Origin of the sequence: Kineosporia sp. A_224 (assembly GCF_002198655.1) — a bacterium.
GTDB lineage: Bacteria > Actinomycetota > Actinomycetes > Actinomycetales > Kineosporiaceae > R-H-3.
In genome coordinates, this window is record NZ_MWLN01000224.1 from 1 (window position 1) to 56,286 (window position 56,286).

At 74.4% G+C, this 56,286-nt stretch carries 55 protein-coding genes and 2 pseudogenes (1 of these 57 only partly in view); 37 read left to right on the forward strand and 20 right to left on the reverse strand.

The genetic code is table 11. The annotated features are described in order from the left end of the window. Positions 1–244 precede the first annotated feature (244 nt). The 4 genes from EDJALFJO_RS29645 to rho all read left to right on the forward strand — a co-directional run bounded on the left by EDJALFJO_RS29645 (position 245) and on the right by rho (position 6,247). Positions 245–1,564, forward strand: a complete 1,320-nt coding sequence (locus EDJALFJO_RS29645) for a homoserine dehydrogenase (RefSeq protein WP_088289934.1) — start codon at positions 245–247, stop codon at positions 1,562–1,564. 122 nt (positions 1,565–1,686) lie between these two features. Then, positions 1,687–2,802 (forward strand): threonine synthase, encoded by a 1,116-nt coding sequence (thrC, locus tag EDJALFJO_RS29650; protein ID WP_088289935.1) that lies wholly within the window; start codon positions 1,687–1,689, stop codon positions 2,800–2,802. Position 2,803: 1 nt separating this feature from the next. After that, positions 2,804–3,802: a homoserine kinase gene (gene thrB / locus EDJALFJO_RS29655; protein ID WP_198950766.1), complete on the forward strand. Its 999-nt coding sequence runs from the start codon at positions 2,804–2,806 to the stop codon at positions 3,800–3,802. Between the two features lie 423 nt (positions 3,803–4,225). Next, positions 4,226–6,247, forward strand: coding sequence for a transcription termination factor Rho (gene rho, locus EDJALFJO_RS29660; protein WP_088289936.1), 2,022 nt, complete (start codon positions 4,226–4,228; stop codon positions 6,245–6,247). Between the two features lie 94 nt (positions 6,248–6,341). Here rho and EDJALFJO_RS29665 read toward each other — a convergent pair whose 3' ends face one another. Together EDJALFJO_RS29665 and EDJALFJO_RS29670 are read right to left on the reverse strand one after the other, a co-directional pair. After that, a complete protein-coding gene (locus EDJALFJO_RS29665) occupies positions 6,342–6,659 on the reverse strand; it encodes a hypothetical protein (protein WP_088289937.1) in 318 nt (105 codons plus the stop codon). Next, complete coding sequence (locus tag EDJALFJO_RS29670; RefSeq protein ID WP_088289938.1) at positions 6,656–7,072, reverse strand: hypothetical protein; 417 nt, start codon at positions 7,070–7,072, stop codon at positions 6,656–6,658. The genes EDJALFJO_RS29665 and EDJALFJO_RS29670 overlap by 4 nt, the downstream gene beginning before the upstream one ends. 178 nt (positions 7,073–7,250) lie before the next feature. Between EDJALFJO_RS29670 and EDJALFJO_RS29675 the strand changes: the two genes are divergently transcribed. Both EDJALFJO_RS29675 and EDJALFJO_RS29680 read left to right on the forward strand, forming a co-directional pair. Further along, a complete protein-coding gene (locus tag EDJALFJO_RS29675) occupies positions 7,251–7,967 on the forward strand; it encodes a response regulator transcription factor (RefSeq protein WP_233150111.1) in 717 nt (238 codons plus the stop codon). Further along, the gene (locus tag EDJALFJO_RS29680; protein ID WP_088289940.1) at positions 7,964–9,820 is read left to right on the forward strand and encodes a sensor histidine kinase; all 1,857 of its coding nucleotides are present in this window, start codon (positions 7,964–7,966) and stop codon (positions 9,818–9,820) included. Before EDJALFJO_RS29675 ends, EDJALFJO_RS29680 begins: the two co-directional genes overlap by 4 nt. Here the strand turns inward: EDJALFJO_RS29680 and EDJALFJO_RS29685 are convergent. From EDJALFJO_RS29685 to EDJALFJO_RS36610, 4 genes and pseudogenes are all read right to left on the reverse strand, one after another. Continuing rightward, positions 9,772–10,353, reverse strand: coding sequence for a hydrogenase maturation protease (locus tag EDJALFJO_RS29685; RefSeq protein WP_088289941.1), 582 nt, complete (start codon positions 10,351–10,353; stop codon positions 9,772–9,774). The genes EDJALFJO_RS29680 and EDJALFJO_RS29685 overlap by 49 nt on opposite strands. After that, entirely contained in the window at positions 10,319–11,110 is a 792-nt protein-coding gene (cybH, locus tag EDJALFJO_RS29690) for a Ni/Fe-hydrogenase, b-type cytochrome subunit (protein ID WP_158220616.1), read from the reverse strand. Before cybH ends, EDJALFJO_RS29685 begins: the two co-directional genes overlap by 35 nt. Further along, complete coding sequence (locus tag EDJALFJO_RS35885; protein WP_233150112.1) at positions 11,107–12,825, reverse strand: nickel-dependent hydrogenase large subunit; 1,719 nt, start codon at positions 12,823–12,825, stop codon at positions 11,107–11,109. The genes cybH and EDJALFJO_RS35885 overlap by 4 nt, the downstream gene beginning before the upstream one ends. 56 nt (positions 12,826–12,881) lie before the next feature. Then, positions 12,882–14,031 (reverse strand): annotated as a pseudogene (locus tag EDJALFJO_RS36610) (hydrogenase small subunit); the annotation flags it as partial. Between the two features lie 277 nt (positions 14,032–14,308). On the opposite strand from EDJALFJO_RS36610, the gene rpmE reads away from it, so the two are divergent. From rpmE to EDJALFJO_RS29775, 16 genes are all read left to right on the forward strand, one after another. Then, positions 14,309–14,524, forward strand: a complete 216-nt coding sequence (rpmE, locus tag EDJALFJO_RS29700; RefSeq protein WP_088289944.1) for a 50S ribosomal protein L31 — start codon at positions 14,309–14,311, stop codon at positions 14,522–14,524. Between the two features lie 133 nt (positions 14,525–14,657). Then, entirely contained in the window at positions 14,658–15,770 is a 1,113-nt protein-coding gene (gene prfA / locus EDJALFJO_RS29705; protein WP_088289945.1) for a peptide chain release factor 1, read from the forward strand. Next, on the forward strand, positions 15,767–16,699 hold the full coding sequence (gene prmC, locus EDJALFJO_RS29710; RefSeq protein WP_233150113.1) for a peptide chain release factor N(5)-glutamine methyltransferase: 933 nt from the start codon (positions 15,767–15,769) through the stop codon (positions 16,697–16,699). Before prfA ends, prmC begins: the two co-directional genes overlap by 4 nt. Beyond that, positions 16,696–17,448, forward strand: coding sequence for an L-threonylcarbamoyladenylate synthase (locus tag EDJALFJO_RS29715; RefSeq protein WP_088289946.1), 753 nt, complete (start codon positions 16,696–16,698; stop codon positions 17,446–17,448). Before prmC ends, EDJALFJO_RS29715 begins: the two co-directional genes overlap by 4 nt. Next, a complete protein-coding gene (locus tag EDJALFJO_RS29720; RefSeq protein WP_088289947.1) occupies positions 17,448–18,575 on the forward strand; it encodes a glycosyltransferase family 4 protein in 1,128 nt (375 codons plus the stop codon). The genes EDJALFJO_RS29715 and EDJALFJO_RS29720 overlap by 1 nt, the downstream gene beginning before the upstream one ends. Positions 18,576–18,641: 66 nt before the next feature. Then, entirely contained in the window at positions 18,642–19,133 is a 492-nt protein-coding gene (locus EDJALFJO_RS29725) for a hypothetical protein (protein ID WP_088289948.1), read from the forward strand. Between the two features lie 14 nt (positions 19,134–19,147). Then, positions 19,148–19,408, forward strand: coding sequence for an AtpZ/AtpI family protein (locus EDJALFJO_RS29730; RefSeq protein WP_088290014.1), 261 nt, complete (start codon positions 19,148–19,150; stop codon positions 19,406–19,408). Positions 19,409–19,417: 9 nt separating this feature from the next. Further along, positions 19,418–20,218: a F0F1 ATP synthase subunit A gene (gene atpB / locus EDJALFJO_RS29735; RefSeq protein WP_088289949.1), complete on the forward strand. Its 801-nt coding sequence runs from the start codon at positions 19,418–19,420 to the stop codon at positions 20,216–20,218. Between the two features lie 167 nt (positions 20,219–20,385). Next, on the forward strand, positions 20,386–20,607 hold the full coding sequence (locus EDJALFJO_RS29740) for an ATP synthase F0 subunit C (protein ID WP_088289950.1): 222 nt from the start codon (positions 20,386–20,388) through the stop codon (positions 20,605–20,607). 38 nt (positions 20,608–20,645) lie between these two features. After that, on the forward strand, positions 20,646–21,221 hold the full coding sequence (locus tag EDJALFJO_RS29745; protein WP_233150114.1) for a F0F1 ATP synthase subunit B: 576 nt from the start codon (positions 20,646–20,648) through the stop codon (positions 21,219–21,221). Continuing rightward, positions 21,221–22,039, forward strand: a complete 819-nt coding sequence (locus tag EDJALFJO_RS29750; protein WP_088289951.1) for a F0F1 ATP synthase subunit delta — start codon at positions 21,221–21,223, stop codon at positions 22,037–22,039. The genes EDJALFJO_RS29745 and EDJALFJO_RS29750 overlap by 1 nt, the downstream gene beginning before the upstream one ends. A gap of 127 nt (positions 22,040–22,166) precedes the next feature. Beyond that, complete coding sequence (atpA, locus tag EDJALFJO_RS29755; RefSeq protein WP_088289952.1) at positions 22,167–23,807, forward strand: F0F1 ATP synthase subunit alpha; 1,641 nt, start codon at positions 22,167–22,169, stop codon at positions 23,805–23,807. 34 nt (positions 23,808–23,841) lie between these two features. Continuing rightward, positions 23,842–24,750 (forward strand): F0F1 ATP synthase subunit gamma, encoded by a 909-nt coding sequence (locus EDJALFJO_RS29760; RefSeq protein ID WP_088289953.1) that lies wholly within the window; start codon positions 23,842–23,844, stop codon positions 24,748–24,750. A 101-nt stretch (positions 24,751–24,851) separates the two neighbouring features. After that, the gene (gene atpD / locus EDJALFJO_RS29765) at positions 24,852–26,315 is read left to right on the forward strand and encodes a F0F1 ATP synthase subunit beta (RefSeq protein WP_088289954.1); all 1,464 of its coding nucleotides are present in this window, start codon (positions 24,852–24,854) and stop codon (positions 26,313–26,315) included. Positions 26,316–26,396: 81 nt separating this feature from the next. Beyond that, complete coding sequence (locus EDJALFJO_RS29770) at positions 26,397–26,672, forward strand: F0F1 ATP synthase subunit epsilon (RefSeq protein WP_088289955.1); 276 nt, start codon at positions 26,397–26,399, stop codon at positions 26,670–26,672. 18 nt (positions 26,673–26,690) lie between these two features. Beyond that, a complete protein-coding gene (locus EDJALFJO_RS29775) occupies positions 26,691–27,149 on the forward strand; it encodes a DUF2550 domain-containing protein (protein ID WP_088289956.1) in 459 nt (152 codons plus the stop codon). Positions 27,150–27,230: 81 nt separating this feature from the next. Here EDJALFJO_RS29775 and EDJALFJO_RS29780 read toward each other — a convergent pair whose 3' ends face one another. After that, positions 27,231–27,842 (reverse strand): cob(I)yrinic acid a,c-diamide adenosyltransferase, encoded by a 612-nt coding sequence (locus EDJALFJO_RS29780; RefSeq protein ID WP_088289957.1) that lies wholly within the window; start codon positions 27,840–27,842, stop codon positions 27,231–27,233. A 114-nt stretch (positions 27,843–27,956) separates the two neighbouring features. Here EDJALFJO_RS29780 and murA point away from each other — a divergent pair, with 114 nt between their 5' ends. After that, positions 27,957–29,237: a UDP-N-acetylglucosamine 1-carboxyvinyltransferase gene (murA, locus tag EDJALFJO_RS29785; RefSeq protein ID WP_088289958.1), complete on the forward strand. Its 1,281-nt coding sequence runs from the start codon at positions 27,957–27,959 to the stop codon at positions 29,235–29,237. A gap of 30 nt (positions 29,238–29,267) precedes the next feature. Here the strand turns inward: murA and EDJALFJO_RS29790 are convergent, their stop codons facing one another. Continuing rightward, positions 29,268–29,606: a hypothetical protein gene (locus tag EDJALFJO_RS29790; protein WP_088290018.1), complete on the reverse strand. Its 339-nt coding sequence runs from the start codon at positions 29,604–29,606 to the stop codon at positions 29,268–29,270. A 350-nt stretch (positions 29,607–29,956) separates the two neighbouring features. Between EDJALFJO_RS29790 and EDJALFJO_RS29795 the strand changes: the two genes are divergently transcribed. From EDJALFJO_RS29795 to EDJALFJO_RS29805, 3 genes are all read left to right on the forward strand, one after another. Continuing rightward, a complete protein-coding gene (locus EDJALFJO_RS29795; protein WP_088289959.1) occupies positions 29,957–30,283 on the forward strand; it encodes an STAS domain-containing protein in 327 nt (108 codons plus the stop codon). A 46-nt stretch (positions 30,284–30,329) separates the two neighbouring features. Further along, on the forward strand, positions 30,330–32,207 hold the full coding sequence (locus EDJALFJO_RS29800) for a Na+/H+ antiporter (protein WP_088289960.1): 1,878 nt from the start codon (positions 30,330–30,332) through the stop codon (positions 32,205–32,207). Between the two features lie 105 nt (positions 32,208–32,312). Next, on the forward strand, positions 32,313–34,391 hold the full coding sequence (locus tag EDJALFJO_RS29805; protein WP_088289961.1) for a protein meaA: 2,079 nt from the start codon (positions 32,313–32,315) through the stop codon (positions 34,389–34,391). 33 nt (positions 34,392–34,424) lie between these two features. Here the strand turns inward: EDJALFJO_RS29805 and EDJALFJO_RS29810 are convergent, their stop codons facing one another. The 6 genes from EDJALFJO_RS29810 to nucS form a co-directional block, all read right to left on the reverse strand. Beyond that, positions 34,425–35,078, reverse strand: a complete 654-nt coding sequence (locus EDJALFJO_RS29810) for a hypothetical protein (protein ID WP_088289962.1) — start codon at positions 35,076–35,078, stop codon at positions 34,425–34,427. 397 nt (positions 35,079–35,475) lie between these two features. Next, entirely contained in the window at positions 35,476–36,666 is a 1,191-nt protein-coding gene (locus EDJALFJO_RS29815; protein ID WP_143448869.1) for a MalY/PatB family protein, read from the reverse strand. A 39-nt stretch (positions 36,667–36,705) separates the two neighbouring features. Then, entirely contained in the window at positions 36,706–37,683 is a 978-nt protein-coding gene (locus tag EDJALFJO_RS29820) for an FAD-dependent oxidoreductase (protein WP_088289966.1), read from the reverse strand. Between the two features lie 82 nt (positions 37,684–37,765). After that, on the reverse strand, positions 37,766–38,581 hold the full coding sequence (locus EDJALFJO_RS29825) for an META domain-containing protein (RefSeq protein WP_143448870.1): 816 nt from the start codon (positions 38,579–38,581) through the stop codon (positions 37,766–37,768). 107 nt (positions 38,582–38,688) lie between these two features. Beyond that, on the reverse strand, positions 38,689–39,276 hold the full coding sequence (gene lepB / locus EDJALFJO_RS29830; protein ID WP_088289970.1) for a signal peptidase I: 588 nt from the start codon (positions 39,274–39,276) through the stop codon (positions 38,689–38,691). A gap of 1 nt (position 39,277) precedes the next feature. Then, complete coding sequence (nucS, locus tag EDJALFJO_RS29835) at positions 39,278–39,973, reverse strand: endonuclease NucS (protein ID WP_088289972.1); 696 nt, start codon at positions 39,971–39,973, stop codon at positions 39,278–39,280. Positions 39,974–40,132: 159 nt separating this feature from the next. Between nucS and EDJALFJO_RS29840 the strand changes: the two genes are divergently transcribed. Both EDJALFJO_RS29840 and EDJALFJO_RS29845 read left to right on the forward strand, forming a co-directional pair. Further along, positions 40,133–41,908 carry a 3-hydroxyacyl-CoA dehydrogenase family protein gene (locus EDJALFJO_RS29840; protein ID WP_088289974.1) on the forward strand — a complete coding sequence of 592 codons (1,776 nt, stop codon included), beginning with the start codon at positions 40,133–40,135 and terminating at the stop codon, positions 41,906–41,908. Between the two features lie 168 nt (positions 41,909–42,076). Beyond that, entirely contained in the window at positions 42,077–42,715 is a 639-nt protein-coding gene (locus EDJALFJO_RS29845; RefSeq protein ID WP_088289976.1) for a hypothetical protein, read from the forward strand. A gap of 24 nt (positions 42,716–42,739) precedes the next feature. Here the strand turns inward: EDJALFJO_RS29845 and EDJALFJO_RS29850 are convergent, their stop codons facing one another. Beyond that, entirely contained in the window at positions 42,740–43,531 is a 792-nt protein-coding gene (locus tag EDJALFJO_RS29850) for an SDR family NAD(P)-dependent oxidoreductase (RefSeq protein WP_088289978.1), read from the reverse strand. A 122-nt stretch (positions 43,532–43,653) separates the two neighbouring features. Here EDJALFJO_RS29850 and EDJALFJO_RS29855 point away from each other — a divergent pair, with 122 nt between their 5' ends. Then, complete coding sequence (locus tag EDJALFJO_RS29855) at positions 43,654–44,883, forward strand: CdaR family transcriptional regulator (protein ID WP_088289980.1); 1,230 nt, start codon at positions 43,654–43,656, stop codon at positions 44,881–44,883. Positions 44,884–45,057: 174 nt separating this feature from the next. Next, on the forward strand, positions 45,058–45,891 hold the full coding sequence (locus EDJALFJO_RS29860) for an alpha/beta fold hydrolase (RefSeq protein WP_088289982.1): 834 nt from the start codon (positions 45,058–45,060) through the stop codon (positions 45,889–45,891). Positions 45,892–45,939: 48 nt separating this feature from the next. Here EDJALFJO_RS29860 and EDJALFJO_RS36615 read toward each other — a convergent pair. Further along, positions 45,940–46,121 (reverse strand): annotated as a pseudogene (locus tag EDJALFJO_RS36615) (zinc ribbon domain-containing protein); the annotation flags it as partial. A gap of 321 nt (positions 46,122–46,442) precedes the next feature. Here EDJALFJO_RS36615 and EDJALFJO_RS35890 point away from each other — a divergent pair. The 5 genes from EDJALFJO_RS35890 to EDJALFJO_RS29890 all read left to right on the forward strand — a co-directional run bounded on the left by EDJALFJO_RS35890 (position 46,443) and on the right by EDJALFJO_RS29890 (position 50,765). Continuing rightward, positions 46,443–47,018 carry a SigE family RNA polymerase sigma factor gene (locus EDJALFJO_RS35890; RefSeq protein ID WP_233150115.1) on the forward strand — a complete coding sequence of 192 codons (576 nt, stop codon included), beginning with the start codon at positions 46,443–46,445 and terminating at the stop codon, positions 47,016–47,018. Further along, a complete protein-coding gene (locus EDJALFJO_RS29875; RefSeq protein WP_088289986.1) occupies positions 47,015–48,073 on the forward strand; it encodes a hypothetical protein in 1,059 nt (352 codons plus the stop codon). The genes EDJALFJO_RS35890 and EDJALFJO_RS29875 overlap by 4 nt, the downstream gene beginning before the upstream one ends. Positions 48,074–48,158: 85 nt before the next feature. Continuing rightward, positions 48,159–49,256 carry a YcxB family protein gene (locus EDJALFJO_RS29880; protein ID WP_088289988.1) on the forward strand — a complete coding sequence of 366 codons (1,098 nt, stop codon included), beginning with the start codon at positions 48,159–48,161 and terminating at the stop codon, positions 49,254–49,256. Continuing rightward, positions 49,253–50,392: a hypothetical protein gene (locus EDJALFJO_RS29885; RefSeq protein ID WP_088289990.1), complete on the forward strand. Its 1,140-nt coding sequence runs from the start codon at positions 49,253–49,255 to the stop codon at positions 50,390–50,392. The genes EDJALFJO_RS29880 and EDJALFJO_RS29885 overlap by 4 nt, the downstream gene beginning before the upstream one ends. Before the next feature lie 43 nt (positions 50,393–50,435). Continuing rightward, positions 50,436–50,765: a hypothetical protein gene (locus tag EDJALFJO_RS29890; RefSeq protein WP_233150116.1), complete on the forward strand. Its 330-nt coding sequence runs from the start codon at positions 50,436–50,438 to the stop codon at positions 50,763–50,765. A gap of 38 nt (positions 50,766–50,803) precedes the next feature. Here EDJALFJO_RS29890 and EDJALFJO_RS29895 read toward each other — a convergent pair whose 3' ends face one another. Continuing rightward, positions 50,804–51,334 (reverse strand): hypothetical protein, encoded by a 531-nt coding sequence (locus tag EDJALFJO_RS29895; RefSeq protein ID WP_143448871.1) that lies wholly within the window; start codon positions 51,332–51,334, stop codon positions 50,804–50,806. A gap of 56 nt (positions 51,335–51,390) precedes the next feature. On the opposite strand from EDJALFJO_RS29895, the gene EDJALFJO_RS29900 reads away from it, so the two are divergent. Continuing rightward, on the forward strand, positions 51,391–52,191 hold the full coding sequence (locus EDJALFJO_RS29900) for an alpha/beta fold hydrolase (RefSeq protein WP_198950767.1): 801 nt from the start codon (positions 51,391–51,393) through the stop codon (positions 52,189–52,191). On the opposite strand, the gene EDJALFJO_RS29905 is transcribed toward EDJALFJO_RS29900, so the two are convergent. From EDJALFJO_RS29905 to ccrA, 3 genes are read right to left on the reverse strand one after another with little or no spacing between them, the layout of a single operon-like run. After that, positions 52,188–52,916, reverse strand: coding sequence for a 2'-5' RNA ligase family protein (locus tag EDJALFJO_RS29905; protein WP_088289994.1), 729 nt, complete (start codon positions 52,914–52,916; stop codon positions 52,188–52,190). The two genes, EDJALFJO_RS29900 and EDJALFJO_RS29905, sit on opposite strands and share 4 nt — an antisense overlap. A gap of 37 nt (positions 52,917–52,953) precedes the next feature. Next, the gene (locus tag EDJALFJO_RS29910) at positions 52,954–54,219 is read right to left on the reverse strand and encodes a cellulose-binding protein (protein WP_088289996.1); all 1,266 of its coding nucleotides are present in this window, start codon (positions 54,217–54,219) and stop codon (positions 52,954–52,956) included. Between the two features lie 31 nt (positions 54,220–54,250). Further along, positions 54,251–55,588, reverse strand: coding sequence for a crotonyl-CoA carboxylase/reductase (gene ccrA, locus EDJALFJO_RS29915; RefSeq protein ID WP_088289998.1), 1,338 nt, complete (start codon positions 55,586–55,588; stop codon positions 54,251–54,253). Positions 55,589–55,837: 249 nt separating this feature from the next. Here ccrA and EDJALFJO_RS29920 point away from each other — a divergent pair, with 249 nt between their 5' ends. Then, positions 55,838–56,286, forward strand: the 5' end (the start) of a protein-coding gene (locus EDJALFJO_RS29920; protein ID WP_088290000.1) for an alkaline phosphatase PhoX. It continues 955 nt past the right edge of the window; 449 of the gene's 1,404 nt are visible here — the first part of the coding sequence; its start codon is at positions 55,838–55,840; its stop codon lies beyond the right edge, outside the window.

Genomic DNA, 56,286 nt, shown 5'->3' on the forward strand with positions numbered 1-56,286 from the left:
CCCCGGCACGACCACGTCCGACTGCGGGCCCAACCCTGGCACAGCCCACGTGGCGTGATCCACCCCGCCCGCTGCGGCGGGGCGTCCCGGCCGGCGGCCGGGGGCTGCGACACTGGACGCCGGGACCGGTCCGCGGCACGTCCGCATCCTGAGACCAGGCGACCGCGCCCCGGACCGATGTGAGAGACAGACGAGGGGCCGGACGGCGAACACCCCGGCCCCGGGGCGAGGCGAGGAGAGGGTCGTGGAGCCGCTCAAGGTGGCGTTGCTCGGGTGCGGGGTCGTGGGCACCGAGGTCGCGCGCCTGCTGACGCAGCACGGCGACGAGCTGGCCCAGCGGGTCGGTGCGCCGCTCGAGCTGTCCGGGATCGCCGTCCGCCGGCTCGGCCGCACGCGCGACCTGGCCGTCGACCCCGCTCTCTTCACGACCGACGCCACCGCGCTCGTCAAGGCTGCTGACATCGTCGTCGAGGTCATCGGCGGCATCGAGCCGGCCCGCTCGCTCATCCTCGAGGCGATGGCCTCCGGCGCGGGAGTCGTCACCGCGAACAAGGCGCTGCTCGCCGAGGACGGCCCGACGCTCTACGCCGCGGCCGCCGAGCACGGCGTCGACCTCTACTTCGAGGCCGCCGTCGCCGGGGCGATCCCGCTGCTGCGCCCGCTGCGCGAGTCGCTCGCCGGTGACCGGGTGCGCCGCGTCCTCGGCATCGTCAACGGCACGACGAACTACGTCCTCGACAAGATGGACAGCACCGGCATGGGCTTCGCCGAGGCCGTCGCCCAGGCCCAGGAGCTCGGCTACGCCGAGGCCGACCCGACCGCCGACGTCGAGGCGTTCGACGCCGCCGCGAAGGCGGCGATCCTCGCCTCGCTCGCCTTCCACACCCGGGTCGGCGCGGCCGACGTCCACCGGGAGGGCATCACCTCGGTCTCGGCGGCGGACGTCGCGTCCGCCCGGGCGATGAACGCCGTCGTCAAGCTCCTCGCGATCTGCGAGCGCACCGGGGGCGGCCCGGACGGCACGCCCGAGGGCGTCTCGGTCCGCGTGCACCCCGCGATGATCCCGCTGAGCCACCCGCTCGCGAGCGTGCGCGAGGCCTACAACGCGGTGTTCGTCGAGGCCGAGGCGGCCGGCGAGCTGATGTTCTACGGCCGTGGTGCCGGCGGCCAGCCGACCGCGAGCGCCGTCCTCGGCGACGTCATCTCGGTGGCGCGCAACCGCGTCGCGGGCGGCCGCGGGCCGGGGGAGTCGGCCTACGCGGACCTGCCGGTGCGGCCGATGGGCGAGGTGCTCACGCGGTACCACATCAGCCTCGACGTGGCCGACCGCCCGGGCGTCCTCGCCCAGGTGGCCGCCGTCTTCGCGACGCACGGCGTCTCCATCGAGACGGTGCGGCAGCAGCAGCACCCCGCCCGCGAGGACGGCGGGGGAGCCGGCCGGGCCGCACTCGTCGTCGTGACGCACACCGCCCCGGACGCCGCGCTCACCGCGACGGTCGAGGCCCTCGCCGGCCTCGACAGCGTCGAGGCGGTCGCCAGCGTCATGCGCGTCGAGGGCGACTGACCCACCGGGCCCGCGGGCTCCCGCCCGACCCGGCCCCCCAGCACCAGCACCACGCCCGGGCACCAGCACCGGGCAGCAGCGAGCACCCGCCCCGCGGCGGGTCCCGACGAGGGAGCAGGCACGTGGCCCATCAGTGGCTCGGCGTCATCGAGGAGTACCGCGAGCGGCTGCCCGTCTCGCAGACGACGCCCGTCGTGACCCTGCGGGAGGGCGGCACGCCGCTGACCCGCGCGCACACGCTCTCGGAGCGCACCGGGTGCGAGGTCTGGGTCAAGTTCGAGGGCGCCAACCCCACCGGGTCCTTCAAGGACCGCGGCATGACGATGGCGATCAGCAAGGCCGCCGAGGCCGGCGCCAAGGTCGTCGTCTGCGCGTCGACCGGCAACACGTCGGCGTCGGCGGCGGCGTACGCGGCGGTCGCCGGCATGACGTGCGCGGTGCTCGTGCCGGACGGCAAGATCGCGATGGGCAAGCTGAGCCAGGCGGTCGCGCACGGCGCCAAGCTGCTCCAGGTCGACGGCAACTTCGACGACTGCCTCACCGTCGCCCGCAAGCTCGCCGACGCCTACCCGGTCGAGCTCGTGAACTCGGTGAACCCGGCCCGGATCGAGGGCCAGAAGACGGCCGCGTTCGAGGTCGTCGACCTGCTCGGGGACGCCCCCGACATCCACTGCCTGCCCGTCGGCAACGCGGGCAACATCACCGCCTACTGGAAGGGCTACGTCGAGTACTCCCGGCCCACCCAGGCGCCGAGCGACGCCCCCGGCGACCAGCCGCTGCCCGCCGTCGCGAGCCACCGGCCGCGGATGTGGGGCTTCCAGGCGGCAGGTGCCGCCCCGATCGTCCTGGGTCACCCGGTCGACCAGCCCGAGACGATCGCCACTGCGATCCGGATCGGCAACCCCGCCTCGTGGAAGCAGGCGGAGGCGGCCCGCGACGAGAGCGGCGGCCTCATCGACTCCGTGACGGACGAGGAGATCCTCGCCGCGCACCGGCTGCTCTCGTCGGCCGAGGGCGTCTTCGTCGAGCCCGCGTCGGCGGCGAGCGTCGCGGGGCTGCTCAAGGCCCACGCGGCCGGGCTGCTCGACCGCGGCCAGACGGTCGTGTGCACCGTCACCGGGCACGGCCTGAAGGACCCGCAGTGGGCGCTGCGCAACCCTGACGGCTCCTCGGTGGAGCCCGAGCGCGTCTCGGTCGACACCGTGAGCGTCGCGCGGGCCCTGGGGCTGGAGGGCTGAGGTGGGCGCACCGGTGCAGGCGTCCGGCGTGACGGTCGTCGACGGCGTCGTCCTGGGTCTGCCCGTCACGGTCCGGGTGCCCGCCTCGAGCGCGAACCTCGGGCCCGGCTTCGACAGCCTCGGGCTCGCGCTCGACGTCCACGACGTCGTGACCGTCGAGGCGCTGCCCGGTGGGCCGGACGACGGGCCGTCGGTCGAGGTGACCGTCGAGGGCGAGGGGGCCGGTGCGGTCCCGCTCGACGAGAGCCACCTGCTCGTCCGCTTGCTGCGCACCGGGCTGGCGCACGCCGGCGCCGGGCGGCCGCGGCTGCGGGTGCACTGCCGCAACAGCGTCCCGCACGGCCGCGGGCTCGGCTCGTCGGCCGCGACGATCGTCGCCGGCCTCGTGGCCGCCCGCGGGCTGCTCGCCGACCGCTCCCTGCTCGACGACGCCGCGGTGCTCGCACTCGCGACGGCGGCCGAGGGCCACCCGGACAACGCGGCGGCCTCGCTCTTCGGCGGCTTCACCGTCGCGTGGATGGACCCCTCGCCCGGCCGGACCGGCCTGCGGCGCGCGGGCGCCGTCCGGGTGCCCGTCGACCCGCGGGTGCGGGTCGCCGTCTGCGTGCCGGACGTCGAGCTCGCGACGTCCCGGGCCCGGGCCATGCTCCCGGCCTCGGTGCCGCACGGGGACGCCGCCTTCAACGCCGGCCGCTCGGCACTGCTCGTCGAGGCGCTGACCCGGCGCCCCGACCTGCTCCTGCCCGCCACCGAGGACCGGCTGCACCAGCGCCAGCGCGCGGACGCCATGCCGCACACGTGGGCCCTCGTCGAGGCCGTCCGGGCCGCCGGCGGTGCCGCGGTGGTGTCCGGCGCAGGCCCCTGCGTCCTCGTCCTCGGTGAGGGCGACGCGGCGCGGTCCGCCGTCGACGCCGCGCTCGGCGCGCAGGGCACCGGCGGCCCGCAGGCGTGGACCGTCCTCGAGCCGCCGATCGCCGCCGAGGGCGCCGAGCTCGCGTGAGCCCCCGCCCCCGACTTACTAGCGCGTATGACCCATCTACTGGGTCATACGCGCTAGTAAGTCGGGGGAGGGGCGACGGGAATCCCTTGGTACGCAGCGTGTCGGGCCCCTCGACGCACCGTCGCGACGACGCCGCCGCGGGGCGCCGTGGTCACCCTCGGGTGACCGCGTGGGGCCGCGGACAGGCGCCGGAAGGGCGGTACTGCACCGACGCGTCCTGCGGTGTTACAGTGTGTGCGCAGCCGCGAGGAGGCTCGTACCACCCGAGCTCCCGCCGCTGATCCGCCGCGATCCAGCTGCCATCTCCTGCTGTTCGATGAGCACCGGCGCGCGCGTCAGAGGTACCTCGCCCCGGGAACCGGCCCGGGGATCGTCCCGCGGCCGTGACATCTCGTGCACGGCGACAAGGGGGAAGGACCCTACGTGACAGACACCACCGAGATCGCCGCTGAGTCGAGCCCGCGCGCAGCCCTGTCCGCGCTGCGGCTCCCCGAGCTCCAGGCGGTCGCCGCCCAGCTCGGGATCAGCGGCACGGCGCGCATGCGCAAGTCGGACCTGCTCGAGGCGATCAAGGCCAAGCAGGCCGGCAGCAGCGCGCCGAAGACCGCGGAGCCGGCCGCCCCGCGCGCCTCCCGGCGCTCCGCGGCCCCCGCGGGCCCGCCCTCCCAGCGCGTCGAGGCCGCCGACGGCGGCTCCGAGCCCGCCGCGGCGCCGGCCGTGAGCACCCCGGTCGCCGAGCCGGCCCCCGAGCCGGTCGCGGCCCGCAGCACGCCCCCGGCCGACGCGACGCGCACCGATGCGGCGCCCGACGAGACCGGCCAGCAGTCCCTGCCCGTCGACGGCGGCGAGCGCCGCCCGCGCCGGGAGCGCACCGTCCGGCGGGACCGCCAGGAGCGGGACGGCGGCGAGCAGCCCGCCCGCGAGCAGCCCGTCCGCGAGCCCGTGGCGCGTGACGGCCAGTCCCGGGACACCCACGGCCGGGACGGCCAGGCCCGTGACGTCCAGGCCCGGGACGGCCAGGCGCGTGACGGCCAGAACGGCGTCCAGGTCCGGGACGGCGGCGAGCGCCAGCCCCGCGAGGGCGTCCAGCACCGCGACCAGAACGGCCAGCAGCCCCGGCTCGACCGCGGCCCCCGCAGCACCGGCCCGCAGGACGAGGACGACGACGAGCGCGGCGGCCGGCGCCGGCGCGGCCGCTACCGCGACCGCAAGCGCCGCCAGCGCGGCGACGAGGGCGGCCCCGTCGGCATGGACGAGCCCGAGGTCGGGGACGACGACGTGCTGCTGCCCGTCGCGGGCATCCTCGACGTCCTCGACAACTACGCGTTCCTGCGGACCTCGGGGTACCTGCCCGGCCCGAACGACGTGTACGTCTCCCTCGGCCAGGTCAAGAAGTACGCGCTGCGCAAGGGGGACGCCGTCGTCGGCGCCGTCCGGCAGCCGCGCGACGGCGACAGCAGCGGCCAGCAGCAGGCCGGTCCGCGCAACCAGAAGTTCAACGCCCTCGTGCGGATCGACGCCGTCAACGGCGCCAGCCCGGACGAGGCGCGCGGTCGCCCGGAGTTCGGCAAGCTCACGCCGCTGTACCCGCAGGAGCGGCTGCGCCTGGAGACCGAGGCGAACCAGATCTCGAACCGGATCATCGACCTCGTCGCCCCGATCGGCAAGGGCCAGCGCGGGCTCATCGTCTCCCCGCCCAAGGCGGGCAAGACGCTGATCCTCCAGGCGATCGCCAACGCGATCACGGTGAACAACCCGGAGTGCCACCTCATGGTCGTCCTCGTGGACGAGCGCCCCGAGGAGGTCACCGACATGCAGCGCACGATCAAGGGCGAGGTCATCGCCTCGACCTTCGACCGGCCTGCCGACGACCACACGACCGTCGCCGAGCTCGCGATCGAGCGGGCGAAGCGGCTCGTCGAGCTCGGGCACGACGTCGTCGTCCTGCTCGACTCCATCACCCGCCTCGGGCGCGCCTACAACCTCGCCGCCCCGGCGAGCGGGCGCATCCTCTCCGGCGGCGTCGACTCCTCGGCGCTCTACCCGCCGAAGCGGTTCTTCGGCGCCGCGCGCAACGTCGAGAACGGCGGCTCGCTGACGATCCTCGCCACCGCGCTCGTCGAGACCGGCTCCAAGATGGACGAGGTCATCTTCGAGGAGTTCAAGGGCACCGGGAACATGGAGCTGCGCCTGTCCCGCAACCTCGCGGACAAGCGGATCTTCCCCGCCGTGGACGTCAACGCCTCCGGCACCCGGCGTGAGGAGATCCTCATGTCGAAGGAGGAGCTCAGCGTCGTCTGGAAGCTCCGCCGGGTCATGGGTGCGCTCGAGCCGCAGCAGGCGATCGAGCTGCTCCTCAACCGGGTCAAGGAGACCAAGAGCAACGTCGAGTTCCTCATGCAGGTGCAGAAGACGACGCCGGTCCCCGGCCGCGACGACGACTGACCCGCAGCACGAGCGCACGACGGCCCGGCCCCCGCAGGGGGTCCGGGCCGTCGGCGTTCGCCCGGGCAGGCCGCCCCGCCCGCCCGGGGGTCGGTCAGGCCGGCGCGGTGCCGGCCGCGACGACGAGGCGGCCGGCGCGGGCCCGGCGGCGGTCCGCCGCCCAGTGCCCCGCGGCGACGAGGGCGAAGCCCGCCACCAGCACCCCGGCTGTGACGAGGCCGTAGGCGAGCGGGAACTCACCGGGCCGGAACGCGGGGTCGGCGCCGCCGCCGAGGGAGTCGAGCATGAGGTAGACGCCCTGGAAGACGAAGGCCCACAGGTACGCGACGGCGTACGCCCCGTTCGCGGCGAGCCGGGACCGGACGAAGAACCCGAGCGGTGCGGCGAGCAGGAGGGTGACGACGGCGATCACCGCTGGGCACCGCCCCGCGGCCCGGACAGCATGAGGACGACGGCCACGATCGTCAGCACGGCCGCGACCGCCGAGAAGACGCGGACCACCGGCGGGAGACCGTCGACGAAGAACGCCGGCAGCCCGAGCAGGAGCGACAGGACCCTGCTGCCCGCGGCCACCCGGACGGCGACCCGGGAGCGGCGGGCCCAGGCGAGCCCGACGCCGACGAGCGTCGCCAGGCCGAGGAGCGCCCCGACGACGAGGACGACGAACGGCGCGCCGACCTCGCCCTCCGGGGTGGGCGTCGCGACGGACACGACGTCCGACAGGCCCAGGAGGATCGCGAGGACGAACCCGACCCGCTGCCCGGTCGTCGGGGGGCCGAGGCGCTGCCCCGGCGCGGTCGGTGCGTTCGTGCCGATGTCGGTCATGGCTGCTCCTGGTGTCTGTCGGTGCACGACTGGGGGTGCCACGACCCTGCGGCCCGCTGCGACGACCGGACCAGGGCGGATCATCCCGCCCGCTCCCGGGTGCGTTCCCGGTGACGCCCGGCGGGTCGGGAGGATCCTCCCGGGCGCGACCGGTGCCCGCAACGGCACCATGGGGTCCGTGGACGAGACCCCGGGTCGTGGCGCCGTCGTGCGGGTCGTCGTCGTCGACGACCATCCCGTGGTCCGGCGCGGCCTGGCCGCGCTGCTCGGGACCCTCGACGGCGTCGAGGTCGTCGGCGAGGCGGTCGACGGGGCGTCCGCCGTCCGGGAGACCCTGCTCCTGCACCCGGACGTCGTCCTCATGGACCTCGCGATGCCGGGCATGGACGGCGTCGAGGCGACCCGCCGGATCCGGGCCGCGGCCCCCGGGACGGCGGTGCTCGTGCTCACGATGTTCGACGACGACGCGACCGTGACGACGGCGCTCGCCGCCGGGGCCCGCGGCTACCTGCTCAAGGGCGCCGAGCAGGAGGAGATCGCCCGGGCGATCGCGGCGGTCGTGGCGGGCGAGGCGATCCTCGGGGCGCCCGTCGCGCAGCGGATGCTCGGCCGGCTCGCCGGGGCGTCGACCGGCCCGTCGACCGGACTGTCGACCAGCCCGTCGAGCGGTCCGGCCGTGGCGCCGTCGCCGCTCGACCCGCTCACGGCCCGCGAGCGCGACGTCCTCGACCTGCTCGCCGCCGGACGCCGCACCGCCTCGATCGCTGCTGAGCTGCACCTGTCGCCGAAGACGGTGAGCAACAACCTCACCGCGGTCTTCGCCAAGCTGGGCGTCCCCGGCGCGCAGGAGGCCATCGTCCTGGCCCGCGAGCACGGGCTGGGCCGGCGGCCGTGAGCGCCGGTCTCGTCGCCGGGTCGCTCGTCCTGGCCCTGGCGTGCCTCGCGTGCGGGGCGGTCCTGCTGCACGCACGCGTCGCGGTCGTCAGCGCGGCGGCGCTCGTGGCCGCCGGGGGGAGCGGTGCGCTCGCGGTCCGGCTCATCGCCGGCGGGCACGCTGCGCCGGGGCGGGCCCTCGGCGTCCTCGCCGTGCTCGTCCTCGGCCCCTTCGCGCTCTGGGCCTACCCGCGGCCGCCGGCGTCCGTCGCCGGCCGGGTCGTGGCGCTGCTCGTCATCGCACCCGGCGTGTTCGCCGTCTTCCGCGCGGGCAGCGCGAACAGCGTCGCCGGCGCAGGGCTCTTCACGACGCTCGCGGTCGTCGGGTGGGTCTGGTGGCGGCTCGAACGCGAACCGGCGACCCGCGGCCCGGTGCTCTGGGGGAGCCTCGGCGTCGTCGTCCCCGGGCTGCTCGGGCTGCTGGTCCTCTTCCTCAACGACGGCCGGGAGACCTGGATCGCCGCGGCCGGGGCCGCGACGGCGCTCATGGCCGCTGCCCCGATGGCCCTCGTCGTCGGCGTCCTGCGCCCGGAGTCCGTCGACGTGCGCGGGCTCGTCGTCCGGGCCGCGGTCGGCGGCGTCGTCGCGAGCGGCTACGTCGCGGTCTTCGTGGGCGCGGACGCCGCGGCGGTGCTGGCGGGCGTGCGGATGACCGCGCCGGCGTACGCCGTCCTCGGTCTGGCGTGCGCCCTCGCGGTGCGCCCCTCGGCCGTCGTCCTCGGCCGGGTCCTCGACCGGCTGCTCTTCGGCGACCGGCCCGACCCGATCGCCGCCGCGACCCGGGTCGCCGGCGGCCTGGGCGACGACCCGGCGCAGGCCCTCGACGTCGTCCGGGACGCCCTCGCCGTGCCGTGGGTGGCGCTGCTCGCGCCGGACGGGACCCCGCTCGCCGCGAGCGGGTCCGCGGTGCCGTCCCGGTACGTCGTCCCGCTGCCGGCGGGCGGACCGGACGGCGCGGGCCGCACGGACGGCAGCACGGACGGCGGCACGGACGGCAGCACGGACGGCAGCACGGACGGCGGGACGCCGTCCGCCGACCTCGTCGTCGGGCTGCGGCCGGGCGACCTCACGATGCCCGCCGCCGACCGCCGGGTGCTCGACCTGGTCGCCCCGCTGCTCGCCCAGATCCTGCGAGCCCGGGCGCTCACCGCGGCCGTGCAGGCGTCCCGCGGGCAGGTCGTCGCGGCCGTCGAGGACGAGCGACGCCGGCTGCGCCGCGACCTCCACGACGAGCTCGGCCCCACCCTCACAGGCGTCGCGTTCACCGTCGACGCGGCGCGGAACACCCTGGCCCGCGACCCGGACGCCGCGGCCGGGCTGCTCGACGCCATCCGGGCGGACACCGTGGACGCGATCGCCCACGTGCGGCGCATCGTCTACGGCATGCGGCCGCCCGCGCTCGACGAGCTCGGGCTGCTCGGGGCGCTGCGCCAGCAGGCCAGGGGACTGCGGCGGGCGGACGGCGCCCTCGTCGCGGTCCGGCTCGTGGCGGACGGCGGTCTCGACGGGCTGCCGGCGGCCGTCGAGGTCGCGGCCTACCGGATCGTCGTCGAGGCGATGACGAACGTCGCCCGGCACGCGGCGGCCACGGTGGTTGACGTGACGCTCTCGGTGGCCGAGCACGGGAGCGACTGCGACGCAACGGGTCCGGCGCTCGTCGTCGAGGTCGTCGACGACGGCGGCACCGGGCCGGACTGGGTGTCCGGCGTCGGCCTGGCGTCCATGCGCGAGCGGGCCGCCGAGGTCCGGGGCAGCTTCGAGGGCGGTCAGACCGCCGCAGGCGGACGGGTCCTGGCGAGCCTGCCGCTGCGGTGACCCGCGGCAGGGTCGGACGTGGCGTTCCCGCCGACGGCCCAGCGCCGAAGGATCACGAGGGCCGCCTCGACGAGGGCGTCCATCGACGCCTCGACCGCGGGGGAGAGGCCGTAGCCGGTCTCCAGCACGGCCGGCACGATGCCCGCCGCGACGACGACGGGCGGGCAGCAGCCGGCGAACTGCGCGGCGGACAGCGCCTCCGACACCCCGATCTGGTGCGCGGACATCGTGAGCTGCCGGGTGATCGGCACGTCGTCGCCCTCCAGGACGAGCACGTCGCCGGGCCGGCTGCCGGCGGAGAGCACCGCGTCGAGCAGGAGGACGCACCGCCGGTCCGCGAGCGCCGGCAGCAGGCCGAGGCCGAGCGTACTGCCGTCCGCCACGGCGACGCCCTCGATGCCCTCGGCCGCAACACGTTCCGCGACCCGGGTGGCTGCGACGCAGCCGAGCCCCTCGTCGGTGAACAGCTCGTTGCCGACACCGAGCACGAGGAAGGGCTCAGCGCCGGCGACGGCGGCGACGGGCGGCGTCACGGTTCAGCTCCTCCTCGATCCGGCCGGTCGGCAGCATCTTCCAGCCGCCGACCATCGAGCTGATCTCGCCGCCGCGCTCGACGCGGTCGACGAGGGTCGCGGCGTAGACGTGGAAGACGACGAACGTCCACGTGAACCACATGACGAGGTGGTGCAGCAGCCGCACCTCGGGGACCGCGAGCAGCTGGAACAGCCAGCCCGTCGCCGCCCACTCCCAGCCGTCGCGGTCGGTCACGGCGACGAGGGCGATCCCGGTCAGGGCCTGCACGGCGAGCATCCCGAACAGCCCGACGTACGCCAGCCCCGCCATCGGGTTGTGCCCGACGACCTCGGCGGGGTGCTTCTCGAGGAAGGCGTAGTACCGCACCGTGTGCCACAGCTGGGCGCGGCGCTCGCGCCAGACCGGGAGCAGCTGCGGCCAGCGCGCCCACGGGTTGCCGGCGAAGGCCAGGTAGAGCCGGCCGACGAGCACGGTGATGAGCATCCACCCGGCGAGGACGTGGACGAACCGCACCGTCGCCATGAGCCCGCCGCCGTCGCCGCCGAGGACGACCGGGTCGGCGATGTAGAACCCGGTGAGCGACAGGACGACGACGGTGCCGACGAGGGTCCAGTGCAGGAGCCGGATCCACGGCTGCCACACCTTGACCGGGGTGACGCACTCGGTGCCGACGACGACCTCGCGGTTGGCCGCGGGCCGGCGGACCGACGGGTGCACCTCGTGGGGCGCCCCCGGGTCGGGGTGGAGGTCGGTCACTGCACCCTCACCTCCACGACCGGCTGCCCGTCCGCGTCGAGGACGTGCGCGGCGCAGGCCATGCACGGGTCGAACGAGTGCACGGTGCGAAGGATCTCCAGCGGCCGCTTCGGGTCGGCGAGCGGCGTCCCCACGAGGGCGGCCTCGTAGGCCCCGCGGTGCCCCGCGGCGTCCCGCGGGCCGGCGTTCCAGGTGGTCGGCACGACGGCCTGGTAGTTCTCGATCTTCTCGTCGCCGATGACGATCCAGTGCGACAGCCCGCCGCGCGGCGCCTCGTGGAACCCGACGCCGCGGGCCGACCGCGGCCAGGTCGAGGGGTCGAACAGCTCGCTGTCGGCGATCCGCAGGTCGCCCGTGCCGATGTTGTCGCGCAGGGCGTCGAGCAGGGTGACCGCGTGCTCGGCGAGGACGACGGTCTCCAGCCCGCGGGCCAGGGTGCGGCCGAGGGTCGAGAACAGCGCCTGCGGCCCGACGCCGAGGGCCTTCAGGCTGCTGTCGACGAGCGGGGTGAAGCGTTCGTCCCTGCGGCCGTAGGCGATCGCGACCCGGGCGAGCGGGCCGACCTCGACCGGCAGCCCGTCGTAGCGCGGGGACTTCAGCCACGAGTACTTGGCCTCGACATCGAGGTGGTCGTACGGCGGTTTCGGGCCGGTGTAGCTCGCCGTGGACTCGCCGTCGAACGGCGACAGCGCCGTCCCGTCGCCCGCCGAGTAGGTGAACCAGGCGTGCGTCGCCTCCTCGGTGATCTTCGTCGGGTCGATCTTCTCGACGGCCGTGAGGTTGCCGTCCCGGACGAGCCCGCTCGGCAGCACGCCGTCGGTGATCGGGCCGTGGTGCGGCTGCGGGCCGGCGTTGAAGTCGCCGAACGACAGGAAGTTCGTCAGGCCGCCGCCGATCGTCGTCCACTCCGGGTACGCCCCGGCGATCGCGAGCAGGTCCGGCAGGTAGGCCTGCTTGACGAAGTCGAGGCCCTGCTGCAGCAGCCCGCGGATCTGCATGAGGGCGTCGTCCCCGAGGGCGTTCGGGCTCGACGGGTCCAGCGGCGTCGTCATGCCGCCGACGACGTAGCTCTGCGGGTGCGGGTTCTTGCCGCCGAGGATCGCGTGGATCTTCACGTACTCGCGCTGGAAGTCCAGCGCGTCGAGGTAGTGGCTCGTCGCGATGAGGTTCACCTCGGGCGACAGCCGGTAGGCCGGGTGCCCCCAGTAGCCGCTCGCGAACGGCCCGAGCCGGCCGCCCTTGACGAACGCGGCGAGCCGGTTCTGGACCGCCGTGAAGTGGCCGGCGGTCGAGAGCGGGTAGTCCGAGATCGACTGCGCGACGGCCGCGGCCTTTTTCGGGTCGGCCTTGAGCGCGGAGGTGACGTCGACCCAGTCGAGCGCGTGCAGGTGGTAGAAGTGCACGACGTGGTCGTGGACGTACTGCGTCGCGGCGATGAGGTCGCGCAGCAGGCGGGCGTTGCGCGGCGGGGTGATGCCGAGGGCGTCCTCGACCGCCCGGACGGACGCCAGCGCGTGGACCGTCGTGCAGACGCCGCAGATCCGCTGCGCGAAGTACCAGGCGTCGCGCGGGTCGCGCCCGAGCAGGATCTGCTCCAGGCCGCGCCACATCGTCGCGGACGACCACGCGTCGGCGACGACGCCGTTCTCCACCTGGGCCTCGATCCGCAGGTGGCCCTCGATGCGGGTGATCGGGTCGACGACGATGCGGCTCATCGGGCACCTGCCGGGGTCTGGTCGTCGGTGGCGTCGTGCTCGGTGGGCGGCAGGGNCCGGGGGCGGCGGCGGGACGGCGGGCGCCTCGGCCGCGAGCTGGCGGCGGGTCCGGGCGACCTTGACGACGCCGTGGACCGTCGCGCCGACGGCGGTCGCGCCGACGAGGCCGAGACCGATCTTCTCGGCGCTGAGGTCCTGGCCGACGCCGGTGACGTCCGGGAGCCGGCGGTACATCGGCGTCATGGTGTCCCAGAAGCCGGGCTCGGAGCAGCCGACGCAGGGTGCGCCGGCCTGGATCGGCCAGCTCGTGCCGCCGTTCCACTTCTGCGTCGAGCAGTTGTGCCACGTGCTCGGGCCCTTGCAGCCCAGCTTGTAGAGGCACCAGCCCTTGCGGTGCCCCTCGTCGCCGAAGGCCAGCGCGAACTGGCCGGCGTCGAAGTGGCCGCGCTTGGGGCAGTTGTCGTGGATCCGCTCGCCGTAGGCGAACAGCGGCCGGCCCTGCTCGTCGGTCGGCGGCAGCTGCCCGAAGGTCAGGTAGTGCACGAGCGTCGCGGTGATGTTGTCGACGTTCGCCGGGCAGCCCGGCAGGTTGACCATCGGGACGCCCTGGACGACGTCCGCGACCGCGACGGCGTGCGTCGGGTTCGGGGCCGCCGCGGGCAGCCCGCCGTACGCCGAGCACGAGCCGACGTTGATGACGGCCGCCGCGCCCTTGACCGCCTCGGTGAGGATCTGCTCGGCGGACCTGCCGCCGATGACGCAGTAGCCGCCGCCGGCCCCGAGCGGGACCGACCCCTCGACGACGACGATGTGCCCGCCCCGGGCGATCGCCGCGGCCTTGGACGCCTCGGCCGCCTCGCCGGCCCCGGCCATGATCGTCTCCTGGTAGTCGACGGAGACGAGGTCGAGGATCACCTGGCTCACGCTCGGGTTGCGGGCCCGGAGGAAGGACTCGGTGTCGCCCGTGCAGTCCTGGAACTCCAGCCACACCAGGGTCGGCCGTTCCCCGGACGTGACGGCGGCCTCGACCGCCTGCGCGACCTGGGGCCGCAGCGCCGCGGGGAGCGCCAGCAGCGCGGTGATCCGGGCGGTCCACGTGAGGAACGACCGCCTGCGGATGCCGAGGGCGGCGAGCGGGCCCGCCTCCGGCCCGGGTGCGGCCGGCGGTTCGGCCTGCGTCGGCTCTGCGACGGCAGCACCGGTCATGGTTCGGCTCCCTGGCGTCGGTGCGGTCCCGCCAGCGTCGTCGGCACCCGTCCGGGGGCGGGGCGACCTACGTCCCCACGGGCGCCCGCGGGCCGCCGGCGTCGGTGAACGGCTCTCCGCGTGCGGCGGGCGGTCGGGCCCCGGGGGCCGGCCCCGGCGGGAATGGGCGTGGTCAGGGCGTGGTTACAGGTCTGGCACACTGGACGAGGCTCCGGTTCACGCAGCGCGCAGACGGCGCGCGGGCGACCCGGCGGCCTGACACCCGAGGAGCGAATCAGTGAAGAGCGGCATCCACCCGGAGTACCGGGAGACCACGGTGACCTGTACCTGTGGTTCCACGTTCACCACCCGCAGCACGGCGAAGGGCGGCGTCATCCAGTCCGACGTCTGCAGCCAGTGCCACCCCTTCTACACCGGCAAGCAGAAGATCCTCGACACCGGTGGCCGCATCTCGAAGTTCGAGCAGCGCTACGGGAAGAAGCAGGCCAACTAGCTTCCGGCGGCGCCGGTGCGCCGCCGCGGACGACGGGCTCGACCCGCACGTCCGCGGCGCGCCACCGGCGCCTCTGCTTTGCCCGCACCTTCGCCTGCCGGCCGTTCGGAGCCGCTGAGAGGACGAGGACGTCATGTCCGGCCAGACCGTGGACGCCGCCCGGGCGCTCGAGCAGGCCGTCGCGCCGCTGCTCTCCGAGCACGCAGAGCTCGAGACCCGGCTCGCCGACCCCGGCGTCCACGCGGACGCCGGGCTGGCCCGCACCCTCGGGCGCCGGTACGCCGAGCTGGGCGCCGTCGTCGAGGCGCACCGGGCCTGGGCCGTGGCGCTCGCGGACGTCGAGGCGGCCCGCGAGCTCGCCGTCGACGACGCCTCCTTCGCCGCCGAGCTGCCCGAGCTCGAGGCCCTCGAGGCCGGCACGCACGAGCACCTGCGCCGCCTGCTCGTGCCGCGGGACCCGGACGACGACCGCGACGTCATCCTCGAGATCAAGGCGGGGGAGGGCGGCGAGGAGTCCGCCCTGTTCGCCGGCGACCTGCTCCGGATGTACCTGCGGTACGCCGAGCGCCGCGGCTGGAAGACCGAGGTCATCGAGTCGACCGACTCCGACCTCGGCGGCTACAAGGACGTCTCGGTCGCCGTGAAGTCGCGCGGAACGCCGGCCCCGGGGGAGGGCGTCTACGCCCGGCTCAAGTACGAGGGCGGCGTCCACCGGGTGCAGCGGGTGCCCGTCACCGAGTCGGCGGGGCGGATCCACACGAGCGCCGCCGGCGTCCTCGTCCTGCCCGAGGTGGAGGAGGTCGAGGTGACGATCGACCCCGAGGACCTGCGGATCGACGTCTTCCGGTCCTCCGGCCCGGGCGGGCAGTCGGTGAACACGACCGACTCGGCCGTGCGGATCACCCACGTGCCGACCGGGATCGTCGTCTCCTGCCAGAACGAGAAGTCCCAGCTGCAGAACAAGGAGCAGGCGCTGCGCATCCTGCGCGCGCGGCTGCACGCCGTCGCCGCCGAGGCCGCGGAGGCCGAGGCGTCCCAGGCCCGGCGCTCCCAGGTCCGCACCGTCGACCGCTCGGAGCGGATCCGGACGTACAACTTCCCGGAGAACCGGATCGCCGACCACCGGACCGGCTACAAGGCGTACAACCTCGACCAGGTGCTCGCGGGCGACCTCGAACCCGTCGTCGGGTCCTGCGTGACGCTCGACGAGGCGGCCCGGCTGGCCGCCACCGAGGTGTCCCCGTGACCGGCCCGCAGCCGCCGGCCGCCACCGGTCTGCCGCTGCGGACGGCGCTCGCCTCGACGATCGCCCGGCTCACCGAGGCCGGGGTCTCCTCGCCGCCCGCGGACGCCCAGCTCCTCGTGGCGCACGCGCTCGGCGTCCCGCGGGCCGAGCTGTCCCGCCGCGTCGTCCTCGGGGACGCCCTGACCCCCGCGCAGGCGGACACCCTCGAGCGGCTCGTCGACGCCCGCGCCGACCGGGTCCCGCTGCAGCACCTCACCGGCACCGCGGGCTTCCGCGGCATCGAGCTGTCCGTGGGCCCCGGGGTGTTCGTGCCCCGGCCCGAGACCGAGCTGCTCGCCGGGCTCGGCGTGGACGTCGCCCGCCGGCTCGTCGCGGACGGTGCCGGGCAGGTGCTCGTCGTCGACCTGTGCACGGGCTCCGGGGCCGTCGCGCTGTCGGTCGCCGACGAGGTGCCGCAGGCGCGGGTCGTCGCGCTCGAGCTCGACCCGTCCGCCGTCGCCTGGGCCCGCCGCAACGTCGAGCGGCTCTCGCTCGGCGACCGGGTCGACGTCCGGGCCGGGGACGTGACCCGCGCGGACGCCGGCCTGCTCGCCGACGTCGTCGGCCGTGCGGACGTCGTCCTCGCGAACCCGCCGTACATCCCGCCGGGGATGGTCCCGACCGAGCCCGAGGTCCGCGACCACGACCCGGAGGTCGCGCTCTACGGGGGCGGCACGGACGGGCTCGAGGTGCCGCGCGCGGTCGTCGCGTGCGCGGCGGCCCTGCTGCGACCGGGCGGCGTCCTCGCGATGGAGCACGCCGACGTCCAGGGCGACTCCGCCCGGGCGCTCGTCGCGGGCGCCGGCTGGACCGACGCGCGGACCCTCACCGACCTCGCGGGGCGCCCGCGCACCCTCGTGGCCCGCCGGGTGCCAGACTCGTCCTCGTGAGCTTCCGCTTCGACTGCCTCGACGAGCGCGAGCGAGAGCGTGGCATCTCGCGGGCGGCCGTCTCGGTCTCCGAGGGCCTGCTCGTCGTGCTCCCCACCGACTCCGCGTACGGCGTGGGCACCGACGCGTTCTCGCACGCGGGGATCGCGCTCATGGCGCAGGCCCGCGGCCGCCGGCAGGCGCCCCCGGTGCTCGTCGCCCACGGGCGCACCCTCGACGGCCTCGCGACCGGCTTCAACTCCGGCGTCCGGGACCTGGCGGACGCGTTCTGGCCGGGCGGGCTGACGCTGCTCTGCACGCACCAGCCGACCCTCACGTGGGACCTCGGCGACGGCTCCGGCACCGTCGCGCTGCGGATGCCGATGCACCCGGTCGCGCTGCGGCTGCTCGAGAAGACCGGCCCGATGGCCGTCACGAGCGCGAACCGGCCCGGGACCGAGCACGCCGCCGTGCCGCTCACCTACGAGGACGCCTGGGCCGCGCTCGTCACCACCGTGGACGTCTACCTCGACGCCGGGCCGATGACCCGCACGGCGCTGTCGACCGTCGTCGACGGGACGGACAGCTCCCGGCCGCCACGGGTGCTGCGGGTCGGTGCGATCGGCCTCGACGCGCTGCGGGCCGTCGTCCCCGACCTCGACACGAGTGCCGTCGAGCCGGCACCCGACCGGGACGCCGACCCGGGCACCGAACCGGACGCCGAACCGGACGCCGAACCGGCCGGGACCGACAGCGAGGCCGCCCGCTAGTGCGCGCCTACGTCTTCGTCCTGCTCGTCGCGTTCGCCGTGACCTACCTGACGACGCCGCTCGTGCGCAGGCTCGCGCGCCGGGTCGGGGCGATCACCCCGGTCCGGGACCGCGACGTCCACAGCGTGCCGGTGCCGCGGATGGGCGGCCTGGCGATGTTCCTCGGGTTCGCCGTCGCCCTGCTCGTCGCGAGCCGGACGCCCTTCCTCGACCGCACCTTCGACGACGGCGGCGCGCCCTGGGGCGTGCTGCTCGGGGCGGGCACCGTCTGCGCCCTCGGGGTCGCCGACGACCTGTGGACCCTCGACGCCGTCACCAAGCTCGCCGGGCAGTCGCTCGCCGCCGGGCTGATGGCCTGGCAGGGCGGCGTCCAGCTCGTCGCGCTCCCGCTCGGCGGCCAGACGATCATCAGCCGCAACGGGCTCATCGTCCTGACGATCGTCGCGGTCGTCGTCGCGGTGAACGCGGTGAACTTCGTCGACGGCCTCGACGGTCTCGCGGCCGGCATCGTCGCGATCGCCGGCACCGCCTTCTTCGTCTACTCCTACCTGCTCTCGCGCTACACGTTCGACCCGACGGACTACTCCTCGCTGGCCACGCTCGTCACGGCGGCCATGGTCGGCTGCTGCCTGGGCTTCCTGCCGCACAACTTCAACCCGGCCCGGGTCTTCATGGGCGACAGCGGCTCGATGCTCATCGGCCTGCTGCTCGCGACCTCGACGATCTCCATCACCGGGCAGTTCGACCCGGGGGAGCTGTCGAACGCGCAGGTCGTGCCCGCGTTCCTCCCGCTCGTGCTGCCGCTGGCCGTGCTCGCCCTGCCGCTCGTCGACATGGGCTGGGCCATCGTGCGCCGGGTCGGGACCGGCAAGTCGCCGTTCACCCCGGACAAGCTCCACCTGCACCACCGGCTCCTGCGCCTGGGGCACAGCCACGCGAACGCCGTCCTCGTCATGTACGTGTGGACGGCGACCTTCGCCTTCGGGGTCGCCTCCTCGGCCTTCCTCGAGCCGATGACGGCCCTCGCGCTGGGCCTGGCGGCCGTCACGGCCGCGGTGCTCGTGACGCTCGGGCCGCTGCGGGGGCGCTGGCTCGGCGGACGGGCCCGCAGGGGCCACGTATCGTGACCGGACGAGCCCCGACCCGGGACTTCGTGACAGATTTCACAAGCACTGCCGAGAGGTCTTTCGATCATGGATGACGCGACCGCGGACGAGTTCTCGGACCGCGCCTGGGCCGCCACGATCCGCGGCGGGGCGTACCCCGCGCTGGCCGCCGGAGCCCTCGTCGTCGTCGCCGGCGCCTTCTGGGGATGGCGCTCCATGGTCGGCGCGGCGATCGGTGCGTTGCTCACCGTGGGTGCGTTCGTCGTCGGCCCGCTCGTCGTGCGCACAAGTTCACGATGGTCGCCACCTGCGGTGATGGTCTCCGCGGTGCTCGCGTACGGGACGAGCGTGCTCGTCCTGGGGCTCGCGTTCCTCGCCCTGGCCCGGGCCGGGTGGCTCGACCAGTTCTTCGTCGGCGTCGCCATCTTCGCCTCGTCGACGGCCTGGCTCATCGGTCACGTGCGGACCGCCGGGCGCCTGCGGGTGCTCGCGTTCGGCTCCTCCCCGGACGCCGGGACGACGCATGACGTCGCAGGTCACGACGGTTCCGGACAGTCATCAGGACCTACGTCTCACTGATAGGGTCCGTGCTGATGGACGACGACGCCCACCGCTCAGCCGGCGCCGCTGGCGAAGCAGAGGCGTGGACCGTCCTCGCGCACCTCATCAGCGGACCACTCCTCTACGGAGGCCTGGGCTGGCTGGTGGATCGTTGGCTCGGCACGAAGCCCGTCTTCGTGGTGGTCGGCATCCTCGGCGGCATGGGCCTTGCTCTCTACCTGGTGTGGTTCCGATACGGTGCGCACGACCGACGCCCGCCTTCGGCGTCCCACGACGCCGGTCACGCTGAGTAAGGAGACCTCGTGAGCAGCCTGCTCGCTGCCGGTGAGGGCACCGGCTTCGAGGCCCCCGACCCCATCGAGACGTTCTGGCAGCCGCTCTGGGGCGGCAACTCCCAGTTCGCGCTCACCCGCCCGATGGTCATGGCGGTCTTCTCGGTCGTCCTGCTGTCCGTCTGGCTGCTGCTGTCGACGCGCAAGATGGCACTGGTCCCCGGCAAGGCGCAGTTCGTCACCGAGAGCGTCTACGGGATGGTCCGCAACGGCCTGGGCCGGGACATCCTCGGGAGCAAGGACTTCCTCCGGTTCGTCCCGCTCCTCTTCACGATGTTCATGCTCATCCTGACGAACAACCTCTTCGGCATCATCCCGCCGATCCAGTACCCGACGATGAGCCGGTTCGGCTTCCCGCTCGCGCTGGCCCTCATCGTGTTCGTCGTCTACCACGTCGTCGGCATCCGCTCGATGGGCCTCGGCGGCTACTTCCGCCACATGGTCCCGGCGGGTCTGCCCTGGCTGATCGTGCCGCTCATCTTCTTCCTCGAGCTGCTCACGTACTTCGTGACGCGGCCCGTGACGCTCGCGCTGCGGCTCTTCGGCAACATGTTCGCGGGCCACATCCTGCTCGTCCTGTGCGTCGTCGGCGGGGAGCACCTGCTCTTCGGCGACACCGGCATCGCGGTCAAGGGCACGGGTGTCCTCGTGTTCCTCGGCGGGTTCGTCATGACGCTCTTCGAAGGCTTCGTCCAGTTCCTCCAGGCGTACGTCTTCACGCTCCTCACCGCGCTCTACATCGCCGGCTCCCTCGCGACCGACGAGCACTGAGGCGGAGCACCGACCTCCGGGCCCCGGCTCGGGCAGTACCGCACTCGCACCACCAGAGCACGGCACCACCGGCACCAGCAGTCCGAGTCGTCTCCCGGCGCCCAGCTGAGGAGCGCACCACCAGCCCGTCGCCGGTCACTGGCGACGACACAGAAGGAAGAGAGACCATGTACGGTTCCCTCGCGATCGTGGGCTACGGCCTGTCCGCCATCGGCCCGGGTATCGGCGTCGGCCTGATCTTCGCCGCCTACGTCAGCGGTGTGGCGCGTCAGCCCGAGGCCCGCGGCATCCTCCAGCCGATCGCCATCCTCGGCTTCGCCCTCGCCGAGGCGCTCGCCATCTTCGGCATCGCGCTCGCGTTCGTCTTCGCGGGCACGCCCCCTCAGTGATCCTCGCTCCGCGTCCGACGACTACCTGAGGAGCCAGCGTGCAGATCGCAGCAGTCCTCGTGGCCGCTGAAGGCGACGAGGTCCTTCCTTCGTGGCTGCAGTACCCCGTCCTCCCGCACCTCGGTGAGCTGATCTTCGGCTTCCTCGTGTTCGCGATCCTCTACGTCGTGGTGGCCCGCAAGGTCGTGCCGCGGCTCGAGCAGATCTTCAACGAGCGCACCGCTGCCATCCAGGGCGGGATCGAGAAGGCCGAGAAGGCGCAGGAAGAGGCCGCCAAGGCGCTCGAGGAGTACCAGGCGCAGCTCACGGAGGCACGGGCCGAGGCCTCGCGCATCCGTGAGGAGGCCCGGGCCGAGGGCGCCACGATCATCGCCGAGATGCGTGACCGTGCGCAGTCCGAGGCGAACCGCATCGCCGCGGCGGCGCAGCAGCAGATCCAGGCCGAGCGCCAGCAGGCGGTCGTCCAGCTGCGCGGCGAGGTCGGCCGGCTCGCCACCGACCTCGCGTCGCGGATCGTCGGGGAGTCCCTCGAGGACCACGTCCGCGCGAGCGGTGTGGTCGACCGGTTCCTCGCCGAGATCGAGGGCGCCGAGCCTGCGGGCCGGGTGTCCTGATGGTCCAGGGCGTCAGCCGGGAGTCCCTCGCCGCCGGTCAGGAGCGCCTCGCGGCGCTGCTGTCCGTGCCGGGCACCGACCCGGCGCGGGTCGGCGAGGACCTCCTCGGCGTCACCGACGTGCTCGCCTCGTCCGCCGGTCTGCGGCGGGCCCTCACCGACCCCTCGCGGGACGGTGAGGCGAAGGCGGGCCTGGTGACGCAGCTCCTGGGCAGCCGGATCGGCAGCACGACCGCCGACTTCGTCGCGGGCCTGGCCCGCGCCCGCTGGTCGCGCCCGGCCGACCTCACGGACGCCGTGGAGTCGTTCGGCGTCTCGGCCGTCCTCGCGGGCGCCGAGCAGGCCGGCCGGCTCGACGCGGTCGAGGACGAGCTGTTCCGGTTCTCGCGGACCGTCGCGGGGGACAACTCCCTGCGCGACGCGTTCTCGGCCCGGACGGCCGGCGCCGACCGCAAGGCCCAGCTCGTGCGCACGCTGCTCGCCGGCAAGGCCGCCCCGGAGACGGTGCGCCTCGCCGTCCAGGCGGCGACCGCCCCGCGGGGGCAGCGCACCGAGGCCGTGCTCGAGGGCTACGTCGAGGCCGCCGCGCAGCGCCGCCGTCAGCTCGTCGCGGAGGTCACCTCCGCGGTCCCGCTGACATCGGCCCAGCGTGACCGGCTCGCCGCCGCCCTCCAACGGCTCTACGGTCGCGAGATCCGGATCAACGCCGACGTCGACCCGGCGGTCGTCGGCGGCCTGCGCGTGCAGGTCGGCGGCGAGCTCATCGACGGCACCGTCGTCGGCAGGCTCGACGAGGCCCGCCGCCGGATGGCCGGCTGACCACCGCTCCACGCACGCCGGCCCGGCCGGCACCGCACCACCGCTGACACACCAGCACGAAGACATCTCGGTCCCGGTGAGGGGCCGGACGAGACGGTCCACAGGACAGAGAGCAGGGACTTTCACGATGGCGGAGCTCACGATCCGTCCGGAGGAGATCCGGGACGCCCTGGACGCCTTCGTCCAGTCCTACGAGCCGGGCGCTGCCTCGCGCGAAGAGGTCGGCCGCGTCAGCGAGGCCGGCGACGGCATCGCCCGCGTCGAGGGCCTGCCGAGCGTCATGGCCAACGAGCTGCTCCAGTTCGAGGACGGCACGCTCGGCCTCGCGCTGAACCTCGACGTCCGCGAGGTCGGCGTCGTCATCCTCGGCGACTTCAGCGGCATCGAGGAGGGCCAGGAGGTGCGCCGGACCGGCGAGATCCTCTCGGTCCCCGTCGGTGACGCCTACCTCGGCCGGGTCGTCGACCCGCTCGGCAACCCGATCGACGGCCTCGGCGACATCGCCTCCGAGGCGCGCCGCGCGCTCGAGACGCAGGCGCCGTCCGTCGTCCAGCGGCAGAGCGTCAACGAGCCGATGATGAGCGGCATCAAGGCCATCGACTCGATGACCCCGATCGGCCGCGGCCAGCGCCAGCTGATCATCGGCGACCGGCAGACGGGCAAGACCGCCGTCGCGCTCGACACGATCATCAACCAGAAGGCCAACTGGGCGTCCGGCGACCCGAAGAAGCAGGTCCGCTGCATCTACGTCGCCATCGGCCAGAAGGGCTCGACGATCGCGTCGGTCCGCCGCTCCCTCGAGGAGAACGGCGCCCTGGAGTACACGACGATCGTCGCGGCCCCGGCCTCCGACGCCGCCGGCTTCAAGTACCTCGCCCCGTACACCGGCTCGGCCATCGGCCAGCACTGGATGTACGCCGGCAAGCACGTCCTCATCATCTTCGACGACCTGAGCAAGCAGGCCGAGGCGTACCGCGCCGTGTCGCTGCTGCTGCGCCGTCCGCCGGGCCGTGAGGCCTACCCGGGTGACGTCTTCTACCTGCACAGCCGGCTCCTCGAGCGCTGCGCGAAGCTGTCCGACGACCTCGGCGGCGGCTCGATGACGGGTCTGCCCTTCGTCGAGACCAAGGCGAACGACGTCTCGGCCTACATCCCGACGAACGTCATCTCCATCACCGACGGCCAGATCTTCCTCGAGTCGGACCTGTTCAACGCGAACGTCCGGCCCGCGATCAACGTCGGCATCTCGGTCTCCCGCGTCGGTGGCGCGGCGCAGACCAAGGCGATGAAGAAGGTCTCCGGCTCGCTGCGCGTCGACCTGGCGCAGTTCCGCGCCCTCGAGGCGTTCGCGATGTTCGCCTCCGACCTGGACGCGGCGTCCCGCGCCCAGCTCGCCCGCGGCCAGCGGCTCGTCGAGCTGCTCAAGCAGCCGCAGTACGCGCCGTTCGCCATGGAGGAGCAGGCCGTCTCGATCTGGACCGGCACGAGCGGCGAGCTCGACGACGTCCCGACCGAGGACGTCCGCCGCTTCGAGAACGAGCTGCTCGACCACCTGCGCCGCAACACCAAGGTGCTCGACACGATCCGCGAGACGAACGCGGTGACCGACGACACCGAGAACGCCCTGCGGGACGCCGTCCGCGAGTTCAAGCGCGGCTTCCAGACCGGTGAGGGCAAGTCCCTGGCGTCGCTCGGCAAGGAGAGCGCCGAGGCGCTCGACGAGGCCGAGGTCGAGCAGGAGAAGATCGTCCGCCAGAAGCGCGGCTGACGGTTCCGGCACAGGGGCAGGGAGGAGGCACGGCATGGGAGCACAGCTCCGCGTCTACCGAAGCCGCATCAAGGCGGTGCAGGGGACGAAGAAGATCACGCGGGCGTTCGAGCTCATCGCCGCGTCCCGGATGGTCAAGGCGCAGCAGCGCACGGCGGCGTCCGCCCCGTACGCACGGGCCATCACCCGTGCGGTGTCGGCGGTCGCGACGTACTCCAACGAGGACCACCCGCTGACCACCGAGAAGCGTGAGGTGACCCGGGCGGCGATGCTGCTCGTCACCTCCGACCGCGGTCTCGCCGGCGCGTACTCCTCGAACGTCATCAAGGAGGGGGAGCGCCTCGCCGAGCTGCTGCGCGGCGAGGGCAAGGAGGTCGTCCCCTTCATCGCCGGCCGCAAGGGCTCGTCCTACTACCGGTTCCGCCGGCGGACGGTCGCGGCCGAGTGGGTGGGCTTCTCGGACGCACCCCAGTTCGAGAACGCCAAGGAGATCGCCGACGCGCTCATCGAGGCCTTCCTGCGGCCGACGGAGGAGGGCGGCGTCGACGAGATCCACATCGTCTCCACCCGCTTCGTCAACATGGTCACGCAGACCCCCGAGGTCGTGCGGCTGCTGCCGCTCGAGGTCGTCGAGGGTGACGAGCCGCCCGCGCCGGACGACGTCCTGCCGCTCTACGAGTTCGAGCCCTCGGCGGCCGCGGTGCTCGACGCACTGCTGCCGAGGTACGTCGAGAGCCGGATCTTCAACGCCCTCCTGCAGTCCGCGGCGAGCGAGCTCGCGGCGCGGCAGCGGGCGATGAAGTCGGCGACCGACAACGCCGAGGAGCTCATCAAGCGCTACACGCGGCTCGCGAACACCGCGCGCCAGTCGGAGATCACCCAGGAGATCAGCGAGATCGTCGGTGGCGCGAACGCGCTCGCCGACGCCTCCGCGTCGGCCTGACGGCCGGCACCTGTTCCACCCGGCAGCCGAAACGTGCTGCCAGAACCGCTGCCAGAACCGTTGCCAGACCGACGTCGGTACGACCCGAGAGTGAGAGAGACATGACTGCCACTGCTGTTGAGAACGCCGCCGAGGCCGGCGCCGCGGGTGTCGGCCGCGTCTCGCGCGTCATCGGGCCGGTCGTCGACATCGAGTTCCCCGCGGACTCGATGCCCGAGATGTACAACGCGCTCCACGTCGACGTGACCCTCGGCGACGTGACGCGCACCCTGACGCTCGAGGTCGCCCAGCACATCGGCGACAACCTCGTGCGCGCCATCTCGATGCAGCCGACCGACGGCATGGTCCGCGGCTCGGCCGTCACCGACACCGGCACCGCGATCAACGTGCCCGTCGGCGACGTGACCAAGGGCCACGTCTTCAACACCATCGGGGACTGCCTCAACCTCAAGGAGGGCGAGACCCTCGAGATCACCGAGCGCTGGCCGATCCACCGCAAGGCGCCGGCCTTCGACCAGCTCGAGAGCAAGACCGAGATGTTCGAGACGGGCATCAAGGTCATCGACCTGCTCACGCCCTACGTGCTCGGCGGCAAGATCGGCCTCTTCGGTGGTGCGGGCGTCGGCAAGACGGTTCTCATCCAGGAGATGATCTACCGCGTCGCCGAGAACTTCGGTGGCGTGTCGGTGTTCGCCGGTGTCGGCGAGCGCACCCGTGAGGGCAACGACCTCATCGCGGAGATGACCGAGACCGGCGTCATCGAGCGCACGGCCCTCGTCTTCGGCCAGATGGACGAGCCGCCGGGCACCCGTCTTCGCGTCGCGCTCTCCGCGCTGACGATGGCGGAGTACTTCCGCGACGTGCAGAAGCAGGACGTCCTCCTGTTCATCGACAACATCTTCCGGTTCACGCAGGCCGGCTCCGAGGTCTCCACGCTGCTCGGCCGCATGCCGAGCGCCGTCGGCTACCAGCCGACCCTCGCCGACGAGATGGGCGTGCTCCAGGAGCGCATCACGTCGACGCGCGGCCACTCGATCACGTCGATGCAGGCCGTCTACGTCCCCGCCGACGACTACACCGACCCGGCCCCGGCGACGACGTTCGCGCACCTCGACGCGACGACGGAGCTCTCCCGGACGGTCGCCTCGCTCGGTATCTACCCGGCCGTCGACCCGCTGACGTCCACGTCGCGGATCCTCGACCCGCGGTACATCTCCGCCGACCACTACAACACGGCGATCCGGATCAAGCAGATCCTCCAGCGCAACAAGGAGCTCCAGGACATCATCGCGATCCTGGGTGTCGAGGAGCTCTCGGAGGAGGACCGGATCATCGTCCAGCGGGCGCGCCGCATCGAGCGGTTCCTCTCGCAGAACACGTTCGTCGCCAAGGTCTTCACCGGCCTCGAGGGCTCGTTCGTCCCGATCGCGGACACGATCGAGGCGTTCACGAAGATCGCGGACGGCGAGTACGACGACGTGCCGGAGCAGGCCTTCTTCATGTGCGGCGGGCTCGACGACGTCGAGCGCAAGGCTGCCGAGATCAAGAAGCAGACCGGCGCCTGACCTGACGCGCGCAGGGACCCCGGGCGACCGGGGTCCCGTGCGCTGCGTATCCTGACGACTTCTCATCCCCTGGAGGATCCCGTGCCGTTGCAGGTCGAGCTCGTCTCCGCCGACCGCAAGGTCTGGTCCGGCGAGGCGTCGATGGTCATCGCGCGGACCGTCGAGGGCGACCTGGGCATCCTGCCCGGCCACGCGCCGGTGCTCGCGGTGCTCGCGTCCGGTGAGCTGACGATCCGCCCCACGTCCGGTGACCAGATCACGGTGACGGCCGAGGGTGGGTTCCTGTCCGTCGAGCACGACCGCGTCACCGTCGTCTCGGACATGGCCGCCGTCGCCTCCGGGTCCACCGCCAACTGACGTCGCGACGGCGGCGGCGTGGAGGACCTGGTCGTACCCCTGACGGCGCTCGCGACGGCCGTCGCGGTCCTCGTGCTGGGCTTCGGCTCCCTCGTCGCACGGCGGCTGGTCCTCAGCCGTGACGTCGGCACGTTCGACTGCTCGATGCGCCGCGAGGTGCGCGGCGGCGCGCGGGCGCACCTCGCCGGCAGCTGGATGCTCGGGCTCGCGCGCTACGAGCGCGACCGGCTCGACTGGTTCCGGTTCTTCGCCTGGAGCCTGCGTCCCGCGCGGTCGCTGGAGCGCGGGCGCCTCGTCATCCTCGGCCAGCACGCGCCGACCGGCCCGGAGGCCGGCACGGTGCTCCCGGGCTGGGTCGTCGTCCGCTGCGCCTACGGCGCGGTGACCGTCGAGCTCGCGATGAGCGAGGGTGCGTACAACGGCCTCGCGGCGTGGGTCGAGTCCGCCCCGCCCGGCCAGGGCATCAACGTCGCCTGACCTCCCTGCCCCCCGCAGTTACTAGCCCGTATGACCCAGCAACTGGGTCATACGGGCTAGTAACTCGGGGATGGGCGGGGGTCAGTCCTCCTGCGGCGGGGTCGCCCGGCCGCCGCCCGGCGCCCACAGCACGTCCCCGGTGTCCCGGTTGGCGTAGCGGCAGAGGATGAACAGCAGGTCGCTCAACCGGTTGAGGTACTGGGCGGTGAGCGGGTTGACGCCGCCCTCGTCGCCGGTGCCGTGCGCGTCGACGGCCGCCCAGACCGCGCGCTCGGCGCGCCGGGTCACGGTCCGTGCGACGTGCAGGTAGGCCGAGGCCGGCGTCCCGCCGGGCAGGATGAACGACCGCAGCGGCGGCAGCGCCTCGTTGTAGCGGTCGCAGGCGGTCTCGAGGTCGGTGACGTACTCCGCGGTGACCCGCAGCGGCGGGTGCGCCGGGTTCGCCGTGAGCGGGGTGCACAGGTCCGCACCGACGTCGAACAGGTCGTTCTGCACCCGGCGCAGCAGGTCCGCGACGTCGGCGTCGAGGCTGTCGGCCGCGCAGACGAGGGTGACCCCGAGCGCGCTGTTCGCCTCGTCGACGTCGGCGTAGGCGACCAGGCGCGGGTCGTTCTTGGACGTCCGGCTGAAGTCGCCCAGCGACGTCGTGCCGTCGTCCCCGGTCTTCGTGTAGATGCGCGTCAGGTTCACCATGGGCGCCAGCCTAGGCAGTCCGTCCCCGGGGCGCCCGGCGCCGCCGGTGGAACCGCTCACAGCCCAGCCGGGCCCTGGTCGGGAGCGGCCCGCCGGGGCCCTACGATTCGGCGGGTGGAAGCCTTCAGGGTGGTCGGTGGCACCCGCCTGGCCGGTGACGTCCGGGTCCCGGGCGCGAAGAACAGCGTCCTCAAGCTCATGGCCGCGTCGCTGCTCGCGACCGGCCGGACGACGCTGTCCGACGTGCCGGACATCGTCGACGTCCGGATCATGGCGGAGCTGCTGCGGCGCCTGGGGTGCGAGGTCGAGCACGACCCGGAGGCCGGCGTCGTCGCGATCACCGTGCCGCAGACCCCCGGCCACCGGGCGGACTACGACCTCGTGCGGGCGATGCGGGCCTCGATCAGCGTGCTCGGGCCGCTCGTGACCCGGTGCGGCTCGGCGGACGTCGCGCTGCCCGGCGGGGACGCGATCGGCTCCCGCGGGCTCGACCTGCACATCCTCGGGCTCACCGCGTTCGGCGCGCAGATCCGGGTCGACCACGGCTTCCTCGTCGCGGAGGCGCCCGACGGGCTGCACGGCGCCGAGGTCCGGCTCGACTTCCCGTCCGTCGGGGCGACGGAGAACCTCCTCATGGCGGCCGTCCTCGCCCGGGGGACGACGACGATCGAGAACGCGGCCCGGGAGCCGGAGATCGTCGACCTGTGCCGGATGCTGCGCCGGATGGGGGCGCAGATCGACGGGATCGGGTCGTCGGTGCTCACGGTCGAGGGCGTCGAGGCGATGACCCCGGTCGACCACCGCGTCGTGCCCGACCGGATCGTCGCCGGCACGTGGGCGTTCGCCGCGACGATCACCGGCGGCGACGTCGTCGTCCGCAACGGGGAGCCCGGCCACCTCGGGGTGGTCCTCGACAAGCTCACCCTCGCCGGCGCCGAGGTGTCGGTGCTCGGCGACGGCTTCCGCGTCGTGGGCCCGGAGCGGCCGCGCGCGATCGACGTGGCGACCCTGCCGTACCCGGGCTTCCCGACCGACCTGCAGCCGTTCGTCATCACCCTCGACGCCGTGGCCGAGGGCGCTGCGATGGTGACCGAGAACCTCTTCGAGGCCCGCTTCCGGTTCGTCCAGGAGGTCGCCCGGCTCGGCGCCCAGGTGCGCGTCGACGGCCACCACGCGTTCGTGCGCGGCGTGCCGCGGCTGTCCGCGGCGCCGGTGGAGGCCAGCGACATCCGGGCCGGAGCCGCCCTCGTCATCGCCGGGCTCGTGGCGGACGGCGAGACGGTCGTCTCCGGGGCGCGGCACATCGACCGCGGCTACGAGCGGATGGACCACGCCCTGCGGGCGCTGGGGGCGAACGTGTCCCGGGTCGAGCACCCGGACTTCGCCTTCGTGTGACCGTCGCGCCCGCCGCGGGGCGGGGCCGCGTCAGCCCGGCTCGTGCCCGGCCGACCGCAGCACGAGGCGGGCGTTCTTCACGTCGTCCGGGAAGACCATGACGGCGGGGCCCTGCGTCGTCGGGGCGAGCGTCGCGCGCAGGCCGGCGTCCTCGAGGTGGCGGCGCATCACCTCGGCCTCGACGAACGTGCGGGGCGCGGCCACCCGGACGAGCAGGCCGTACTCCTCGGGGCTGCCCGCCTCCGGGCGGCGCTCGACGAGGGACGTCCCGTGCGCGAAGGCCCAGCGCAGGAGCAGCACGATGACGCCCACCACCCCGAACGCGAGCAGGGGCCCGAAGGCGTAGGAGAGGCTTCCCCAGCCGGTCATCAGGAGCAGTGTGCGGTGTTCCCGCAGCGGGCGCATCCCGCCGCCGGGACGGCGTCCGGGCGGACCTGCGCGGCGTTCCGCACGTGTCCGACCTGTCGGACGTGGCTGCCATCGTGTCCCGCGGGTCACAGTTGTCTCACGGCCCGGCGCGTGAGACGGGACCGCAGGACGGTCGATCGCTAACCTTGCGTCATCAATCGCTACCAAACGTGATACTTGAGGTTTCCTTGCAGGCCGATGTGAACGGAACAGGCTCGACCGGCGTCGTCTCTGATGTCGGGACGTACTCGCCGGCGTGTGGGGGGAGCGGCGACCAGGTCGCCGCTCGGCAGCACGGAAGGGGGCGTGACATGCGAACCGATCTGCGGATCGAGGTCGTCCGTCGCGGAGCGGAGATCGAGGTCGCCGGCCGGCTCGACGGGCGTAGCGCCCCCGTCGCCCGGGCGGTGCTGCACTCGACGATCGACGACGGCGAGGGCGACGTGCTCGTCCACCTCGGCGGCCTGGACATCTGGGACGCGAGCGGCCTCGGCGTCATCGTCGGGGCGCACCGGCGGGCTCAGCAGGCCGGACGGCGGCTCGTGCTCACCGAGGTCCCGCCCCGCCAGCTCCGGCTGCTGCGGGCCACCCGGCTGCACCGGGTGCTCACCGTGGAGCCGCTCGCCGCCGCCTCCTGACGGCGTCTCGCGCGCCGGCCGCGGGGCTGCGTGCGATAGTTCAGCGGTGGTCGAGCCGTTCGAGATCGTCGCCCTGATCGCCGGCTCGGCGGCCGTCGCCGGCGTCGCGTCCCGGTGGGGGCTGTCCTCCCCGCTCGTGCTCACGGTGGTCGGCATCGCCGTGTCGTTCGTGCCGGGGGTGCCGGAGTACCCGCTGAGCCCCGAGCTGGCGCTCGTCGGGTTCCTGCCGCCGCTGCTCTACGCGGCCTCGATCCGGACGCCGTTCGTCGACATGCGGCGGAACCGGCGGCCGATCGGGCTGCTCTCGGTGGCGCTCGTCCTCGCGACCGCGTTCGCCGTCGCGGGTGTCGCGATGCTCGTCCTGCCGGACCTGCCGTTCGCGGCCGCGCTCGCGCTCGGCGCGATCGTCGCCCCGCCGGACGCCGTCGCCGCGACCGCGGTCGCCCGCCAGGTCGGGATGCCCCGCAAGGTCGTGACGATCCTCGAGGGCGAGAGCCTGCTCAACGACGCCACCGCCCTGGTCACCCTGCGGATGGCGGTCGCGGCCCTGGCCGGCAGCGTCACGCTCGTCGACATCGGCACGGACTTCGTACGGGCGGTCGTCCTCGGCCTGCTCGGCGGCTGGGTCGTCGCCGAGGTCGCGAGCGTCGTCCGGCGCCGGGTCAGCGACCCCGTGCTCGACACGACGCTGTCGTTCGTCGTCCCGTACTCGGCCTACCTCGTCGCGGAGAAGGTGCACGGCTCCGGGGTCCTGGCGGTCGTCGTGGCCGGCCTGATCCTCGGCCACCGCTCGCCGGAGATCCAGTCCGCGGCGTCCCGGGTCACCGAGCGGACGATCTGGCGGACGGTCACCTTCCTCCTGGAGTCGGTCGTCTTCGTCCTCATCGGGCTCCAGCTGCGCGAGCTGCTCATGGCGGCCAACGACAGCGAGGACTCGAACGCGACCATCGCGTGGTTCGTGCTCGCGGTCGTCCTCACGGTCGTCGTGTCGCGGATCGTCTGGATGTACCCGGCGACGTACCTGCCCCGGCTGCTGCCCGGGGTGCGCCGGGCCGAGCCCGATGCGCCGTCCTGGCGGCACGTCGCGCTCGTGTCGTGGGCCGGGATGCGCGGCGTCGTCACGCTCGCGGCGGCGTTCTCCCTGGACCCGGACACACCGCACCGCGAGGTCATCCTCATCACCGCGTTCGGGGTCGTCGCCGGCACGCTGCTCGTCCAGGGGACGACGCTGCCCGCCGTCGTCCGGCTGCTCGGCGTCCGCGGCCCCGACCAGGCTCAGGACGCCCTCCAGCAGGCGCTCGTCATGCAGCGCGCCGTCGAGGCCGGCCGGGACCGGCTCGACGAGGTCGCCGGCAGCGCGCCGGCGGACATCGTCGTCTCGCTCAAGGCCTGGGGCGAGCGGCTCGCGCACTCGGTGTGGGAGCGGCTCGGCCGCAGCCGCCCCGACGAGGAGACGCCCGCCCAGGCCTTCCGCCGGCTGCGTGTCGAGATGCTCCAGGCGGAGCGGTCGGTCGTCGTCACCGTGCACCGCTCCGGGAAGGTCGCCGCCGAGGTCCTCGAGGGCGTCATGGAGCGCCTCGACCAGGAGGAGGCGCTCCTCGCGTCGTTCACGGCGGGGTCGGCCGCCACCGACGCCGAGATCCTCGCCCCGCACCGTGGCGACGCCTGCCAGCACCTGCGCGACGAGCCGATCGTCGCCGTGCCGACGTCCGACACCGACGAGTGCGAGGACTGCGTGGCGATCGGCGAGCGGACGTGGGTGGCGCTGCGGATGTGCCTGCGCTGCGGGCACGTCGCGTGCTGCGACTCCTCGCCGAACCGGCACGCCGAGGCGCACTTCCGCACGACCTCGCACCCGGTCATGCGCTCGGTCGAGCTCGGCGAGGCGTGGCGCTGGTGCTACGTCGACAGCGCCCTGGGGTGAGCCTGCTCACGCGCGGGGCCCTGACCGCCGTCCGGACCCGCCGGTAGCGTCACGAGCACGGCCGCGTGCGCCACTGGCACGCGCCGACGCGCCGGGAGGCCACCGATGAGCGACACGACGAACCGCCGTCCGAAGGACCGGCCGTGGGTCATGCGGACCTACGCCGGCCACTCGAGCCCGGCGGAGTCCAACGCGCTGTACCGGCGCAACCTCGCCAAGGGCCAGACCGGGCTGTCGGTCGCCTTCGACCTGCCGACCCAGACCGGCTACGACCCCGACCACGTGCTCGCCCGCGGCGAGGTCGGCAAGGTCGGCGTGCCGGTGTCGCACGTCGGGGACATGCGCGCGCTCTTCGACGGCATCCCGCTGGCGCAGATGAACACGTCGATGACGATCAACGCGACGGCGATGTGGCTGCTCGCGCTCTACGAGGTCGTCGCGGCGGAGCAGGGCGCGGACGTCGCGGCGCTCGCGGGGACGACGCAGAACGACATCATCAAGGAGTACCTGTCGCGGGGCACGTACGTGTTCCCGCCCGGGCCGAGCCTGCGGCTCATCACCGACATGGTCGCCCACACGGTCGCCGACCTGCCGCAGTGGAACCCGACGAACATCTGCAGCTACCACCTCCAGGAGGCGGGCGCGACGCCCGTGCAGGAGGTCGCGTTCGCGATGTGCACGGCCATCGCCGTGCTCGACGCCGTGCGGGCGAGCGGCCAGGTGGACGACGCCCGGTTCGGCGAGGTCGTCCAGCGGATCTCGTTCTTCGTCAACGCAGGCGTGCGGTTCGTCGAGGAGCTGTGCAAGATGCGCGCCTTCGTCGAGCTGTGGGACGAGATCACCCGGGACCGCTACGGCGTGACCGACGCGAAGCAGCGCCGGTTCCGGTACGGCGTCCAGGTGAACTCGCTCGGGCTCACCGAGGCGCAGCCGGAGAACAACGTTCAGCGGATCGTCCTGGAGATGCTCGCCGTGACGCTCTCCAAGAAGGCCCGGGCGCGCGCCGTCCAGCTGCCGGCCTGGAACGAGGCGCTCGGACTGCCCCGGCCGTGGGACCAGCAGTGGTCGCTGCGGATCCAGCAGGTGCTCGCCTTCGAGTCCGACCTGCTCGAGTACGAGGACCTCTTCGACGGGTCGGTCGTCGTCGAGCGCCTCACGGCCGAGGTCCTCGACGGCGCACGCGCCGAGATCGACCGGATCCAGGCGATGGGCGGCGCCGTCGCGGCCGTCGAGAGCGGCTACATGAAGTCGGCGCTCGTCGCCTCGCACGCCCTGCGCCGGCAGCGGGTGGAGTCCGGCGAGGACGTCGTCGTCGGGGTCAACCGGTTCACGACGACCGAGCCGAACCCGCTCACCGCGGACCTCAGGACGGCGATCCAGACCGTCGACCACGCCGTCGAGGCGCACGCCGTCGAGGCGGTGCGGGCCTGGCGCGCGCAGCGGGACGCGACCCCGGAGGGCCGGGAGGCCGCCGAGAACGCGCTGCGCCGCCTCGTCGAGGACGCGAAGACCGACACCAACCTCATGGCCGCGAGCCTGGAGTGCGCCCGGGCCGGGGTGACGACGGGGGAGTGGTCGCAGGCGCTGCGCGGGGTCTTCGGGGAGTTCCGGGCACCGACCGGCGTGACCGGCGCGAGCCAGCCGGCGGCCGGGCTGTCGTCGGCCGGGACGACGACCGCGGCGCTCACCGAGGCCGCCGACGCCGCAGGCCGCGAGCTCGCGGCCGTCCGGGAGGCGGTGCGCCGCACCGGCGAGGAGCTCGGCGGCCGGCTGCGGCTGCTCGTCGGCAAGCCGGGTCTCGACGGGCACTCGAACGGCGCCGAGCAGGTCGCCGTCCGCGCCCGGGACGTCGGGTTCGAGGTCGTCTACCAGGGCATCCGGCTCACCCCGGAGCAGATCGTCGCGGCCGCGGTCGCCGAGGACGTGCACTGCGTCGGGCTGTCGATCCTGTCGGGCTCGCACCTCGAGCTCGTGCCCGAGGTGCTCGCGGGCGTGCGGGCCGCCGGGCTGGACGACGTCCCCGTCGTCGTGGGCGGCATCGTGCCGCCGGACGACGCGGAGCTCCTCGTCGCGCAGGGCGTCGCGGCCGTCTTCACGCCGAAGGACTACGGGCTCACCGAGATCATGGGCCGCATCGTCGAGCAGATCCGCGCCGCGCGCGGCCTCGCCCCCCTTCAGGGCTGAGCCGCGCGCGGGCGCGAGCTGTCGGGCCCGACGTCACCAGCCGCGGCGGCGGGTGATGGTCAGCGCGGTGCCGAGGGTCTCCAGGAGCGCGAGCGAGGTGCGGATCATCCGGTCGGTCTCGGCCGGGCCCGTCTGGTCGGCCCACGACACGAGGTCGTGCCGCACCTCGTCGCGGACGGCGTCGAGATCGATGCAGCGGCGCACGTAGCGGGTGCCGGCGTCCGGCTGCTCGAAGCCGCTCGCGAGGTCGAGGACCGCCGGGCCGAGGGCCGCGACGGTGTGCGCCGTCGCGACGACGGTGTAGGCGGCGGCGGCGCAGCGGACGTCGTCCGCGGCCGTCACCGGGATCGCGACGAGGGTCGGCCGGGTCGCCGGCGCGTGGTCGCGCAGGTCGGCGCTGAGCATCGCCCGGACGCCGGTGCACGAGGGGTCGACGGCCGCGACCGGCCACGGCTCGGTGGCCGCGGGGCCGGTCGGGAGGGGCACGACCGACCACCCGGAGGTCGCCCGCCGCAGCCAGCCCACGTAGGCGGCGCGCGAGGAGGCGGCCGTGACGTCGGCGAGGTGCTCGGTGACCTGCGAGCGGGCGTGCCACGTGATGCTGTCCAGGGCGGCGAAGAAGCCGAGCCGGCGGACCTCCGCCTGCACCCGGTGGTCCTCGACGCGGACGTCGTCCTGCTGGGTCATGGTCATGCGCCTCAGATCGGCCGTCCGGGTGGCCGGACGAACGCTCCGGGGTCGATCATCACCCGTTCGGCGTAACGTGCGGGCGCCGTCCTCTGGTGGGTCAAGCACGCTAGGGCCACTGGGTGGGGTGCGGGAGGCACCAGAGGTCGCCTCAGACGGGCACGCGGCTGGGGTTGGTGCCCGTCCTCTGGCGGGTCAAGCACGCTAAAACGCACTTTTGAGGTGTTCTAGACACCAGAGGATGGAGGTGACGTGCATCCGTCACCAGAGGACGGTTCACGTCGGGTGCGGTTCCCGCCAGAGGACGCCCTTGTGCGGTGCACATCCCGCCAGAGGACGGCGGGCGAGATACGCGGGCGGGGCGAAGGCAGGGCGCTGGGGGACGGGGACGTAGCCGTCAGACGGTCGGGGCGGGCCAGGCCTTCGACAGCCGGCGGACGACCTCGGTGAGCCGGTCGGCGGACGTCGCGAGGTTGACCCGGACGAAGCCGGTGTACCCGTCGCCGAAGTCGCGGCCCGGGTTGACGCTGACCTTGCCGTCGCGCAGCGCGGCGACGGCCGGGTCGGGCAGGTCGTAGGCGCGGGCGTCGACCCAGGCCAGGTAGGTGGCCTCCATCGGGGTCCAGCAGGCATCCGGCAGGTGGGCCGAGAGCAGGTCGCCGAAGAGGTCGCGCTGCGCGGCGAGGTGGGCCACGAGCGAGTCCAGCCACGGCTCGCCCTCGGTGTACGCGGCGACGGTCGCGACGATGCCGAGCGGGGAGAGGCCGTGGTTGGCGACGTGCGCGACGCCGGTGAGGGTCGCGAGGTCGGCGGCGTTCCCGGCGACGACCTGGGCGCACTTGAGGCCGGGGATGTTCCAGGCCTTGGACGCCGCGACGATCGTCGTCACGTGGTCCGCCGTGCCCTCGACGGCGGCGTACGGGGTGTGGACCGCGCCGGGCAGCGCGAGCGGGGCGTGGATCTCGTCGCTGAGGACACGGCCGCCCTCGTAGCGGGTCACGACATCGCGCAGGCCGGCGAGCTCGGCGGGGGTGAAGGCGCGGCCGAGCGGGTTGTGCGGGGCGGCGAGGAGCACGGTCCGGGCGCCGGCCGCGAACGCGGCGTCGACGGCGTCGAGGTCGAGCGCCGGGCGGCCCGCGTCGTCGACGACGCACGGCACCTGGACGACCTGCCGCCCGGCGAGCGGGACGACGTCGAGGAACGGCGGGTAGGTCGGGGTCGGGACGACGACCGGCGCGTCCGCGCAGAGGGTCTCGAGGACGAGCCGGACGCCGGCCATGACGTCACCGGTGGGCAGCACCCGGGCCGGGTCGACCTGCCAGCCGAACCGGCGGCCGAGGAAGGCGGCGGTCGCGGCGGGCAGGTCGGTGTGCTCGGGGAGCGCCGGGTAGCCGAACATGCCGCGGTCGACGGCGGCGCGGACGGCGGCCAGCACCGGCGGGCACGGCCGGCAGTCCATCTCGGCGACCCACGCGGGCAGCACGTCCGGGGGCTGGTAGGTCCACTTCACCGACGCGGCGGCGCGCAGCTCCGCGTCCGGGACGTCGAAGTCGCACAGCGCGGCGGCGGGCACGGGATCGGCGGTCACGGCCGCAGTCTCGCACCCGGCGCCGCCGCCCGGCGAGCCTCAGAACAGGACGGCGGCCGGCTCGGTGAGCTGCGTGACGAGCCCGAGGACGTCGTCCGCGCAGCCCCACGCCACAGTGAGCCCGATGCCGCCGTGGCCGTAGCAGTGCACGACCGGCGCCGGTCGCCCGTCGTCGTCCGTGCGGCGCTCGACCTCGACCCGGACCGACGGCCGCGCCGGGCGCAGCCCGACCCGGTGCGCCCGGACCGGCAGCGTCGCGATCTCGGGGACGACGGCGGTGGCCCGGGCGAGGATCGCCGAGGCGGTCCGCGGGTCGGGGGTGGTGTCCCACTCGCCGTCCGCCAGGGTGCCGCCGACGACGAGGTCGCGGCCGCGGGGGACGACGAACGTCAGGTCGCCGTCGGCGCCGTCCTCGTCGCACCACCAGTGGGTGAGCCCCGGGTCGTCCAGGACGACGACCTGGCCGCGCACCGGGTGCACCGACGGGTCGGCGGCGAGCATCCGGGCGGCGACGCCGGTGCAGTTCACGACGACCCCGCGGCCGGGGAGCGCGGCCAGCGGCAGCCGGGTCAGGCTGCCGCCGGCGGCCTTCAGCCGGGCGACGAGGTAGGGCAGGTAGTGGCCGGTGTCGACGAGCGGTAGGGTCGTCGCCCACGAGCGGGTCCAGCCGACCGGGGGCTGCGCGACCGGGTGCGGGTCGACGAGGTCGTGCAGCGGGGCGAACCACGGCGGCTCGGCGGCGGCCCGGCGGCGCAGCACCTGACCGGGCATGACCCGCACGCCGGTGCGCTCGTCGTCCGCCAGCGCGGTGAGCTCCGCGTGCGTGGCGCGGGCCCAGCGGAGGACGTCCGCGACCGGTTCGACGAGCGCCGGCATCCAGAGCCCGCCGGCGACCGCCGACGTCGTCTCGGGCGGCAGGTCGCGCGCGAGCACGTCGACCTGGTGGCCGGCCTCGGCCAGCCGGACGGCGCACGTCAGCCCGACGACCCCCGCGCCCACGACGACGACCCGTTGCACGCTCACATCGTGCCCTGTCGGCAGCGCGAGCGGCAGTCCGAGCCGAAACCGGATGATCCGGCGGGGTGACCGGTGTCCGGGGTCAGGGCGCGGCGGTGAAGCCGTAGCCGGTGTCGCCGCGCATGAGGGTGAGCCGGTCGCCGTCCACGGTGGCGGTGATCGCGGGGCCCGTGAGGAAGTCACGCAGGAGCGAGTCCTGCACCGACGCGTCCTGGTCGCAGTCGCCGGTGGCTCCCTCGGGACGTCGGAGGTCGGTCACGGTCACGGTGTCGCCGTCGACGCGGTACGCGCCGGTGACGTCGAGGCAGCCGGCGTTCCCGGTGAGGTCGCCGCCGTCCAGGCGCAGGAAGGAGCCCTCGACGACGCTCGAGGCCGACTCACCGGCGAAGGCGGTGTCGAGCACCCACCGGGTGCCCTCGAGCGGTCTGTCGACGACCGGGGCCTCCCGCCCGAAGGTCAGCTCGACGCCCTCGCCGGTGAGGACGAGCCGGTCGCCGGTGACGGTAGCCCGCGTCACGGCGGCGAACGCGTCGAGGTAGCCGCGTTCGAGCGCGGAGACGGCGGGATCCATGCACGCCATCTCGGTCATCGCGATGCTGCCCGGCCGGAAGCCGCTGCCGGACGCCGCCACGTCGCCGGAGTAGGAGTTGCACGCGGCCCGCCCGCTCACGGCCCTGCCCTCGACCGTGAGCGTCACCGGCGACCCGTCGACGAGGACCAGTGCACCGGCCGGCCCCGTGCCCGACGTCAGGACCCAGTCGCCGTCCGGACCCGCGGCCGCCGGCTGCGTCGACAGGGCATCGCCCCCGCCGCACGCCGTGAGGGCCAGCGCGGCGAGGGCGAGGGCGAGGAGCAGGCGCGGCCGCCGTGCGGGCCGGCCGGAGCGGTTGCGGGACATCGGGTCCACCCTTCCGTGGGCGCCCGGCGGGCGCCGTCCGCTCCGAGGACGCCGCGACGCGGCACCCTGTTGCACAGGCGTCCGGTCCGGTCGGGGCGGACCGAGGTTCAGGGCCTGCCGGTGTCGCGCAGCGTCGTGTCCATCGGGCCGAAGCCGCCGGGCGGCCACAGCCGGAAGCCGACCGTGCCGACGACCGCCGAGACCGGCAGCGTGCCGCCGGTGCCGTCGTCCGTGCGCGAGCGGGAGTCGACCGAGACGCCGCGGTTGTCCCCGACGAGGAAGACCCGCCCGGCGGGCACGGTCACGTCGAACGGGGCACCGCCCTCGACGGTGGTGCCGTCCGCGGCCCGCACGCGCGGCGCGCCGGCCTTTCCGCCGAGCGCGACGCCGTCCACGGTGATCCGGGCGTCGGCGTCGCAGCAGACGACGCGCTGCCCGGCGGTCGCGACGACCCGCTTGACGACGAGCGTCGTCCCGCCGTCCGGCGACCACTGCGGGGCGTCGACGACGACGACGTCACCGACGCCCGCCGTCCGGTCCTTCGAGTCGGCGAGGAACCGGTCGCCCGGCGCGATCACCGGCACCATCGACGGGGTCGCGACCGCGACGAGCCGGTACCGGTAGGCCGTGTACCCGAGCCCGGCGGCGAGGGTGACGGCGACGAGCGTGGCGACGACCCGCAGGAGGCGGCGCACCTCAGAAGAGCCGGTGCTCGGACGTGTCGTGGCCGCGCAGGGTGTCGTAGTCGACGGTGACGCAGCGGATCCCGCGGTCGGTCGCGAGGACGCGCGCCTGCGGCTTGATCTCCTGCGCCGCGAAGACGCCGGCCACGGGGGCGAGGAGCGGGTCGCGGTTGAGCAGCTCGAGGTAGCGGGTCAGCTGCTCGACGCCGTCGATCTCGCCGCGGCGCTTGACCTCGACGGCGACCGAGGCGCCCTTCGCGTCGCGCAGGAGCAGGTCGACCGGGCCGATCGCCGTCGGGTACTCGCGGCGCACGAGGGTGTACCCCTCGCCGAACGTGTGGACGTGCTCGGCGAGCAGCTCCTGCAGGTGCGCCTCGACCCCGTCCTTGACCAGGCCGGGGTCGACGCCGAGCTCGTGCGTCGAGTCGTGGAGCACCTCGTGGAGGTGGACGACGAGCCGGTCGTCGGTCTTGCCGTGCTGGACGGTCCAGACCTGCTCGATGCCCGCGGCCTTCGCGGCGTCGTCCGGCTCGGCGACGGTGAGCTTGGCCGGGGGGCTCATCCAGTTCAGCGGCTTGTACGAGCCGCCGTCGGAGTGGACGAGCACCGACCCGTCGGCCTTGACGAGGAGCAGGCGGGTCGCGAGGGGCAGATGGGCGGAGAGCCGGCCGGCGTAGTCCACGGAGCAGCGGGCGATGACGAGGCGCACCCGAGGGAGGGTAGTCGGACGACGGGGCCCGCCGGGGGAGGGGAGGCCGGGGAGTGTGGCGTGCGCCGCATTCTCGGGCACCCGGGAGAGGGGGTCGGTGCGCCACGATCGAATCGGCCGGGGCTCTGCCCGGTCGCGTCCGTCCAGGAAGGGACCACCATGTCGCGCGAGATCAGCACCGTCGCCGTCGTCGGGCTCGGCACCATGGGTGCCGGTATCACCGAGGTGCTCGCGCGCAACGGGTACGCGGTCGTCGCCGTCGAGGTGGACCCGGCGTCCCTGGCCCGGGGACGCGACCTCGTGACCGCCTCGACGACCCGCGCGGTGACCCGCGGCAAGCTCTCGCCGGAGGACCAGGCCGCGCTCGTCGGCCGGATCACCTTCTCGACGGCCCTCGAGGACGTCGCCGCGGCCCAGCTCGTCGTCGAGGCCGTCCCGGAGCACCTCGACCTCAAGCGGGAGATCTTCGCCAAGCTCGACTCGGTCTGCGGGCCCGACACGATCCTCGCGACGAACACCTCGAGCCTGTCGGTCACGGAGATCTCCGTCGCGACCGCCCACCCGCGCCGCGTCGTCGGCCTGCACTTCTTCAACCCGGCGCCGGTGCAGAAGTTCGTCGAGGTGGTCCGGACGGTCGTCTCCGAGCCCGCCGCCGTGGACGCCGTCGTCGACCTCGCGCGCGCGCTCGGCAAGGAGCCGGTCGTCGTCGGCGACAAGGCGGGCTTCATCGCGAACGCCCTGCTCTTCGGCTACCTCAACCACGCGGTGTCCATGGTCGAGCAGCGCTACGCGAGCCGCGAGGACGTCGACGCGGCGATGCGGCTGGGCTGCGGCCTGCCGATGGGCCCGCTCGCGCTCATGGACCTCATCGGGCTCGACACCGCGTACGAGATCCTCGACTCGATGTACAAGCAGGGCCGCGACCGCCTGCACGCCCCGACGCCGATCCTCAAGCAGATGGTCACGGCGGGACTGCTCGGCCGCAAGTCCGGCAAGGGCTTCTACACGTACGAGAAGCCCGGCTCCTCGACCGTCGTCGCCGACGACCGGACGCCGGCCGACGGCGCCGCCGCCGAGGGCGCCCGTGCCGTGCAGAAGGTCGGCGTCGTCGGCTCGGGGACGATGGCGACCGGCATCGTCGAGGTCTTCGCCAAGGCCGGCTTCGACGTGCTCTTCGTCGCCCGCGGCGAGGACAAGGTCGCCAAGGTGACCGCGCAGCTGACGAAGAGCCTCGAGAAGGGCGTCCAGCGCGGCAAGCTCACCTCCCAGGCCCGCGACGAGGCGCTCGCCCGGGTCATCGGGACGACGGCCCTCGACGACCTCGCGGACGTCGACCTCGTCGTCGAGGCGGTCGTCGAGGACCTCGCGGTCAAGCGGGCGCTCTTCGAGAACCTCGACGAGATCTGCCGGCCGGGCGCCGTCCTCGCGACGACGACGTCCTCGCTGCCGGTCATCGAGTGCGCCGCCGTGACGAAGCGGCCCGGGGACGTCGTCGGGCTGCACTTCTTCAACCCGGCGCCGGTCATGCGGCTCGTCGAGGTCGTCCACACGGTGGCGACGTCCCCGGACGTCGTCGCGACCGCGCTGGCCGTCACGCAGAAGATCGGCAAGCACCCGGTGACCTGCGGGGACCGGGCGGGCTTCATCGTCAACGCCCTGCTCTTCCCCTACCTCAACGACGCGATCCGGATGCTCTCGGAGAACTACGCGACCGCCGACGACATCGACCTCGCGATGAAGGCCGGCTGCGGGTACCCGATGGGCCCGTTCGAGCTGCTCGACGTCGTCGGGCTCGACGTCTCGCTCGCGATCCAGCGGACGCTCTACACCGAGTTCCGCGAGCGGGGCTGGGCGCCGACGCCGCTCCTGGAGCACCTCGTGACGGCCGGCTACCTCGGCCGCAAGACCGGCCGCGGGTTCCGCACCTACGCCTGACGGGCGTCCCGCCGGGTCGGACGGGACCCGTTGATCCACAACGGGTTCCGTACACGACCCGCTCAAGGCCGGGGCCGCTTCGGCCGATGCCGTGGCGTGACGAGTCGCACGCAGGGCGGTGTCCCTCTGCCCTCGCGCGGTCGGCGTACCCGGTGCCAGGGTGGTGCCGTGGTTCGGGGGCTCGGGGACATCGTGCGCGCGGCGGCCGACGGGTGGTTCCCGCCGGGCGACGGGTGCCTTGAGGTCGTCCCGCCGTACCTGCCCGGCGTCGAGGCGATGGTCTCGTTCACCGCGCACGCCGTCGCCGCGACGGCCCTGCCGCTCGACGTGCTCCTCGACGCGGGTGCCGACGGCCTCGCCGGGGCGACGTCCGGCAGGGTCATGGAGACGATGGCCGGCCCGTACGGCGAGCTCGACGTCCTCGACGTCCTCCTCGTGAACCGGGGCACCGGCCGGTCGACGCTGCCCGAGCGGGGCGACCTCGCCGACCACCCGCGGGCCCGCTACGCGCGGGGCTGGCGCGCCGACGTCCACGTGCACGGCGACGAACGCGGCGTCGTGACGATGTCCCGCGGGCTCGGCGGGCTCGCCGAGGTCTCCTTCGAGGTGCCGGACGGCGCCCGCGGCGAGGGCCGCGGCCGCTCGCTGCTGCGGGACGCCCTCGGGCTCGTCGTCGCCGGCGACCCGGTGCTCGCCGCCGTCGCGCCGGGGAACGCGGCGTCCCTGCGGGCGGCGCTCGCCGCCGGGTTCGTGCCGCTCGGGTCGGTGCAGCTCGTGCGGCCGGGGCGGCCTCGGCGCCGGGTCTGACCGGGCGGCCGGCCCGGGCCCGGCTCAGCCGCAGCGGGCCGAGAGCCCGCCGTCGACCGGCAGGCAGACGCCGTTGACGTACGCGGCGTCGTCCGAGGCGAGGAACAGGGCGGCGCGTGCGACGTCCCACGGGGTGCCCATCCGCCCCGTCGGGCTCAGCGCGTCCCGGCGGGCCCGCGCCTGCTCGGCGGTGAGGCCCTCGGCGCCGAACCCGGCCGTCAACGGGGTGTCGATGAGCCCGGGGAGGACGGCGTTCGCCCGGATCCCCCGACCGGCGTAGGTGAGGGCCAGCGACACGGTCAGCTGGTTCACCGCCGCCTTGGTCGCGCTGTAGACCGGGTAGACGTACCCGGTGTCGCGGATCCCGGCGACGGACGAGACGTTGACGATCACCCCGCGGCCGGCACCGAGCATGTGCGGCAGCACGGCGCGGCACGCGAGGTAGACGCTCGTGAGGTTGACGGCGAGCGTGGCGTCCCAGGCGCTGCGTGCGAGGTCGACGACCGATCCCGCCGTGACGATCCCGACGTTGTTGTGGAGCACGCCCGGCACCCCGACGTCGGAGGCCACCGAGGCGACGACCCGCTCGACGTCGTCCTCGACCGTGACGTCGGCCGCGAACCAGACCGCCCGGCCGCCCTCGGCGCGGATCCGACCGGCGATCTCCTCGGCGCGCGCCGGGTCGCGGTCGACGGCCACGACGACCGCACCGGCCCGGGCGTACGTGAGCGCGGCGGCCTGGCCGTTGCTCAGGCCGTCACCGCTCGACCCCGCCCCGAGGACGAGGACGACGCGGCCGTCGAGGCTCGCGTGCATGGCCCTCCCGTCGTCGTGCGTCCACCGTCGCCGGTCGGGCGGGTCGCGGCGACCGTCGGACGGCGGGATCCCCGTCTCGGGATTCCTCGCTCTGTAGGAGTGTCGCTGCGTACGATCCCGGCATGGGTCACGGCGACGTGCAGCGGGTCGTGGACCGGCTCGCCGCCGAGCTGGCCCGCTCCGTCGTCGTCGACGACCCAGCCGTCCGCCCGCTCTGCACGAGCCCGCACTACGGCGACGAGGACGAGGTCCGGGTCCGTGCCGTCCTCCAGCGTGACCCGGGCCCGGACGCCGTCGGGCACGTCCTCGCCCAGGGCGTCACGACCTGGACCCGGTCCGGGGTGATCCCGGCCCGGCCGGACATCGGCATGCACCGCCGGGTCTGCGTACCGGTCCGCTACCGCGGCGAGCTGCTCGGCCTGCTCCTCGTCATGGACGCCGACGCCTCGCTCACCGAGCCCGAGGTGCTCGCCGTCGAGGCAGCCGCCCGGGAGGTCGCCGCGTGGATGGTCGGGGAGCGCCGGGCGGACGACGCGGCCTCGATCGCGGGCGAGAGCCTCGTCGCGGGCCTCGTCGCCGACGAGGCGCACGAGCGCCGGGCCGCGCTCACCGGGCTGCGCGCCGCCGGGACCGTGCCCGTCGAGGGGCCGGTCGTCGCGACCGTCCTCGCGGTCTCACCCGCGGGAGCACCGTTCGACCCCGAGCACGCCCGGATCGCCGTCCGGCACGCGCTCGCAGATGCCCGGCGCGGCCTGCGCGGCCCGGCGCTCACCGCCGTCCGTGACCTGCGCGGGACGTTGCTGCAGTCGGGGCCGGGGACGGTGGACGCGGCCCGGGCCGCCGCGCTCGCCCGGCAGATGGTCGCCGCGGTCGTGCGTGTCGGCGAGGGCCGCATCGCCTGCGTCGCGGGCCTCGGCGAGCCGGTCGACCGGCTCGAGGACGCGTGGGTCTCGCACCGCCAGGCCGTCGTCGCCGCCCGGGCCGCGAGCCGCCCGGGGGGCCGGCCGCGCGGGGTCGACCCCGGCGCGACCGTCGTCGCGTGGCGGGCCCTCGGCGCGTACGGCATGCTCCTGCAGCTGCCCGACACGGCGCTCGACGAGGCCGCAGTCCCCGCCGCGGTGCGCGCGCTGGTCGCCGCCGATCCGCGCGGGCGGCTCGTCGAGACGCTGCGCAGCTTCCTCGCCCACGGTGGCTCGGCCCCGGCGACGGCGGCCGCGCTGCACATCCACCGGACCTCGCTCTACTACCGGCTCGACCGGATCCGGGACCTCGCCGGCGTCGACCTCGACGACGGCGAGACCCGGCTCGAGCTGCACCTCGGGCTCAAGCTCCTCGACCTCGTCGGAGGCTGACCCGTCCAGCCGTCGGCTTTGCGACAGAGCGAGGAAAACGCGGCGGCCGATCCCACCGGTGATCGGTGTCCCGCCGTCCCGCTGCGGACGACACTTCCGGCAACTGCAGCGTCGCAGGGCACCTCGCGCCCGACCGGTCGCTGCGCCACCGAGCGCGAGGAGACGTGCGTCCGCATGGGGACCTTCACGACACGCGACGGCTGCCCGCTGGACTACCGGGTCACCGGGGAGGGCGAGCACACGCTCGTCCTGCTGCACGGCTGGTCGCAGTCCCAGGCGATGTTCGACCGCGTCCGGCCCGCACTGGCGCAGGGCCGCCGGGTCGTGAGCCTCGACATGCGCGGCCACGGCGAGTCCGGCCGCTCGACGACCGGCGCCCGGATCTCCAGCCTCGCGGCCGACCTGCACGACCTCCTGGGTCACCTCGGCGTCGACAGGGCGAGCTTCGTCGGGCACTCCATGGGCGCGTCCGTGCTGTGGAGCTTCGTCGACATGCACGGCACGTCGCGGGTCGAGTCGCTCGTCGTCATCGACCAGCCGAGCGTCTGCGCCGTGCTGCCGTGGATGACCGCCGAGGACGGCGCGGACGCCGGGGCGATCCTCGACATGGCCGGGGCCGAGGGCTTCTGCGCCGCGCTGCTCGGGGCGGACTCCGGCGCGACCCGCGAGGGCTTCCTCGCCTCCATGCTCCGCAAGGACATCCCCGCGGACGACTTCGCCTGGCTGCTCGCCGAGAACCTCAAGTTCGACGTCGGCTGGGGGACCAGGCTCCTGCTCGACCACGTCATGCAGGACTGGCGCGACGTGCTGCCGCGGATCGACGTCCCCACCCTGGTCATCGGCGGCGAGGTGAGCCACGTCGACGCCCGGTCGCAGCGGTGGACGGCGGCGCAGATCCCCGGGGCCCGGCTGCGGGTCTTCACCGCAGAGGAGGGCGGGGCGCACTTCCCGTTCTTCGAGGGCCCGGCGGCGTTCCTCGCGGAGGTCGACGCGTTCCTGCCGCGCTGAGGCGGCGTCCGCCCGTCGCGAGTCCGGAGGGCGTCAGCCGCAGCAGCNCCGCCGCCCGCCGGGCGGGCGGCCGCGCCGGAGGCCCGGCCAAGGACGCCGACCGTCGGCAGCAGCCGGACGGTGTCGTCGTGGCCGTGCGGGCAGGGCGCGGGCTCGTCGGCCTGCGCCATCGGGCGGGAGACCTCGAAGGTCGTCCCGCAGGCGCGGCAGCGCACGTCGTAGGTCGGCATGCAGCCATCATGCATCGTCGGTGGCCGGTGCGGCACGGTCCGGCCACGGTCCGGCCGGTCCGGCCCGGTCCGGGGTGGCGGCGCGCTAGCGTGATCGCCTGGTGCCGCGGGCGGGCGGCCCGGGTGATTCGTCGTCCGGGCGTGCAACGTGCGGCACCGGCGCGGCGTCGTCCGGTCGTGAGCGTCGACACCGCGTCCCTCGAGCTTCCGTGGCTCGCCGGCCGTCCGGGACAACCCCGGACGCCCGTCGTGCGTGCCACGGGTGCCCTCGGGGTGCAGGCACCGGACCGGCCGGTGCCCGGAGCGGGAGGTGCGCGCGGCGTGGCGGTCGATGCGGCGGTCGCCGAGGCGTTCAGCGCCTGGGCCGCCGAGCGCGGCCCCGCCCTGGTGCGCCTGGCCCGTGGCCTGCTGCGCGACCCGCACCAGGCCGAGGACGTCGTCCAGGACGTGCTCGCGAAGGTGCTCGTCCAGTGGTCGCGGGTCAGCGGCGCGGACGACATGGACGCCTACGTGCACCGGATGGTCGTCAACCAGTGCACCTCGTTCTTCCGCCGCGCGTCGAGGCGCCGCGAGTTCGCCCACGGGCCGGACACGCTGCCCGACCGCGGCGTCGCGGACCCGACCGGTGCTGTCGACGACACCGACCGGCTCGTCGGCCTGCTGCGCCGGCTGCCGACGAAGCAGCGCACGGTCCTCGTGCTGCGGCACTACGAGAACCTGCCCGACGCGCAGATCGCCGCGATCCTCGGGACGAGCGAGGTGACGGTGCGCTCGAACGCCCACCGTGGGCTCGCGTCGCTGCGGACGATGGTCGAGGCTGACCGTGCGCTCGAGGCGGCGGCGGAGAGCGGCAGGAACGGCAACGGCGACGGACGAGGGGCGGGTGAGCGGCGGTGAGCAGCACGGCTCCTCGCAGCGGCGGCCCGCTCGACGACGACGAGCTCGAGCGGGCGCTGTCGGCCGGCCTGAGCCGGGCCGTCGACGGCGGCGTCGACACCGCGGCGCTCGTCCGCGGTGCGCACGCCGGTGCCCGGCGGATCCAGCGGCGGCGGACGGCGGTCCGCGGCACCGTCGCGGCCCTGTGCGTCGTCGCGGTCGTGCCGTTCGGAGTCTCGGCGCTCGGTGGTGGCGGCCTCTCGATGGCGACGTCGGACACCGCGGCCGGGGGTGCGGCGGCGCCCGAGGCGGTCTCGGGGTCCGCTGCTGCCTCGGGGGAAGGAGAGCTGGCCGGCGGTTCCGACGGCCCGGTCTCGGCGCCCGGCCCGGTCGAGACCTCGGTCCGCGCGGCGACCGGGTCCACCAAGGTTGCCGACGGGACGGATCCCGTTCAGGGGGAGCAGTTCTCCGCGGCCACCGGTCTGCGTCGGTCCGGCGGCCAGGTCGTCGTCGGTGACCCGGACCTGCTCGCCGCGGGCGACCTCGGGCTGGCCCCGGTCTCGGTGGCCGACGACAGCGCCGGGGCGGCCTCGACGAGCACGACCGTCGTCCGGCTCTGCGGCTCCGGGACCCCCGGCGAGGTGCTCGCCCGCGGCGGCCGGACCGTCACGTGGGCCGGCCCACAGGTCGGCGACGGGGCCTGGACCGTCGCGACGTCGGTGCGGGTCTTCGCCGCCGACGGCGCCGCCCAGCAGCTGGCCTACCTCGAGCGCAACGTCGGGCCGTGCGCCCAGTCGCCCGGCGTCTCGCGCGCCGGCGTCGACGGCCTGCCCGGGGACGACGTCCTCGTCGCGGTCCTGCCCGAGAGCACGGACGGCGCCGTCACGGTCGTCGGCGCGGTCCGCCGCGGCAAGGTCACCGCGGGTGTCGAGGTCGTCGTCCCGCTCGGCGCGGCGGCGACGTCCGAAGCGCGGCGGGCCGCCGGGGTGGCCCGGGTGCGGACCCTGCTCACGACGGCGTACGAGCGGCTCGAGAACCTCTCGGCGGAGGCGCAGAAGGACCAGACGCTGCGCTGAGCCGTGCGGTGCGCACGGGCGGTCGGGCGGGTGACCGTGCTCCGATCCCGCCTCCGGGCGGGCCGGCGGGTGTCATGATCGCGCCGTGGCCCAGGAACGCGACGTCGTCACCGTCACGACGACCCTCACCAAGCCCCACGTGACGGCGCTGCTCACCGCGTTCCCGAGGATGCACCTGCGGCGGCTGCGGCTGGCGGCGCTCGTCGGCCTGGTGGCCCTGACGACGGTCGTGGCCGGCGACCTCGTCACGTTCGGCGGCGTACGGACCGCGAGCCTCGTCATCGCCGCCGTCGTCACGGTGCTGGTCTCGGTCATGCTCCTCGGCGCCCCGTGGCTGCAGAGCGCACGAGCCGCCGAGCGGGCCGGGGTCGGGGTGGCCACGACGTGGACCTTCACGCCCGCCGGGCTGACGACGCGGTCCGTGCTCGGCGAGAGCGAGATCGGCTGGGACCGGGTCGCGGACCTGCGCCGCACCCCGGAGGTCGTCGCCATGCTGTGGCGCCCGCAGATGTGCGCTACCGGGCTGCCCACCGGGGCCCTCGACGCCGCGGCGTTCGAGCGGGTCAGCGGGTGGTGGCGGGCTGCCGGACCGGGCGGAGCGGCAGCCGTCGCGACTGCTCCTGCGGACCCGGGCGGCACGTGGGGCGGCCCGGTCTGGGACGACGCCGTCGTCGTCCACGGCCCGATGACGCTGGCGGCGATGCGCCGGATGCAGCTCGCGATGATCCCGCGGCGCACCCTCGTCCTGCTCGCCGGGGCGCTGCTCCTGCTCGCCGGGCCGGTCCTGCTCACGGTGCTCGTCGGCGGCCCGGGAGCGCTGCAGCGGTCCGACGCGGGGTCGCTGCTCGTCGCCGTCATCGCCTGCGTCGGTGTGCCGCTGCTCGTCGACGTCTCGACGCGCCGGGGCGTCCGCCGGCTCGGCGGGGCCGACTCGGCGTGGCGGGCGACCCCGACCAGCCTGACGCTGCGGACGCCGCTCGGCCGCTCCGAGGTGCCCTGGGCCAGGGTCGACCGGGTCGTGGAGCGCGGCGGCTTCCTCGTCGCGTCGACGCGACGGCCCCGGACGGCGATCGCGATGCCCACGACGGGTCTGTCGGCCGAGGACCTGGACGCCGTCCGCCGCTGGGCCGCCGCGCACGGGGCCCGGGTGGCGGGTGCCGCCGTCCGGCCGTCGTCGTCGTGACGCCCGACCCGGCGACGATGACCGGTACCCCGATCGAGGTCGTCGTCACGCTGACACGGCGCGAGGCCGTGGCGGTCCGGCGGGGGACCGGGTCGCTCACGCTGCGGCTCCTGCGCTGGGCGGCCATGGTCGTCGTGCCGTCCGCGGCCGCCGGGGGCGCCATCGCGCTCGGCAACCGGGCCGGGGGGCTGTTCGTCGGGGGCGCCTGCGCGCTGACGATCGCAGTGACCGGGTTCGGCCCGGTCGTGCTCCGGCCGTGGTGGGAGCCGTGGCGGACGCCGCGGGTCTGCGGGGTCGGCGTGCCCGTCCGCTGGGTGCTCGGCCCGGACGGTCTCACGCTGGAGTCGGAGCTGCCGTCCGGGTTCATGCCCTGGCGCGTGGTGCGGGACGTCCGGGTCGCCGGGCCGCTCCTCGTGCTCCGGCAGCGGCGTGACCGGTGGTGCGCGGGCGTGCCCGTCGCGGCGCTGGGGCCGGGCGGTGCCGAGCGGGTCGTCGCGTGGTGGGCGGCGGCGCGGGAACGCCCACGGCCGGCGGTCCCCGACCTCGCCGACGGCCCGGAGCCCGCCCGGGTCGGGGCGGAGGCGAGTGCTGACGGTGCCGGGGACGTCGTCATCCTGCGGGCGCCGGTGACCCGGTCGCTGGCCCGGCTCGGGCTCTGGAAGGACTACGTCCTGCAGCCGCTCCTCAGCGTGGTCGTCCCGCTGGGGCTCCTGGGCATCCTTGTGGCCTCGATCGCGTCGCACGAGCCGTTGGCCTCCGTCGGCGTCGTGGGCAGCGGTCTGGGGCTCGTCCTCCTGGCGGCCGGCGCGGCCGTCGGCGAGGTGGGCGTCCGGAGCGCGGCCCGGTCGGCGCCGCCGCAGTCCTGGCGGATCGGGCCGGCCTCGGTCGGCGTCGCGGTCGCCGACGCGTGGAGCCACACCCCGTGGGGCGACGTCGTCGTGGTCGTCGCCTCGCCGTGGGGCGTGCTCGTCCGCTGCCGGACCCCCGAGCACGTCCACGTCGTCCCCACCGCGGACCTGCCCGCCGCGGACGTCGACCGCATCGTCGGCTGGGCCCGCGCCGCGGGGGTGCCCGCCGCGGACCGGCGCACCCTGCGGACGGCGCTCGCCGCCCGGCGGGTGACCCCCGCTCGGTGACGCCGGTGCGTGCGCGGCCGGCGGCGCACGGGACACTGGGGGAGTGCCCCGCAGCAACCAGCCCCGTCGCCGCGGCCGTCGTCCGGCGTCGGCGCCCGTCGACGACGAGGCGCTCGCCGACCGGGACCGGCTGCTCGCCGGGGTCGGCCGGCGGGAGACGCACGCGGACGGCGAGTGGTTCGTCCGGACGGTGAGCGGCGCGGCGTCCACGAAGACCTACCGCTGCCCCGGCTGTGACCACGAGGTCGTCCCCGGGACGCCGCACGTCGTCGTCTGGCGGGCCGACGCGGTCGTCGCGTTCGGCGGCCTGGACGACCGCCGCCACTGGCACACGCCCTGCTGGTCGGCCCGCGGCCGCCGCGGCCGGCGCTGATCGCTGCCTGCGGGGCATCCCCGACGGCAACCTGCCGCTCAGATCTCCCCGGAGACAGGAGGAGTGGGGTCTGCCTGCGCGGGTGCGTCGAGATGCCACGGTGTGATGGCCCAGGACCTCGCGGCCGGCAGGTCCATCGCCGTGTCCGTCTGGACGAGCGTGACGAAACGTCTCCCACCAACGGCGGTCTGCCAGGCATGTTCACAGACGAGGTCGATGAGTCCTTGCGCGTCGGTCCAGCAGGACGTCGCGAAGGTGTCGAACCCTCGCAGGACGAGTGCCACGCCCGACGACCGGTCCAGTGCATCCGCGAGCCCGGCGGCGAGCCCTTCGTGCAGGCACTGGAAGTTGTCGTGGCAGCAGGCAGGGAACGCAGAGGCCAGATCCGCGAACATGTGCCGGCTGGTGGTCCACGAGGCGTCGACGTCGACGACGTGGTACCCGTTCGATGCGAGCCACGAGACCACGTCCTCCAGGGCGACGAGGTCGTGGAACAGGCGAACCGGGGACCGGCGCATGAGGCGGTGGTCGATCCGCTCCTTGTCCCCGGGGAGGTCGTAGCCGGCCATCTCCACATCATGGCCGCTCCGCCGCCCTGTTCTCACCGGGACTAGATTCGGTCGTCGTGAGCGGTGACGCAGGGGTGCAGGTCCGGACAGAGACGTACGGCGACGCGACGGCGGACCCGCCGCTCGTGCTGCTGCACGCCTTCCCGCTCGACGCCTCGATGTGGGACGGCGTGGTGCAGGGGCTGGGCGGCCTCGGCCGGGTCGTCACCGTCGACCTGCCGGGGTTCGGTGCGGCGCCGCTGCCGACCGCCGCGCCGTCGCTCGACGCCGTCGCGGACGCCGTCGTCGGGGCGATCGACGCGCTCGGTCACCCCCGGGCGACGTTCGCCGGCTGCTCGATGGGCGGCTACGTCGCGCTCGCCGTCGCCCGGCGGCACCGCGGCCGGGTGGCGGGGCTCGGGCTCGTCGACACCAAGGCGGAGGCGGACGGCGACGAGGCCCGGGCGAACCGGGAGCGGATCGCGCTGGCCGTCCTGGGTGAGGCCGGGACCCGCGCGCTGCTGCCGATGCTCGACACGCTCCTCGGCCCGACGACGCACACGGGGCGGCCGGACGTCGTCGAGGCCGTCGGCGGGCTCGTCCGTGGCGCCGACCCGGCCGCCGTCGCCTGGGCCCAGCGCGCGATGGCGGGCCGCCCCGACTCCACCGGCACCCTGCCCGGGCTGGGCGTGCCCGCCGCCGTCGTCGTCGGCGAGGAGGACGGCGTCACCGGGCCCGACCAGGCCCGGGCGATGGCCGCCGCCCTGCCGGACGCCGTCCTCACGGTCCTCCCGGGGGCCGGGCACCTGTCGCCGGTCGAGCGGCCGGAGGCGGTCGCCGCGGCGCTCGCCGGGCTGCTCGTGCGGGTGCGGGGCTAGGGCCCGCCGCCGGCGAGGGGGAACGTGGCCCAGCGTTCGGGAGCCATGCAGCGCAGGCCGGGCCGCTCGACGTACCGCGACCGGACGACGTCGAGCCGGGTGGCGGTGAAGCGCACCGGGGCGACCGAACGGTGGGCCGCCACCCAGTCGACGAGGCGGTGCGGGTCGAGGACGTCGTCCGCGAGGTGCAGCAGCGTGCTGTGGACGATCGTGCGCGCGCCCGGCGGCTCGAACGCGCCGTCCGCCCCGAGCTCGGACCCGAGGGCTGCCGCCATCGCCGCGAACGTGCCGTCCGTGGGCTCGAGCTGCGCCATCACCGCGATCGGCGCGAGCGTGACCCCCGTGACCCGCAGCGGCACGGGCGGAGTGCGGGCGGCGACGCGTGCGACGGCCTCGATGCACCGGCGCAGGAACGGGTCGTCGGGGCGGGCTGCCTCGCGGTAGGCCTCGAACGCCCGGACCGTGACGTGGACGGCGTCCGGGTGGCCCGTGCGGAAGTGCCCGGGGCCCGCCGCGACGGCCGCAGCCTCGGTGAGGCCGGCGAACAGGGCCGCCGCGTCGTCCGGCACCCGCAGCACCGCCGTGACTCCCCACCGGCCGCCGTCGACCGGCACCTCGTCACGCTGGTGCCGGCCGGCGAGCACCAACGGGGCCGCGGCCTCGAAGAGCGTGTCGAAACGGCGGACGGCGCCGGCCCCCGAGGGGAGCCGGCGCCGTCCGTCCATCGTCGGTCCGGGCCGGGGCCCGGTGCCTGTCAGATCGTCACTTGGCCGGGACCGAGTCGTCGGCCGGGAGGACGATCGTCTGGTCGCCGTCCGCGATGTCGCCCGCGGTCGGGACCTCGTTGTTGCCCTGGCCGGGGACGGCCGCGGCAGCAGCGGCCAGGCTGGCCAGCTGCGGGGCCGGGCCGGCACCGAGCAGGTGACGGAGCTGGTCGAGGTGACCGGTGATGCTGTCTCGCTGACGGATGAGCTCGTCGACCTGGCGCTGCGCCGCACGGCGGTTGCGCTCGGCCTCCGCCTTGGCCTCGGACAGCGCCTTGTCGGCGTGCGCCCGGGCCTCGGCGATGACCTGGTCGGCGTTGCGACGCGCGTTGGAGACGAGCATCTTCGCGTGCTCGTCGGCCTCGCGGCGGACCGTCTCGGCCTGCTCGAGCGCCTTCGCGGCCCGCTGCTCCGCCGCGGCCGCACGCTGCTCGGCCTCGGCCACGAGCTGGGTCGCCTGGGCGACGGCCTGCTCGTGACGCTCGGCGTCGAGCCGCTCGGCCTCCTCGCGACGGGCAGCGAGCTTGACCTCGAGGTCGGTGCTCATCTGCTCGACGCGGGCGCGCGTCTCCTCGTGGTGCGCCTGGGCGGCCGCACGGAGGTCGTCGGCCTCCTTCTTCGCCGCGGCGCGCAGCTCGTCGACCTCGCGCTTGGCGGCCGCACGCAGCTCCGTGACCTCGCGCTCGGCGGTCGCCCGCATCCGGGCGAGCTCGCGGTCGACCGTCGTCCGCTTCTCGCTCGTCTCGTGCTCGGTGACGCTCTTGAGGCGGGCCGCGTCGCGCTCGGCGATCGCGAGCATCTCCTCGGCCTTGCGGGTCGCCGTCGCGACGATCTCCTCGGCCTCGGTGGTCGCCGACTGGCGCACCTCCGCCGACTCCCGCTGGGCGGTCGCCGTCATGTCCGCCGACTCGTTCTGGGCGGCGGCGCGCATCTGCGCGGCCTCCACCCGGGCGGCGGCGATCATGTCCTCGGCGTCCTTGGTCGCCGCCGCGATGACGTCGCTCGCCTGCTCCTCCGCGAGGCGCAGGAGCTGCTCGATGCGGGCACCGAGACCGCTGTACGACGGCCGCTCCACCTCGCGGAGCTGGCGGTGCGCCTCGGCGACCTCCCCGGCGAGCTTCATGGCCCGGGCGTCGACCTCCTCGACCCGGGCACGGGCATCGCGGAGCGCGGCCTCGAGCACCGAGATCCGCTCGTCGACCTGGATCTTGTCGTACCCGCGCATGACCACGGTGAAGTTCTGCTGGCTCTGGTCGCCGGCCACGTTCGAGACCTCCTCGGCCCGCGCAGTGGGCCTATACGTTCCTGAATCGCATGATGGCCTCGAGATGACGCTCGCGGGTCACCTCGTCACGCACGCCGAGTCCTTCACCCGGCGCCAGGCAGATTACCCCGACCTTGCCCTGGTGGAGGTTGCGATGGACATCAAATGCCGCTTCCGGCGCAAGATCGAGTGGGTAGGTCTTGGACAGTGTGGGGTGAACGAGCCCTCTTGCTACCAGATCGTTAGCACGCCATGCCTCTGAGTAGTTGGCGAAGTGCGAACCGACGATCCGCTTGAGGTTCATCCAGAGGTACCGGTTGTCGAACTCGTGCATGAAACCGGACGTCGAGGCGCACGTGACGATGGTGCCGCCGCGCTTGGTCACGTAGACGCTCGCGCCGAACGTCTCCCGTCCGGGGTGCTCGAACGTGATGTCGACGTCCCGGCCGCCGGTGAGCTCGCGGATCCGGGCGCCGAGGCGCTTCCACTCCTTCGGGTCCTGGGTGTGCTCGTCCTTCCAGAACCGGTACCCCTCTGCGGCACGGTCGATCACGAGCTCGGCACCCATCTTGCGGCAGATGTCGGCCTTCTCCGGACTCGAGACGACGCAGACCGGCGTCGCGCCCGACGCGAGCGCCATCTGGGTCGCGTACGACCCGAGACCTCCGGAGGCACCCCAGATGAGCACCGTGTCCCCGAGCTTCATCGCGGCGCCGTTCGTCGAGACGAGCTGGCGGTAGGCGGTCGAGTTCACCAGGCCGGGGGAGGCGGCCTCCTCCCACGTGAGGTGGGCCGGCTTCGGCATGAGCTGGTTGGACTTCACGAGGGCGAGCTCGGCAAGACCGCCGAAGTTCGTCTCGAAGCCCCAGATCCGCTGCTCCGGGTCGAGCATCGTGTCGTCGTGGCCCTCGGGCCGCTCGAGCTCGACGGACAGGCAGTGCGCGACGACCTCGTCGCCGGGCTTCCACATGTGCACACCGGGGCCGACCCGCAGGACGACGCCCGACAGGTCCGAGCCGACGACGTGGTAGGGCAGGTCGTGCTTCTTCGCCAGCGGTGAGGAGCGGCCGTACTTCTCCAGGAACCCGAACGTCGAGACCGGCTCGAAGATCGACGTCCACACGGTGTTGTAGTTGATGGAGCTCGCCATCACGGCGACGACCGCCTCGCCCGGGCCGAGCTCGGGGGTCGCGACGTCCTCGACGTGCAGGCTCTTGCGCGGGTCCTTGTCGCGGGTCTTGAGACCCTCGAACATCCCGGCCTCGTCCTTGTGGACGGTCAGCCCCCGGTAGTGGTCGGGGACGGCGATCGCCGCGAAGTCCTCGCTCGTCGCTGTCCCGGACACGATGGCGTCGCGGATCTCTTTCACGGCAGGGCCTCCAGACGGTCTTGGTGCCGGGCTCGTTCGCGAGGGCGGAACGTTCACGCCCTCCTCTGCGAACGTAGCCAGGGCACGCGGACGGCGACACGGACCTACCGGTGACGAGGGTCACCCGGTGCGGGCTTGGCCCGGACGTCGCACGTTCGTCGGCCGTGACGGTGATCTTCGCCGGGCCGTCACCCGGCGCCGCGAGGCTCACGCCGTCCTCAGGCCTCCACCTCTCCCAGGAGCGCACCCATGCGTGCACGCAAGACCACCGTCGCCGCCGTCGCGGGGGCGCTCGTCCTCGCGACGGCCTCCGTCGCCTTCGGGGCCGTCCTCGCCGACTTCGGCGTCGAGCGGGACCGCGAGCTGAACAGCGACGCCCGCGAGCTCTACGGCGTCCTCGGCGGCATCCCGACCTCCTCGACCGCCGACCTCACCACCGCGGAGGCGCTCGCGAACCCGCTCGGGCTCGCGAAGCTGGCCCCGGGCCTCAAGGCGCGGGTCGTCACCGCGGGGAAGGCCGCCCCGGTCATCGACCAGATGGTCCTGTGGCCCGCAGGCAGCCCGAAGTACCTCATCGGCTGCAACGAGGAGGGGACCGCGGAGGTCGCCCTCCAGCGCATCGACCTCGCGACCGGTGACGCCGTGACGATCGTGAGGTCGGGCCTCGTCTCGTGCGACCCGGTCCGGGTCACCCCGTG

Bases quoted from the DNA above. Each gene is read 5' to 3' on its own strand.
- EDJALFJO_RS29860 (WP_088289982.1), top strand. From the start codon at position 45,058: ATGGGGACCTTCACGACACGCGACGGCTGCCCGCTGGACTACCGGGTC.
- EDJALFJO_RS29850 (WP_088289978.1), bottom strand. From the start codon at position 43,531: ATGCACGCGAGCCTCGACGGCCGCGTCGTCCTCGTCCTCGGGGCGGGG.
- prfA (WP_088289945.1), top strand. From the start codon at position 14,658: ATGTCCGGCCAGACCGTGGACGCCGCCCGGGCGCTCGAGCAGGCCGTC.
- EDJALFJO_RS29750 (WP_088289951.1), top strand. From the start codon at position 21,221: ATGGTCCAGGGCGTCAGCCGGGAGTCCCTCGCCGCCGGTCAGGAGCGC.
- EDJALFJO_RS29760 (WP_088289953.1), top strand. From the start codon at position 23,842: ATGGGAGCACAGCTCCGCGTCTACCGAAGCCGCATCAAGGCGGTGCAG.
- EDJALFJO_RS29795 (WP_088289959.1), top strand. From the start codon at position 29,957: ATGCGAACCGATCTGCGGATCGAGGTCGTCCGTCGCGGAGCGGAGATC.
- EDJALFJO_RS29895 (WP_143448871.1), bottom strand. From the start codon at position 51,334: ATGGCCGGCTACGACCTCCCCGGGGACAAGGAGCGGATCGACCACCGC.
- EDJALFJO_RS29740 (WP_088289950.1), top strand. From the start codon at position 20,386: ATGTACGGTTCCCTCGCGATCGTGGGCTACGGCCTGTCCGCCATCGGC.
- EDJALFJO_RS35885 (WP_233150112.1), bottom strand. From the start codon at position 12,825: ATGAGCCGCATCGTCGTCGACCCGATCACCCGCATCGAGGGCCACCTG.
- EDJALFJO_RS29670 (WP_088289938.1), bottom strand. From the start codon at position 7,072: ATGACCGACATCGGCACGAACGCACCGACCGCGCCGGGGCAGCGCCTC.
- EDJALFJO_RS29855 (WP_088289980.1), top strand. From the start codon at position 43,654: ATGGGTCACGGCGACGTGCAGCGGGTCGTGGACCGGCTCGCCGCCGAG.
- atpA (WP_088289952.1), top strand. From the start codon at position 22,167: ATGGCGGAGCTCACGATCCGTCCGGAGGAGATCCGGGACGCCCTGGAC.
- EDJALFJO_RS29725 (WP_088289948.1), top strand. From the start codon at position 18,642: ATGGATGACGCGACCGCGGACGAGTTCTCGGACCGCGCCTGGGCCGCC.
- EDJALFJO_RS29780 (WP_088289957.1), bottom strand. From the start codon at position 27,842: ATGGTGAACCTGACGCGCATCTACACGAAGACCGGGGACGACGGCACG.
- atpD (WP_088289954.1), top strand. From the start codon at position 24,852: ATGACTGCCACTGCTGTTGAGAACGCCGCCGAGGCCGGCGCCGCGGGT.
- EDJALFJO_RS29825 (WP_143448870.1), bottom strand. From the start codon at position 38,581: ATGTCCCGCAACCGCTCCGGCCGGCCCGCACGGCGGCCGCGCCTGCTC.
- EDJALFJO_RS29805 (WP_088289961.1), top strand. From the start codon at position 32,313: ATGAGCGACACGACGAACCGCCGTCCGAAGGACCGGCCGTGGGTCATG.
- EDJALFJO_RS29810 (WP_088289962.1), bottom strand. From the start codon at position 35,078: ATGACCCAGCAGGACGACGTCCGCGTCGAGGACCACCGGGTGCAGGCG.
- EDJALFJO_RS29840 (WP_088289974.1), top strand. From the start codon at position 40,133: ATGTCGCGCGAGATCAGCACCGTCGCCGTCGTCGGGCTCGGCACCATG.
- EDJALFJO_RS29905 (WP_088289994.1), bottom strand. From the start codon at position 52,916: ATGGACGGACGGCGCCGGCTCCCCTCGGGGGCCGGCGCCGTCCGCCGT.
- EDJALFJO_RS29790 (WP_088290018.1), bottom strand. From the start codon at position 29,606: ATGACCGGCTGGGGAAGCCTCTCCTACGCCTTCGGGCCCCTGCTCGCG.
- EDJALFJO_RS29730 (WP_088290014.1), top strand. From the start codon at position 19,148: ATGGACGACGACGCCCACCGCTCAGCCGGCGCCGCTGGCGAAGCAGAG.